The sequence below is a fragment of the Robertmurraya mesotrionivorans genome (assembly GCF_050971805.1).
Taxonomy (GTDB): domain Bacteria; phylum Bacillota; class Bacilli; order Bacillales; family Cytobacillaceae; genus Robertmurraya_A.
Genome location: NZ_JBPCCH010000014.1, coordinates 1 through 57671 on the forward strand (window position 1 = coordinate 1; position 57671 = coordinate 57671).

Genomic DNA, 57671 nt, shown 5'->3' on the forward strand with positions numbered 1-57671 from the left:
TTGACTTATCGTAGGGCGGAGAGCGAAGGACACTAGGCGCTAGGGCGCTGGAGCTAGACAATTCTCAAAGTCGAAAACCTTATACTTTCTTACCTTTTGAAGGAAAACACGGCAATTACTTGCCGTGCCTCCATTAAAACGTATACTTGATTTTTTGCTTTTCAGCGTGACGCTCTTTGGCAAGTTCCACAAGCTTTTCAATTAACTTTGGATATTCCACGCCAGTATGTTTCCACAGAAGCGGGAACATGCTAAACGGTGTGAATCCTGGCATGGTATTAACTTCATTAATATATGCCTTCCCGTCTTTTGTTAAGAAGAAGTCGGCACGAACTAATCCTGAGCAATCCAGTGCTTTGAAAGCTTTTATTGCCAATTCCTTCAACTGGCTGTACTCTTCCTCGCTAATTTCAGCCGGAATGATTAAAGCTGTATTTCCGTCTTCATATTTTGCTTTATAATCGTAAAATTCAACCTTAGGTACAATTTCTCCTGCAACTGAGCATTCAGGGTAATCATTTCCTAATACAGCAATTTCAACTTCTCTTGCCGTCACACCTTGTTCAATAATGATTTTACGGTCAAATTGGAATGCTTCTTTACATGCTTCCGCAAGTTCCTCACGGTTTGAACATTTGCTAATTCCAACGCTTGATCCAAGGTTTGCTGGTTTGACAAAGCAAGGATAGCCAAGCTCTGCTTCTACCTGATTATAAGCCTCTTCTGTATTTTGTTCAAAACTGCTGCGGATAAAAGATACATAGTTCACCTGTGGCAAACCAGCTTGTGCAAACACATTTTTCATTAATACCTTATCCATTCCTACAGAAGAAGAGAGAACACCATTTCCTACATACGGAAGGTTTAACAGTTCTAGCAATCCTTGTACGGTTCCATCTTCTCCGTTCGGACCGTGAAGTAGTGGGAAAATGACATCATAGCCAGCTTCTTCCCCCTTGCTTGATAACGCAGGTGTTAAAGAGGTTGGTGGGAGTGCATCACCTTCTGTAAAGATTAATTCTTTTACGGTTTCAACCGGGCCAGTTAACAGACCCCCACTTACCCAGCTACCTTCTTCCGTTATATAAATAGGATGTATTTCAAACTTGCTATGATCAAGTGCATTAATTACTGCTAATGCTGTTTGTAACGACACTTTATGTTCAGCAGATTTTCCACCGTATAATAACCCTAACTTCGTTTTCATAAACGTACCTCCATATAGTCATTGCCTTTACTATTTTACCACTATCTATTTTAAGAAAGGAACCGTACTTCTGTGCATTTATGTAGTTTTTTTCCCTAAGCCCTTCGTTCTATACCTATGTCATAACTAGCTTGCTTCACAACCTTATTCCTATTACCAAAATAAAAAGACGCATAAATTCATGCGTCTCAAATTGGATAGTTTATTTCCGCTCCAGGCGCTTGCTCTCCGGGGGGCGGTGAGCCCCCAGGAGTCAAGCGCCTTCCGCTCCAATCAACTAGATACTTATAAAACAAACATTAATATCTATAGCACTTAGCGAAAAAATCTTTTCAACCAGGAGTCATCATCTTCATTCTCTGGTTTTGGAACATCTTCTCCAAGTAAATTCGTTTTTCCAATTTCTTCCCCTAAGACAAGTACTTTAAGCTCGCCTACTTTTCCTTTACGCAAGTCTTTTTGGTTGGATGGCTTAAATTGTACTTGAACACTATCTTTTTCCTCTTTTGTCATTGGATAGATGATTTCATGTTCTGGTACAACTCCACCTAAGTAAGAGCCTTGGAAGGAGGCAAATTTCTCTTGGCTAACAATCTCTACTCTCTCATATTTTTGAAAAGCCATATTAAACAGGGACATATGGTCTTTCCAATCTTGCCGGTCATTGATGGTGACGACAATCAATTTTAAACCATCTTTTTCTGCCGTTGATACAAGAGTGCGCTTGGCTCGAATTGTATAGCCTGTTTTTCCACCTGTTGAATATGGGTACAGAATTGTAAGAAGCTTATTTTTATTAAACCACGTTCCGACCGAACGATTTAAACTTTTGCAATGATATTCCTTTGTTCCTGAGATTTTACGGTACTGTTCATTTTTCATGGCATATTTTGTAAGCAAGGCCATGTCATAGGCCGTAGAATAATGATTTTCATGGTCATCTAAGCCATGTGGGTTAGCAAACACCGTTTTTGTCATGCCAATTTCTTTCGCCTTTTTATTCATCATTTTCACGAAATGATCAAGGCTTCCACCCACATGTTCTGCTATGGCCACTGCTGCATCATTTCCAGAGCGAAGCATTAACCCATACACAAGGTCTTCTAGTTTTATTTTATCACCAGGTTGTAAATAGAGAGATGATCCTTCCGTGACAGATGCTTTTTTACTGATGGTCACCATCTCATTCATTTTCCCAGATTCAATCGCTAAAGTAGCAGTCATAATCTTCGTGATACTTGCAATTCGCATTGGCGTGTGAGCATTTCTTTCAAATAATACTCGTCCTGATTCTTGCTCCATTAATATAGCCCCTTTAGCAGCAATGGCATGGCTTTTTGTTGGAACAGCAGTCACCGTTGACAAAAGTACGAGAAATACGAGTATCCATTTTAAGTGTCTCATTCTATCCCCTTTCTAACATCAGTAGCAAGGGTTATTTTTTGAGTTTCATGGTTTTTATATTCTTAATCCAATAAAAAAGCACAAAAAAATCGACCCTTTATTACAAAAAGGATCGATTTCTCATTTAAGGAGTAGGAGTGCATATTTCAATATAATGGCCGTCTGGATCTTCGACGTAAGCCACCTTTTGGCCCCATGGTTTCTCTGTCGGTTCAAGTAATACAGGTACTCCTGCTTGACGAAGCCGGTCCACAAGCCCCTCGACGTCCTCTGTCACAAAGCCTAACTCAAACGTATGACTCTTTTGAATACCATCTGGAATAGGCAGCCCAGTGACTTCTCTTCCGCCTGCCCTTGTATTCATACTCAAGATCGTCGAACCTGTTTCATATTCAATGTAGGAACCAAACTCATTTCGAAGCTTTAATCCAAGTAGTTCACCATAAAATCGCTTTGTTTTTTCTAAGCTGTCCACGTACAAAATGACATATCCAAGCTTAACTTCCATAGACAATCTCCTCTTCCCTACTTCATCTAATTTCGAAACACCTTCGCACTTCTTACATATTCAACATCCTTGACACCTAAACGGAAATTTATTACTCTCGCCAAAGCAAAAAAGTAATCAGAAAGGCGGTTTACATACTGTAAGCACACACTTGGGGTCGTCGAATCTGCCTTTGATAAACTGACAATTAGACGTTCACCACGACGAGCAACGGTACGAGCAATATGAATGGTAGCAGAAGCCTTTGTTCCTCCTGGTAAAATAAAGCGCTCGAGTGGTGGCGCTTCCTCCGCATACACATCGATTCTTTGCTCTAAGTACTGAACAGCTTCATCTGTAAGCTTCGGAACACGTTTAGATGTTACATTGGCTAAATCTCCTCCACAGTCAAATAACTCATGCTGAATTTTCTCCAAGTCTGCAAGCACATCTGCAAAGACTTCCTCATTGAGCTCAAGCATAGCTTGTCCAACAAAGCTATTAACTTCATCAATTGTTCCATACGCCTCAACTCGGATATCATCCTTATCTACTCTTCCACCGATGATACTTGTTTGCCCTTTGTCTCCCGTCTTTGTATAAATCTTCATTTGCTCATCATCCCCTTTAAATGGATACTTTCTTTAGTGAAAAGGCTCGTTCTCCCTTTTCAAATGCTTTATTTGAAAATAGTAGTTCATAATAATAATCATGTGACACATTCCAGTCCCAGTATGCTCGTTCGTCTGGTGCAAACGAAGCTAATAAATGCCTTATAACACCTGCGTGAGTGACAACAAACGAACGTTTCCAATGATTATTTTTCACTTCCGAAATCATCTTGTTCCAGCCACTATCAATTCTTCTTACAAACTGCTGAAAGCTTTCGCCATTAGGGGTGGCTATTTCTTTGTAATGATTCAGCCATTTTTTATACTCATCATTGTCCTCTAATTCGTCAAAGGTGCATCCCTCAAAGTCACCAAAATGCATCTCTCTTAGCTCGCTCATTCGAATCGGTTCTACTTCAGGAAAGAATGCTTGTAACGTGGATAAACATCGTCCTAGATCACTAGTAAAATACCCTTCATATTTCGTTACTAGTGGTGAGGGATGATGGCATAAAGGGGAATCCGTCCACCCTAAATAGGCTCGTTTTTTATTTGCCTCTGTTAAGCCATGCCTGCATAATGCCATAACCACACAATCATCCATAGCAACCATTCCGTCCCTTCTGCAGATGCTCCCAGCACATCTCCGGTTATTCCGCCAAACCATTGCACTGTTTTTTTTCGGATAAATAAATAACATAGACAAGCACTTACAAATAACAAGAGGAAAATGGGAGCAATGGCCGGTAAGAAAAGGGTTAATCCTATTAACACGACCATACAATAGAAAGGATAACTTAGTAAAGAAATCTTACTCAATCTCTCCCTAAAAAATGCTGCAAGTCCTTCATTCTTTGCAAGTGGGGCAAGGACCAATAACGCACCAATCACTCCCCTACTGAAAAAAGGAATGAAAAGTATGACTATGTAAGTGTAAGAATGAACAAAATGGATGATTTCATATAAAAACAAATAGCGACCACTTAACAGAACAATAGCAGATAAAACACCAAATGCTCCTGTTCGAGGATCGCTCATAATTTCTAATCGTTTTTCCTTGTCCCGGTATGAAAAGAAAGCATCGCTTGCATCCATCCAACCGTCTAGATGAAGACCTCCTGTAAAGAAGATCCACGCTAACCATAGGATAAAAGCAATGGAGACTGTCGATAATGGTGTCCACTCTACTAAGGTGAAAAGAAGGACCGAATAAATGCCTCCTTGTAAAATTCCTAATAGCGGGAACATGCCAACCGCACGTTTCATATGCGCGGCATCCATTGGCAAGTTCATTTTTATAGGAATTGATGTAAAAAATTGTAGGTTTAATAGAAATGCACGAACAGTTTTCACGGCTCTTCCTCCAGGAACAGTTTTGAATGAATTTATAGTGACGAACTCATGCCTTCTTTTCTCATTCTAGATTTCCGAATCGCTTCCGTTGTACATTCATAAACTCCTCTGCTAACTAATCTACCTAGTTGAGTAAAGGAGCCTGCATACTCAATTGCCGTTCCCTTTTGGGTAGCTGCAATTAAGATGCTGTCTGTTGATGTACCTGTTGCAAGTGTCCCGGTGTTTAAGTCGAGCACCTCTTCATTTTGCAAGACCTTCACTTTTACTTCTGTTGCTGTCATGATTGATTGAATAAATGCTTCCTCAGACAATTCACCATTCACAAAGATCCAAGTATTAATTGTGCCAGGTGTATATTCAAACACTTCTCTATCTATCACGGATGCGTCTATTGCATTACCGACACCTGCCGTCACGACTACAAAAATGGAAACATTGCCATCAACATAAAGCTTATATGATACATCTTCAAGCTTAACAGCAGTCATCATTCCAACTGTTTCCCCTGGAATGAAGCCATTTCTTTCTAAATAGTTGGCCATTTCTTGTTTATGATCACTATAATTATAGTTTTTGTCTACATGGCGATTAACAAAGTTCTGGTACCAGCCCGTTCCAGAACCAATCACTCCAGAGCTCATCGTTTTTAATGGTTGCTCCGTTTTTACTACAATTCTTTCTGATGAAGCATGAATCACTGATGGATCAATTTGATATATCTCTTCTATCTGGTCATTTTCCCACTCTGGTAACAGCACCATTTGTGGAACAGGAACCTTTGGATGAGGCTGTTTGGCAATTTTCGTATGGTAGACGTTTTGAATTCGTTCTTGTTTCAACACTTCGTTCGGAGTATCTTCTATCACAATCTTCCCCTCATGAAGGAGCAGAAGTCTGTCACAGTATAAGCCCGCTAAATTTAGATCATGGAAAATGGAAACAACCATTAGTTCACATTCCTTTGACCACTTTTTTAACAGATCAAACAACTCTTTTTGATAGCTTAAATCTAAGTGGTTGGTCGGTTCATCAAGAAGAAGGATACGTGGTTCCTGGGCGAGCGCCTGAGCTAAGTAAACCCTTTGTCTCTCACCACCAGATAGATCTTGAATATTTCGATGTTGAAGGCTCAATGTTCCCGTTTGCTCCATGACTCGTAGAACGGTTTCCTCATCTTCTGGGCTCCAGCTATGAAACCAGCCTCTTTGATGGGCATAACGCCCAAGCGATACCGTTTCTTTAACCGTGTAGGAAAATGGATCTGCCGCATGCTGAGGCAGCACCGCGATCAGCTTAGCAAGTTCCTTGGGAGAATAATCGGAAAGCTTATTTCCATCAATAGAAATGGTTCCTTTTGAGGCGGGCAAAATTCCACTTATCATTTTTAAAAGCGTGGTCTTACCGCTTCCATTCGGTCCAAGAATACCAAGCATCTCGCCTTTTTTCACTTCAAAGGAAATATCCTTTACTATAGAATTACCAGCGTATCCGCCACTGACATGCTGAATGTGAAGCATGTTAACCACTTCTTTCTGCTCTTGTTTTTAGTAGGATCATAGCAAAGACAGGTGCCCCGATCAGAGCGGTTATCACCCCAATTGGAAGCTCAATAGGAGCAATGATGGTCCTTGACACTAAGTCAGCTAAAATTAAAAAGGCACTACCAGTAAGAATCGATAACGGAAGTAGATGTTTATGATCTGGCCCCCAAAGCATTCTCGCTAAATGTGGAATAACCAATCCAACAAAACCAATTGTACCTGAAACAGCTACCGCACTGCCGGTTAACATGGACCCCGCCATCAAAATAATATGCTTTCTTCGTTGGACATTCACTCCAAGATGATGAGCTCTTTCCTCTCCAAACGACATGGCATTTAATTCTTTTCCGTTAAAAATTAAGATGGCTGATCCTATAAGGAAGAATGGGAGAATAATTTTTATATATACCCACCCTCTCATGGAAACGCTTCCCAGTAACCAACCAATAATCTGACGTAACTCCTCACCTGTTAAGGCAATCATTAGGGAGATAAGGGCTCCGAGAAAGGAACTAAAAATGATTCCTGTTAAGATAATCGTCTCCACTCGCATGGAGCGCTCTATTTTTTGCGCGAAACCTAATACGAGGAAAATAGTTATAAAAGAAAACAAAATACTAAGAACAGGAAGTGTGAATGCCCCAATGACTGGAAGCGACAGCTGAAAAAACAAAGTAACAACTGCTCCAACTGAAGCACCAGAGGAAACTCCTAATGTATAGGGGTCTGCAAGTGGATTTCTAAGTAAACCTTGAAAGGCAGCTCCAGCAATTGCTAGAGCCGCTCCAACAAGTCCTGCTAAGATAACTCTTGGCAGGCGAATATTCGAAACGATATTTACATGCATTTGGTCAATTCCATCTAGTGAAACAAACGGAAAAAGTTGTGCAAGTAATATTTGAATCGTACTTAAGATAGGAACTTTCACAGTTCCTAGTGAAATGCCTAGTACAATAGCTAACAGGAGAAACGAGGCTCCCATTGTGTATGCTGCTAATCGATTAGTTATTAAATACTTCCGGATATACGGCTTTTGCAAGTTCCTCTACCCCTTCAACGAGCCTTGGCCCAGGTCGTGTTACCAGATCAGAATGAACATCTACAACCTGCTTATTTTTCACGGCAGTCATATCTGCCCAGCCTTCTCTAGAAGTTACTTGACCTACAGGATCTTCGGAGTAGTAGCCGTACGTAGTGATGATTACATCTGGATTTCTCTCAACAATCGATTCTTGGTCGATGCTCGCCCAACCATCTAGATCTCCTGCTGCATTTTCAGCATTGATCACTTGAAGCATAATATCCATGAATGTGTTCTTCCCTGGTGTGTAAATGTCTGGTGCTGGTGAAACTTCAACAAACACTTTTTTCTTTTCGGTTACAGTTGCAGCTTTTTCCTTAATTTCGTCAAGCTTTGCCTTCATAGCAGCTGTTAGCGCTTCTGCTTCTTCTGTTGTTCCTGTCATTTGTCCGATTAGGTTGATTGTTTCGTACACTTCCTCAAAATTCACTGCGTCGTTGACAACAAATACTGTGATTCCAGCATCTTTTAATTGAGTAAGTCCCGCTTCTGCAGATAAAGCTGAAGATTCATGTGCTAAAACAATATCAGGATTTAATGAAACGATTTTTTCCACATTAAATTCCATGCCACCGACTTTTTCAACATTAGCCGTTTCTTCTGGATAGTTATCATAATCAGAGATCCCAACTACCTTCTCACCTAAACCTAATTCATACACGATTTCTGTGTTACTTGGAATTAAAGAAACAATGGTCTTTGGCTCTTCTTCTATAACCACTTCATTGTCTAATGCATCAGTAAGTGTAAGTGGGAAGGCTGCTTGTTGTTCACTTTGTTCCGTTTGACCTTCTGTGTTTTGGTTATCTTCTGCCTTTTCAGTTGCGCTCCCACAACCAGCAAGAATTCCTAGTGATAGTACGAGTATTGCAAATAGTGCGTAAAACTTTTGGCGCATTTTCTTTCCCCCTGTGTTATGTAAAAAATAAAAAGCATCTTCCTACAAAGGCAGGAAGATGCTGGTATGATAGACGTTTTACACTAAATAGAAATCAAATAATAGGTAACGGTCTGCCACACCACTCCTATCCTCGTAGGAAATTCGGTGCATAGCAATAGGCGAGTCTCCTGGCTTATGGTCATTGCTTGCTGCACCTTCCCATACTTTTACGTACAGTGGTATTACTTGCAGCTTGCTCCCATTTACAGTGGCGGGACCGCGTTGGAATTTCACCAACTTCCTTTTTAAGTCTTCAGTATGAAGACACCTACTACTAGTCGAATTATGAAATTTTCTGCTACGTCTGATTATACACTAACAAAGCCCCACAAACGCAACCCCTTTTTAACAAAATGGTGACAGACACCCTTCGTGGACAAAATCGGGCAAAATGTCCACGGAGGGTGTCCGTCACCGCTCGTGGACACTTCGTGCCTTTTTGTCCTCCTGGGGTGGACAGTAACTTCTTATTGTGAAGAGGTTTTGCTTAGCATAATATGGAATATATACAACATAGCGTGGAGGTCATGTTCTATGGTAGTAGTGGGCTATTTCTTCCTTTCCTACTTCATTGGATGCATCATGTTTGGATACATTATTGGAAGATTGTTTGGAAAGATTGATATTCGGAAGGTAGGCAGTGGAAACGTGGGTGCCCGTAATATCGGGCGAAATTTAAATAAGTCGGCCTTTGTCGCTACCTTTTTAGGTGATGCGTCTAAAGGGGCGGCAGTTATCCTTCTTGGTAGAATGCTAGGCTTTTCAGAGGAGATTCAATTAGTTGGATTTTTATTTGTCCTTATAGGACATATTTGGCCCATCACCCTTTCCTTTAAGGGAGGAAAAGGGATCTCTAGCTTCCTCGGAGGAATCATTGCTTTTGAACCGACGGTAACACTTGTCATTCTCGTTAGCTTCGCGATCACATATTCCTTGTTCCGCAGCTTTACTATGGCTGGTCTACTAAGCCTATGCATTCTTCCGGTCTATTTCTTTATTGAGTCTTATACATACACTTCCGTCGGAATGATCGCACTCACAGTAATCACTATTCTTTTTGCTCATCGAACAAATATTAAAGAAAGAGTATAGGGGGAAACCAAATGGGCTTGCTTTTCAAAATTGCAAGAAGCGAAGAAGAAATGGAGCAAATTCACAAACTAAATTATCGTACATTTGTCGAAGAGATTCCACAGCATCCAAAGTCTGATACAGAGAGAAGAGTTGACCCTTTTCACGCTGAAAATACGTACCTTATCTGTCTAAAGAACAAACAACTAATTGGAATGATTGCCGTTCGAGATAAGCGACCTTTTTCCATTGATAAAAAGATTGGTCCTGTAGAAGATCATCTTCCCTTTCAAGCTCATCTATTATGCGAAATTCGCCTCCTCGCTGTTGATGCAAAAAATCGGAACGGCAGAGTGTTTCTAGGACTTTCACAATTATTAGCCAACTACTGTATCAAACAAGGATACGACGCAGCGGTTATATCGGGAACCACCAGACAAACCAAACTTTATACACAACTCGGTTTCACAGTGTTTCATGATCCAGTTGGAACAGAAGATGCACAATTTCATCCCATGTATATCACAAGAGACACCTTTGAAAAACAAGTCTCTTCACGCATAGGGATTTCTTCTAGCCGGTTTATGCCCGGACCTATTATGGTAGCAGATGATGTTACAAAAGCACTTATGAGTCCACCCATTTCTCATCGCTCTAAAGCCTTTCTAACATTATTTAACTCTGTCAAAGAAAAACTTTTGAGATTAACCAAAGCTGCGAATTGTCAGCTTCTTCTTGGGTCTGGAACGTTGGCGAATGAAGTCATCGCCATGCAGCTGAAAAAACTTTCAAACGGAGTCATTTTTATTAACGGGGAGTTTGGAAAGCGACTGCAAGGTCACGCCATCCGTGCTGGTTTATCTTTTGAAAGTTACGAAATACCTTGGGGGACATCATTTACTCTGCAAGAAATAAAAGAGGTCATTAACAAGCATAACCCTGAGTGGATCTGGTTCACACATTGTGAAACATCGACTGGTGTTCTAAACTCCTTGGATGATATGCAAAAAGCCTGCATGGAAAAGAGTATAAAAATCTGCCTTGATGCTATTAGTTCCATAGGGGCTAGGCCAATAAATCTCTCAAATATCTATCTTGCTTCAGGAGTTAGCGGTAAAGCACTGGGCTCGTATTCAGGTCTTTCCATTGTGTTTCACCAGCATTACATGAAAAAAGATGAAACGATTCCCGGCTATCTTGATCTCGGATGGTATATAGAGAACGACGGAGTCCCATTTACACACTCATCAAATCTCATCTCCGCTCTTCACCAGTCACTAGAAGCCTATGAAGAGGAACAGCCTTTTGAAAGAATTGGTCGTCAATATCTGTATATTCGGGAGAATCTCGAATCTCATGGCATCCATGTCTTATCTAAGATAGAACATTCCTGTCCGACCATTATGACCATTCCATTCCCAACAAAAATACCCTCTACCTTTATCGGAGAGGATATGGAGATGAATGGCTATTTACTACACTATGAAAGTGCGTATTTGAAACACAATAACTGGGTTCAAATCTCTCCTATTAGTAATATTGAAGAGAAGGAGACACAACGTATGCTATCCCAGCTTAAAGAACTAGTTACATACTATCAGTCTCAATAAAACCACGAGTGTCCACCCCACACGGACAAATCAGGCCGATTTGTCCACGAAGGGTGTCTGACACCTTTTTTACTGCCATTGCTTTGTTTTTTTGTCGAATGTGAGGGTTGCGTCGAATTTGGTTTTAGACAGTTTTTCGTACTCCTCGAACATATCATCCATATTCATGTAGTCGCCAATGACCCAAATAGGGACTTCAATCTTCGTTCTACTTTGTACCGCATCTTTAAAAGATAATAAGATTCCCTCTTTCATCAATGGTTTTAAAGAAAGAGAAATATCGATATCCATCGGAGGGTACTCCCTCCTTTTTCTCAACCCCAAAATTCCCTTTTCTGGTTTGAACTCATTTAACTTCTCAGGTACTAGATCAGATAGTAGCCGATAAAAATCAGTTAACGTCCGGTAATAAACCTTATTCCACCATCCATCATCGTGAGCAAAATAACCATATCTATTTCTCAGATGTCGGTTAAATGGCTGCTTTAGTTGCTCCTTCATATGCCCCATATAAAGTAACTCGGCAATCTCTTCACCAGATAAGGCATTTACGCCTTCAAGCTCTTCAAAATCCACCCAGCAAAAATCTCCATAACCATGAACATCCTCACCCATAAGCCGATGCAGCTTCTCTTTAGGGACGTATTCTAGTAATGTGTGACGATTAAACTCTCCCGATTCGTAAGCATGTTTAATCAACAAAAGATGATTCAAAGAATCGGAAAGAGACCGAGCAAACTCTTTAAATTCAATCCCGTGTGTCAGAACATATTGTTCACCTTCATTAAGGAATATGTAGAGAAGATCGCGTTTCTCCTGATTGCTTTTTTTCACCTAGTAAACCTCCACAATAATAGTAATATCTCCCTTACTTATGACGAATGAACGTATAAAAAAGTTTCGATGAATTTCCCGCACTGTTCTTCTAAATAAAACTATACTATTGTATAAGCACTATATAATTCAAGCACAATCTTTACAATTCACAAACTTTTATTAAACATCCATTTTAAAATGAATCGTTTTTCTCTATAATTAGCATGTTGCTGCAAAGAACTTACCCACCTGAGAGGTGATACGTATGATTACAAATATGCCAGAAAACCAAATTACCCTATACATCATTAAAGTGCTAAAAGAATCAAAACGAAAAGAATTTGATACGATATTGGATGAGCTCCAGCCTTATGATGTCGCAAGAATATATGGGGAATTGCCCGAAAAACACAAAAAAAGATTTTTATTATACTTAAATATAGACATGCTTGCAGACCTCATTGAGGAATTAAGCAAAACCGAACAGCTTGATGTTTTAAATCGACTGGGTATTGAACGGTCTGGTGAAGTCCTCGATGAAATGGATAACGATGACCTCGCCTCATTGCTTGATGACCTGTCACCTGAAAAAATCAGCCAGCTCTTATCTGGAATGAAAAAAGAGGAATCTAAGGCCGTTCAAGACATCATGAATTATCCTTCCGAAACAGCTGGGCGATTGATGACGAACCGCTTTGTATGGATAAGAGATTACTATACCGTTAAGGAAGCTGTAACCAAGCTCAAATCGTTTACTGATTACGCAGAAACCATTAATTATCTGTACGTGATCGACCAATACCGTAAACTAGTTGGAGTTGTTTCTTACCGTGATATTCTAATGGCAGAAGCTGACGAAGTTGTTCGTAATATTATGTACGAACGGGTCATTTCTGTTTCAGTAGATACGGACCAAGAAGAGGTTGCCATGCTTATTCAACGTTACGATTTCATGGCCATTCCTGCTGTAAACGAAGAAAATGTACTTATGGGTATTATTACCGTAGATGATATTATTGATGTTGTTATTCAAGAAGCGAACGAAGATATTGAAAAGCTTTCCGCTTCAGGTAAATCGATTGATTTTGATACAAAGGCCTATGTGGCTGCTTACAGAAGACTTCCATGGCTCATTCTTTTATTACTCATTGGTATTTTATCTGGAAGCATCATTAGTACGTATCAAGAAACACTCAAAGAAATTGTAGCACTTGCTTTCTTCATCCCCATGATATCCGGAATGACTGGAAATACGGGTACACAATCTTTAGCAGTGGTTGTTCGTGGACTTGTATCGAATGATATTAACAAACGTGTCATCACGAAACTTGTCCTTAGAGAGCTTGGTGTTGGTGTCATAATTGGTATTACCTGCGGCATCCTTATTTCACTTATCGCATTTATATGGCAGGGCAATTTAATGATTGGCCTTGTAGTCGGCATCTCCTTGCTTTTTACTCTCATTATCGGTACCTTAGCAGGAACAGTTATCCCATTGATTCTTTATCGACTGCAAATCGATCCAGCCATTGCTTCTGGACCTCTTATTACAACGCTAAATGATATTTTTTCACTCTTAACCTATTTTGGGATTGCTACGCTTTTCCTACATCATATACAGTAAAGAGGCACGAAGCCATAGAGCGCTTCGTGCTTTTATTTTGCCTCCTCAGCTACTATTTCTTTTTTTAACTTTTTCTTAAAAAAGAATCCCATTACAAGAATCAAGAAAGGCAGTCCTACAGCAACCCCTATGCTAATATAAACCCACCATCCCTCTAAAAAATCAACCGCACGATTTTTATCAAAGTTGATCCAATAACCAAATGCACTGAGAATGATAGCAGTAGGAATAATTACTTTTCGATAATCCTTTAGACCAAGCATCTTTTGCATAGCAACCGAAGCACATAACAAGCTCATCATAATCTGTGTAAGAATCGATAATGCAAAGAAAGCAATCATGATCATTTCATATCGATGAACAAAATAACCAATTTGTGCACTTCTAGCCATCTGCATACAAGAAACGATATACTGTGCAGCTGTCTCAGGAGACAGTACGCCTGCCTCTAGAATCGGCCACATGATAATGAATACCATTCCGTAACCAATTCCAGCAAACCCCATTTTCCCCCAAGTTTCCTTATTGGCAACCATCGGCAATATAATTCCCGCCATAATCGTAGCCATAGCCCAGTCCGTATTATGATGTCTACTTGCCCAAACGGTTTTTAAAAAACCCATTTGAAAAGTTGGACGTAATTCTCTAATATCAAACTCGGACAGTGAGCCAAGCATTAACAATATATTTAAAGCGATAATCGAAAACACACCAATTAAAGCCATCCTAGCTATCACTTCTACTCCAAAGTAAATGGCATATGTACCTATTAAAAAAGCTGCCAGGATAAACAATAAGATCGGTGCCTCTGGCAGGAAATAATCCTTTAAGTGAAAAACAAATGTCGACATAACAGGCCCATATGCAGCTAGGAAAAATATAAAAGTAATAAGCGCTACAAATTTCCCAAACCACTTGCCAAACAACCTCGCTGATTGGTCAATTAAGTCACCCTCAGGCATTCGACGGATGACAAAGATCACCAAGAACATAATCACTCCACCTTGGATGGTCGCAATGATGGTTGAAATCCATATATCACCACCTACTTCTCTAGCCATCGATCCTTGCGTCACACCAATTGCCTTTGCATATATCATATTGATTATTAATGCCATAAACATACCATTTGAGATTTGTACCTTCATTAGTTTGCACTATTCTCCTTTTTACCGGAGTTTGTTTCCTCCCATAATAGGACTGAATCCTTGACCTCCACATTTACAGAGACTTTGATATCAACCGTAGGGAATACTTCCTCCCAATCATCAGCAATTTGCATCCAGTACCCAGGATAATCATTTTGGAACACTTTCCCGAGCTCGATTACATCTGTTTTATACTCCTTTTGCACCTTATTTACAGTCGTTTCTATTTCCTTTTTCAATTTTTTCTCAACCGCTTTTTCTAATTCTGTTACTTTCTCTTGATTATCAATAGAAAATGGACAACCCGCTTCAACCACCACAGCAAAAGCGTCAAACTCAGCAGTAAAGCTTATTTGGCTACCTTTTAAATGAGGTGTAACCTGAAACATCTGGTCCCTAAGCTCTACACTTATCGTTCTTTCAGGTTTACTTGGACATGGGGTGGTAACCACACCAGACTGTAACCTTTCAGTAAAAAGCATTAATGCCCTGGTTTCTTCTGGTTTTAAAATTCCAACCAAACGATCTTCCTGAAAAACTCCTGCACCAGCCAAGTCCACTTGTTTGATCGTAGGTCCCTTTTCTGGCTTTTTGTTAGAGACCATCACTTCCTTTAAGGTGACTCTAGCGATAATCGGTTGTGAGCTTTGACTTAAGTAGGCTGACTGGACATTCAAAATTTGTGTATTTGGAGCAACATTGGAGATTTCCCCATATCGAAAGAGTTTATTCACTGCCTCACCAGGGATGAGCTCCAACCCCGTAACGGTTGATACTAAGGTACTTGCCTTCTCTGGTGTGATAACAACCCAAGTTCTCATCCGGAGTTCAGGGTTTCTTGTAAAAAAATCAATTACCTGCGCAATTCCTTCCTTGGCCAAATCTTCATTTATAACAATGACTTGATTGTGCGCCCAAAAAACATTTCTTGTTGTAAAGGAAGAAAGATCACGAATTGCATCAAACAAAGACTCACCTTGTCCCACAATGGTGAGAATGGGTTCCCCCGTCTGCCCAGAAGGAGCACCTGTCTGTCCCCTGGCATCTGCTGGTCGAGCGATCTGTGCCGTCACTTTAAAGGAATTCTCTTCCTCTCCTTTGTCGATACCTACAGCCATCACCAAGGCTAGGTCATTTAACTCTCTCTTTCCTGCACATCCCGTTAATAGGAGCATAATGATCAATAAAAGAGACCACTTTAGGTGTCTTTTCATTCTTCATCCTCCCCCTTAAGCTTAATGATATGACGAGTTTTCTTCCTCCGTGATTTTTCTCCACCTTTTTGATCACTTTCTTTACTTTTACCCCCTTCTTTAGAATAAGGATCTGTATTAGGAGGTTCTGGCAATTGATGATCTCCTACACGTTTCTCATCACCTGTAACTCCCTCAGGTCTCGCCTGCATTTTCCACCAAGGAAAGCGAATAATCGTATCCTTTTGATCCTTAGGTTGGAAAGGTGTTGCTGGTGCTAAGTATGACTCCCCGAAGGAGCGAAGAGTAAGAGCATGAATGGCTAATAAGGTAAACATCGCAGAAAAACCGAGCAATCCAAGTGTCCCAGCTGCTATTAGCAAAGGAAAACGAATAAGACGAATCGAGAATGATGCAGCATAATTAGGAATGGCAAACGACGCAATACCTGTTAAGGCAACGATAATAACCATAAACGGAGAAACGATCCCCGCTTGAACAGCCGCTTGGCCAATGACAAGAGATCCCACAATACTAACAGCCTGACCAACAGGCTTAGGCATTCTAAGTCCTGCTTCCCTCATCAATTCAAAGGATATTTCCATCATTAATGCTTCTAGTAAAACTGGAAAAGGAACAACCTCGCGTCCGGAGGCAATGGTTAGGATCAGTTGGGTAGGAATCATCTCTTGATGAAAGCTTACGAGCATCACATAAATGGAGGTAAGAGTTAAGCTCAGTACAAAGGCCAAATATCGTATAGCACGGAAAAAACTACCCGTCATAAATCTTGAATAATAGTCATCACTTGCCTGTAAAAACTGCCAAAAGAAACTAGGGACTACCAATACAAAAGGAGTATTGTCAACAAAAATAGCTACTCTTCCTTCTAGTAAAGACGATGCTACTTTATCAGGCCTTTCTGTACTTTGTACGGTAGTAAAAGGAGATCTTGGTGCATCTTCAATTAATTCTTCGATATATCCACTTTCTAAAATGGCATCGATCTTAATATCACGTAACCTTTTCTTTACCTCCTCAACCAAACCGTCCTTCACTATGTCTTCTATATAGGCAATATTGATATCTGTCTTTGAGCGCTTCCCGATAATCATTTGCTCAATCCGAAGCTTTGGATCTCTAATTCTTCTTCTGACAAGCGCCGTATTTGTTCGAATGCTTTCTGTAAATCCATCACTTGGACCACGAACAACTTGCTCTGTCTGAGGTTCATCTACACCTCTTTTTTCCCACCCTTTTGTTTGTACAAGGAACACTTCATCGCTTCCATCAAGAATCAGGACTGCGACTCCGGATAGAATTCCATCTACAGCTTGACTGACCTCTTTGATTACTTGAAATGAAGCATTTGAAAGCATATGTTCCTTCAGCAAAGTTAACGGATTACCCGCAGGTAATGTTGAATGTTGCAGTAACAGATTCCCTTTATATAGTAGGTCACTAATAAACAGTTCTATTTGTGTCACATTAACTAATCCATCCGTGTAATAACAAATCGCTTGAACATTTTTATGCTCATGAAAGGTAATACACCGTTTGACTAAGTCAACACTGTTTCCCAAAATCTCATTCATTAAATCTTCATTATCTTGCAAATCTCTAAAAAAATGTTCCTTCTCTTCCACTGCAGTCATAAATTGAAAACTCCTAAGATGATTATTTCCATATTTATTACTCTCTTACTTTTTTTGTCCAACTACACCATATCCTAGTCAGGATTTTGGTTTATTTCCTGAAAGGTTTGGAGAACATGTAGCCAAACAGATAGAGGGAAAGGCTGATTTTATATGGAATTTTATAGTACTTGGGTATACCGGAATATCCTAAATGCTGAATGGGCCATTTGGACATTTGTTGTCTTGATTATGGCTTTAAACCTTCTTGCTCCAGTCTTTATATGGTTGATTATGAATGGAACCCCGATTACCAATGTGTTAAAGAAAAAGATGAAAACCAAAAAAGACAAGGAACTGAACGGCTCCTAACACTTGAAAACTGAAACTAATACCCAGTCTTCTTCGTCTATATAAAAAGAACTATGATAATGAATGATCATAATCTTTTGTGCATATCTTGAATGAGGAATTTTTCTTTGATAGGATAAAATTGTAAATAGCAGAGGGAATTAGGTGCAGATGAATGGAAGTTGTTAAAAAACCGACAGAAAAGTTTGATTGGACCTTAAGTCTTATTTTGTTTTTATTGTTTCTAGTAAGCTGCTTATCTATCTACAGTGCTCAAACGACAGGACAGTACAATGAGAACTATTTTGTTAGGCAAATATTTTGGTATGTGGTAGGAATCATCATTGTTGCAGTCGTTATGTTTTTTGATAGCGATCAATATAAAAAGCTATCCTGGTATCTATACGGGTTCGGCATATTTCTGCTTTGCGCACTTATTATCGCACCCGAAAGCATTGCACCCGAAAGAAATGGAGCACATAGCTGGTTTCAAATTCCGGGTTTTGGTACCATCCAGCCTTCGGAATTTATGAAAGCCTTTCTCATACTTTTCCTTAGTAAGGTAATAAGCTCTCACCATGAAAAATACATAAAGAAAACCTTTCAATCTGACTTTTGGCTTTTTACTAAAATGAGCTTATCTACGGCACTTCCACTAGCGTTAATTATGAAGCAGCCTGATTTAGGAACAAGCCTTGTTATTGTAGCGATATTTACTGGACTTATTTTCGTATCAGGAATTACATGGAAGATTATTCTGACCATTTATGGACTTGGTTCGGTACTTGGAGCAACCATCATTTACTACGTTGTTTGGGCACCAGAGGTTCTTGTAAAATACTTAAACGTCCAAACATACCAGTTTAATAGAATTTACTCCTGGATTGACCCTGACAACTACCAAGCAGGGTCCGGATACCATCTTTATAATTCTTTAAGAGCGATTGGTTCCGGATTATTAACCGGGAAGGGCTTTGGGGAAAGACAAGTATACATACCCGAGAGTCATACCGATTTTATTTTTAGTGTTATTGGTGAGGAATATGGATTTGTAGGAGCAAGCATCGTTATTGGTCTTTTCTTTTTACTCATCTACCATTTAACAAAGACTGCCTTAGATACAAAAGATCCGTTTAACACATATATTTGCGCAGGAGTCATTTCAATGATTACCTTTCATGTCTTCCAAAATGTTGGAATGACGATTCAAGTTCTGCCAATTACGGGAATCCCCCTCCCCTTCGTCAGTTATGGGGGAAGCTCCTTAATGGGGAATATGTTTGCGATGGGTTTAATATTCAGCATTCATTACCACAAAAAAACCTATATGTTTGGCTCGGAAGAAAAGCAATGATGTAATGTTTGATATACTAAAAAAACCCGTTCTTTTAAAGGAACGGGTTTTTGCATCAGTACAGGTTTTTGTCGAAAACATTTTCTTTAAAACGAACATCGTCAATAGTATAATTTAATGTATAACGAATACTAATGGTTATGGATTTATCCTTGGATTGTTGTTCTCTTTTAAGAACTAATTTATAAACAAGTGAAGAGGTGTGCTAATATGACTAAAAAGTTTTACACGAGCCCGAAGGTAATTAGTCATCAAGCTATTAAATTTGAAACATTAATAAGTGGACCAACGGAAGAGCCAGAAGATCCTGGTCCTGGTGAACCTATCATTCCAATTATTGACATTAAGCCTAATAGTGATCCAAGCAGTTATGGGAGTAATCCAAAGGGGAGTATTCCTGTAGCTCTTTTGGGTTCATCAAACTTTGATGTTTCAAAGGTGGAAGATAGTACAGTTCGGTTTGGCGATACACCAAACCAAGGTGCGGAAGCTTCTCATGTTGGTATAGAGGATTATAATAAAGATGGATATATGGACAAGGTCTATCACTTCCCATTCGAACAAACTAACTTAGACCCTCAAGATAAGGTAGGATATTTGAGTGGAAAATTTAATGGTGAAACTTTCCTTAGTTCGAGTGACGTTAATATTACTGGAAAGAAAAAATAATAAGCAGTGTAATGGAATAATGGAAATTTAATAAATGAATAGTATAGTTGAATTATAAGGGCATACTAATGCCCTTATAATTCAATAAAATGAACCATATCAAGTTGTGCCTAAATGATAAGCTTTAAAATTCATTGTAAAATGATGAAATTTTATAATCTCCTTGTTTTTTCCCCTTCATTAAATCCCCTTAAGTAGCCTCATTCCCCTTTTTTACTATGTATTTAACAAAGGGAAACTAACGGAGGAAATTATGTGAAAGAATTCATACATTATATTAAACGACTGTATCAATATGCCGGAAACATTATGTATATTAATTTTCTAGGAATGGTAATAGCAGGTTTCCTTGATGGAATAGCCATTTTATTATTAATTCCGATACTAGGTATAAGTGGCATTATAAATACAGCCAATGAGTCTTCCTGGATGTGGGTGTTTTCAGATTTTTTAAAGGACCTTCCAACTGGGATTGGGTTACCATTTATACTAGGATTTTACGTTATATTAGTTTTAGGACAAAACCTTTTACAAAGAAACCTATCGATTCGTGATGTTAAGATTCATCAAGGCTTTACCCATCATTTGAAAGAAGAAATATATCAGAGTTTATTACATGTTAAATGGGAGTTTATTTTAAGGACGAGGAAATCAAATTTAATAAATACTTTAACGAAAGATATAAATCGTGTAAGTATGGGTATTAAAATGTTTATGCAGTTGATGACAAGTATTATATTCACATTGGTTCAAATTGGAATTGCCTTTTGTCTTTCACCCCAAATAGCAAGCCTTGTTTTAGTTTGTGGGTTAGGACTTGCATTGTTTTCATGGAAATTTGTTCAAAAAGCAAAAAGTCTCGGTAAAGAATCAACAGATATTTCAAGAGCATATCTAGCCGGGATAACTGATAATCTAAATGGTTTAAAAGACATTAAAACGAACCACCTTGAAAAGGATCGAATGATGTGGTTAAAGTCACTAAATATAAGAATGCTTGATGAACAAGTTAAATTTGTAGGGTTACAGACTAACTCACAATTGTCTTATAAGACAGCTTTCGCATTAATCCTTTCTTGTTTCATCTTTATTTCTGCTAATTTATTTCATACTCAACCAGAGAAATTATTAATTGTTGTCATAATTTTTTCTAGATTATGGCCACGTTTTGTTACCATTCAATCAAATTTACAGCAACTAGCATTGACGGTTCCAGCATTTAAGATTCTATTAGCATTACAAAATGAAACTAGAAATTCTATGGAACAATTAAATGATCATGAAGACATACTTTATATGAATAACATGCTTGAATGTAAAAACGTATATTTTAAATACACTTACGACAGTACGTCATATGCACTTCAGGATATTAATTTACAAATTCCAGCAAATCGTATGACCGCTATTGTTGGGCACTCAGGTGCTGGCAAGAGTACTTTAGTTGATATTTTAATGGGATTACATCGTCCAGAAACTGGTGAATTATTAATAGACGGGGTTTCTTTATCAGATGATAAAGTGCTCGCTTTAAGAAAAACCATTAGCTTTGTCCCTCAGGACCCTTTCCTTTTTAACGCTAGTATTAGACAAAACCTTCTTTTAATGAATCCAACAGCAACTGAGGAACATTTGTGGGCAGCACTAGAGTTTGCTGCAGCAGCTGATTTTGTAAAAGAACTTCCAAATGGGTTGGATACACCAATTGGTGATAGAGGAATACGATTATCGGGTGGAGAAAGACAACGTATTGTATTAGCTAGAGCTATATTACGAAACCCTTCTATTCTAATTCTTGACGAAGCAACAAGCTCCTTAGATACTGATAATGAGTCGAAAATTCAAATGGCATTAGAACGACTGAAGGGAAAAATAACAATCATCGTCATTGCCCACCGGCTGTCTACTATCCACAATGCTGATCAAGTAATCGTATTAGATAGAGGGAAAATTGTACAAAAAGGGGATTATATACAGTTAGCAAATGATAAGAAAGGTATATTTCGTAATTTCTTAAATAAACAATTAGAGGCCAATTAAATATTTACTTAAGGTATAGAAAGATCAATTGACTCTCTATACTTTTTTTCATTTCTTTTGAACGATACACCACTTACTCACTTAAAATTAATTATAATTATTATAATTTAATATTGATTATAATTTAATACATGTTATAATTTATTTATAAAGTAACTGAGGAGGATTTTTTAATATGAAATTACAAGCTCAATTAAATCAACAAATCGCAAACTGGAATGTTTTATACACGAAGCTTCACCGTTTCCACTGGTACGTGAAAGGTCCTTTATTCTTTACCCTACATGCAAAGTTTGAGGAATTATATAATGAAGCTGGTTTAGTAGTCGATCAATTGGCAGAACGATTATTAGCCATCGGTGGTCAGCCAGTTGCTACCATGAAGGAATATTTAGAAACAGCTACTCTCGTTGAGACGAATAATGAAACAAAAGCTAGCGAAATGGTTGCTGCTCTCGTTGCAGACTACAAACAAATGAAGGATGAACTTGCATCATTAGCTAATCTAGCTGAAGAAAACCATGACATCATCACTAACGATATGGCAACAGGACTCATCGAATCACTTGATACACATATTTGGATGTTGACCGCTTACTTAGGAGAATAATATTAATAGAAGAGAAAGTCAGTGACATATGTCGCTGACTTTCTTTTTTAACAAAAACCTCATTCAAATAAAATTATATCAATATACCATTTTTATTGTAAGCGTTTTCAATAAATGGTGAGTATTTTATAAACCCTCACTAAGAATCCCTGTAAATACAGTCTTTTTTTATCGTTGTAAGGATAAAATCATTGTTCATACTTTGTTCAATATTTCACAAACTATTATTGTTTTTATATGTTATATTTAATTCAAGAAAAACATTAGGGGTGATAAACATGATGGTATGCGAATGGAAGAACTTTTCTACAGACACTGAGACTTATACACTAGAAGTTTTTGAGGAAGTTATTGAAGATGAATTCGAGTCAATGATGTTTAAAGAAAATGAAAGCATTCCAGCATTCATTTGGACAGTTAACTACGTAGTCATCGTAAAGAGCTGTTCTAAATATATTTCAGATATTTCTTTCGAGAAGATCCCTAGAAATCCAGTTTGCGCGTAACGTCCATTCAGGCGTTTACCTATACATCTTGCAATACTTCAAGTTCATATTTTTTTATTAATGAATGTGAAATGTTTCACAAACTAAATTGTTTAAACGGAGGTCTTTAACATGGCAGTTGAAGAAAAAGTACTAGCTGAAAATCAAGAAGTAGCAAAAATGATTGATGAGTTAGTTGCAAAAGGTCAAAAAGCGTTGAAAGAATTCCAAGGTTTTACACAAGAAATGATTGATGACATTGTAAAAGAAATGGCTCTTGCTGGACTTGACCAACATATGCCTTTAGCGAAACTAGCGGTAGAAGAAACAGGCCGCGGAGTTTTTGAAGATAAAATGATCAAAAACATATTTGCAACAGAATATGTTTACAACAATATTAAGAATAACAAAACAGTTGGAATTATCGATGACAACCAATATGAAGGTGTTTATACAATCGCTGATCCAGTTGGAGTGGTTGCTGGGGTAACACCTGTAACCAACCCAACATCAACTACAATGTTCAAATCATTAATTGCTATCAAAACAAGAAACCCAATCATCTTTGCTTTCCATCCATCTGCACAAAAATGTAGCAGTGAAGCAGCGCGTGTCGTACGTGATGCAGCGATTAAAGCTGGTGCTCCTGAAAACTGTATCCAGTGGGTTGAAAAGCCATCTGTAGCAGCTACTCAAGCATTAATGAAGCACCCTGGAATTTCACTTATTCTAGCAACTGGTGGACCTGGAATGGTTAAATCAGCTTATAGCTCTGGTAAGCCTGCTCTAGGTGTTGGTGCTGGTAACGTTCCTTGTTATATCGAAAAGTCAGCAAAAATTAAGCGTGCAGTAAACGACTTAATCTTATCTAAAACATTCGATAATGGTATGATTTGTGCATCTGAACAAGCTGTTATTATCGATAAAGAAATCTACAATGAAGTGAAGAAAGAACTAATTTCTAATAAGTGCTACTTCCTAAACGATGCAGAAAAGAAAAAGGTTGAGGCATTGGTTATTAATGAAAATACTTGTGCAGTTAACCCAACTATCGTAGGGATGCCTGCTGCTAAAATTGCACAGCTTGCTGGAGTTGAAGTTCCTGAAGATACAAAGATTCTTATTGCTGAACTTAAGACAGTTGGACCTGAATCTCCACTTTCTCGTGAAAAACTAAGCCCAGTTCTTGCTTGCTTCAAGGTGAACAGCTTAGAAGAAGGTTTAACACGTGCTGAAGAAATGCTTGAATTCGGTGGACTTGGTCACTCAGCTGTTCTTCACTCAACAAATGAAGAAGTAATGAAGGAATTTGGACTTCGTATGAAGGCTGGTCGTATCATCGTTAATGCTCCTTCTTCACAAGGTGCAATTGGCGACATCTATAACGCATTTATGCCATCATTAACACTTGGTTGCGGTACATTTGGTGGAAACTCTGTATCTCAAAACGTAGGAGCTATCCATCTTGTAAATATTAAAAAGTTAGCGAAGAGGAATAATAATATGCAATGGTTTAAGGTCCCACCTAAAATCTATTTCGAGAAAAATTCTACTCAATACCTAGCTAAAATGCCCAATGTTTCAAGAGCATTTATCGTTACTGACCCTGGAATGGTAAAACTAGGATATGTTGACATCGTGACTCGTTACCTTCGTCAGCGTCCAAATCTTGTTCATGTTGAAGTATTTTCAGCAGTTGAGCCAGATCCATCTATCGACACAGTTATGGCTGGTGCAGAAGCTATGGCAGCATTCCAACCAGATGTCATTATTGCACTTGGTGGTGGTTCTGCAATGGATGCTGCAAAAGGTATGTGGTTATTCTACGAACACCCAGATGCAGACTTCTTTGGATTAAAACAAAAATTCTTAGATATTCGTAAGCGTGTGGTGAAATATCCTAAGCTTGGCGAAAAAACTCAGTTTGTTGCGATTCCAACAACATCTGGAACTGGTTCTGAGGTAACATCTTTCTCTGTTATCACAGACAAAGTAAACAACATTAAGTATCCATTAGCTGATTATGAGTTAACTCCAGATGTAGCGATCATCGATCCACAGTTTGTTATGACTGTTCCTAAGGTCATTACTGCTGATACTGGTATGGACGTATTAACTCACGCATTCGAAGCTTATGTATCTATTATGGCTAACGATTACACTGATGGTTTGGCTATGAAAGCAATCCAGCTAGTATTTGAATACCTACCAAGAGCATACCGTGATGGCAGCGATGCAGTAGCACGTGAAAAAATGCATAATGCTTCTACAATTGCTGGTATGGCATTTGCCAATGCATTCCTTGGGATTAACCACAGCTTGGCACATAAGCTTGGTGCAGAATTCCACATCGCTCACGGACGTTCTAACACAATCTTAATGCCACACGTTATTCGTTATAATGCAACAAAGCCAACAAAGTTTGCTGCATTCCCTAAATACGAGAACTTCATTGCTGACCAGCGTTATGCTGAAATCGCAAGAACATTAGGTCTTCCTGCTCGTACTACTGAAGAAGGTGTTGAAAGCTTAATCCAAGCGGTTATCAAGCTTGCTAAAGAGCTAGAAATCCCTATGAGTATTGAAGCTAACGGAGTAAGCAAAGAAGCATTTGAAGCAAAAGTTGATTACCTTGCTGAGCGTGCATTTGAAGATCAATGTACAACAGCTAACCCTAAATTACCGCTAGTAACAGAATTAGCAGAAATTTACCGTGAAGCATTCAAAGGCGTATAACAGTTAAATCCAAAAGTGTTTTCCATTAGGAGATTCCCCTATCTCCAATTAATCAATAGTGGCCCATCCCTTTCCCCGGGGATGGGTTATTTTTGGTATTCTAATTCCATATAGAAAGAGAGAGAACCTAAACGGCTCCCTCTCTTTTTGGCTAGCAACGCTAACCACTATTCCTTTTTCCTCATATCATCGAACAATTCCTTACCAGCGGTGAGCCTTTGCATTCTTAGCCAGAATAATTTCTGCCTGCGACTTTCTAGTCTCTCCATTCACTTGAGAACTACTAGCATGCTTTCGTCTCGTCCACGTGTGACAAAAAAGTTGAGAATGTTGATCCAAATGATCTCTAAAACTCATCTCTAATCACCTCATTGGTCAGGATAGGTGCTGATATTCGGAGGAATATCTATAATAGCTTTTCACTTTTTTGAACTAATTATGATAGCTGATTTTGGAAATGCTTATATTCCTCAACAACCGTCTGGATAATGGAATGATTTGGGTCTAAATTTGTTAACCTCGTTAATACCGCAAGAACTCCATCGTTCTTCAAACTCTTTTGAAGATCAAGCGCTTCTTGATCATCATTTGATGTAAATAATAACGCTGCAGCAACTACTTTACATAGGTTAACTGGCGCTTCCTGAAACTCGTTGAAATATTCTACAGCTGGAGCAAATAATCGGTCGTGAATGCCTAGCTTTCGAAGTGGTGATCTCCCCACTCTTTTCACATCATCAATAATGTATTCATTTTTGAATCGACCAATAATTTTCTGAATGTATGCTTGATGCTGCTCATTTGAAAATCCATACTTTTTCACAAGTACTCTTCCAGACTCTTGCAATGCTCCTGAAACAATCTGGTTAACTTGATCATTTTGTATCGCTTCTGCTATTGGATGAAATCCGTATACGGAACCTACATAAGCAATAGCTGCGTGTCCTGTATTAACTGTAAACAACTTTCTCTCTATAAATGGTGCCAAATCATCCACCAGGGTTGCTCCCTCAATAGAAGGCTTTTCTCCTACCCAAGCAGTTTGCTCAATTACCCATTCGAAGAAAGGTTCTACTTTAACCAAGAGCTTGTCGTCATTCGATTGGTTCGGAACAATTCTGTCAACCGCAGAGTTCGGAAATCCGTATAGGGAATCAAAGATATTTCTTTCTTCCTCAGTCAAATGTTCGTATACCTTCTCTTTGAGAAAAGCACTCCCGCCAATCATATTTTCACATGCGATTATATTTAAAGGCTTGTTTGAAATAGCGGCTCTTTTTTTCAATCCTTTAGCAAGCATCGGTGCAATAATGGCTAAAATATTCGGTCCCACTGCAGTGGTAATTAGATCTGCCTGAACAATTGCCTCTTCAACTAATTCACCATTTATTGCACTGTTAATAGCAGATATGTTTGTCACCGTTGTCTCTGTTTGTTCCTTATTTGCTAATACCACTTTGTATTCTTTACGCTCATTAAGTAAGTCAACTATTTCTGCATTCACATCAGCAAAGCAAACCTCATAGCCTGATTGTTGTAATAACAAACCGATAAAACCACGACCAATATTCCCCGCACCAAAATGTAGAGCAAACATATTAGTTCACCTCAGCAAATAAACTTAAAATTTCTTCTTCTGTTTTAGCTTGAACAAGTTTCTCAATATTTTCTTCCTCCGAACAAACGATGGCGATGTTTGATAAAATATCTAAGTGTTCGTTATTTTTTCCTGCAATTCCAATGAGAACCTTTACAATATTCCCTCCGCCAAAATCAACTCCCTCTGGAGCTTGAATGATTGAGATACCTGAATGCTTAACCATATCCTTTGCGTCTTCTGTACCATGTGGAATAGCAACAAAATTCCCCATGTATGTGGAAGTTAACTCTTCTCTAGCTAGCATTTTCTCGATATATGACGCTTCAACATACCCTTTATCAACAAGAATTTGTCCCGTCTTTCTTATCGCTTCCTCCTTTGTTGATAAAGCTACATTTAATTGGATATTTTCTGCTGTTAAAATTTGTACTGACATATTGTCCACTCCTTAGTGAATATATTTTGTTTCAAAAATGTCTCTTATCTCGTTGCATAGATAATCAAAAAGGGCATCCTTTTCTCCATTCTCATACAGGTGTATCGAGTCATCATTTCGGATAATCGAAGCACTGATTTGACTTAATATCTCAAGTGCCTCCTCGGTTGCTTCTTGTGGTGATAGCATCAGGAGAATTCGTTTATTAGAAATCTCTGTCCCATCCATTGCACTCACTTTCACGGGTTTTTCAAGTTCAAACATAGTGAAAGAGGGTTTAGTCACCTCAGTACTTCTCGTATGGTAAAGCGAGAGAGTGGTTTCAGGTATTCCAAGTCCACCTAATGCTTCTCTTTCCGTTAAGTGATGAACAACTTTTCCTGCCTCGTTAATGATACCTTCCCTTTGAAGTGTTTCACATGCGGCCAATAACGCTGATTCAATCGAACAATCTCCTCCCAGTTTTTGAATAAAATAACCGGAGAGTATGTCAATTGCTGCTGATGTAAAACGATGGTTTCGTTGAATTCTGGCATAAAAATCTTTCCCCGCACCATTTTTGAAGGTTGAACTTATATCATTCTTCGGCTGATCCAGATGATCCACTCGAACCGACTGCTTTATTCTTTCAATTTCAGCCTGAGAAAGGATAGGACTTACAAGAACATACTGACCTTGATAATCCTTTAAAGGGACTGTCGAAATAATAATCGAATACTCCTCAGGATTTATCTGCTCAAAATCAAATAGTGAAACATTTTTTGTTTTTAACCAAGGCAGTTCTTTTTGGATTTTTGTCGCAAGAATCTTTGATGTTCCTATTCCACTCGAACATACGACTAGGCCATTCATTTGCTTATTTTCTTCTCCCTTTAGCATGGCAGAAGCAAAATGCATGACAAGAAACCCTATCTCTTCTTTTGGAACGATGAAGTCTGGAAAAACAATTTCAACCCCATCATCAATAATGCTAAATAATTCTTGGTAATCTTCCATAATCCGCTCAAGCAATGGATTACTAATCTTCATATGTTGCTTCATTCGATAGATGGCAGGACGCAAGTGAGCAATTAGACCTTGGTAAAGATCAATATTATTTTCAAAATGATATCCCATCCTGTTTCCAACATACTGGATAAGCTTTTGAGCGGTATATCCGACTTGAACAGCCGTTTCTTCGAAAATATCTCCTTGTTCATTCCTTAGCTTTGCTCCTAAAAGATGCATCGTAATATAACTTGCTTCTCCTTGAGAAACAGATATCTGAAATGCATTTTCTAATCCTGATACAATTTTTTCAGCAATCTTATACTCTTTTGTTGCCAAAAGCTGATCAGGGAATCTGTCATCTAAGGCTATCTCCACACCTTGTTGAATCCGTTCTGTTGCCAGAGCTAGATGGACAACCAAACCGATATAAGCACTATCAGCGATTGGGTAAGGCAGTTCCTTTTTTACGTCATCAATGATACTTTCAATGATAATAAGCTTCTTTTTGTCAACCAATCCAAGTAATCGATCGGTTGCTGTGTCCATATCCATAGTAGAACGTTTTTGGATATTCTCCCTGATAAAAGAAATAAATTCAAACTCATCGAGGTGATCTAAAATCAGACTGCTCATGACTTTTCTCTTAGCTGTTTCTAACCCAGACAGTTCTACTCCATATCCTCTTTTTCGAATAAGAGATAGACCGAATGGTTCGATTTTTTCTTCAATTTTGTTTAGGTCATTACTTACTGTTGCAATCGTGACATTTAGGTCATTGGCTAAGACAACCAATTTTACCGGTTCTAAGCTTTCTAGTAGGCTTGAGAGAATAATTGTTTGTCGTTCATCAGGAGTGTACTCGTTATGAGAAGCACTAAATAGAAATAATTTTAGCTTCTCTTTGTTTTCACTACTCCCTTTGACGAGAATTCCTACCCCAGATTGCTTTGAAAGTGACAAATCGTAGGACTTTAGTATTTCTTCTACTCCTTTTAAGTCACGGTGTACCGTCCTAGAACTCACATTAAGTATTTTGGCAATACTACTCACGGTCGTTTCCTCTTCACTAAGAAGGATCACCTCGAGAATTTTTCTTTCTCTCGCTGTAATATACAAGACCATCAACTCCTAAAGAGTCCAACTTACTGACAAGATTAAAATAAAGATATTTACATATTTAATGATACTCTTGCAAATAACGGTTAACAACCGTTTACAAATACACATTCGTCATAGTATTTGTTGACAAAATTAAATAAATACACAAAAAAAGAGCCTAGATTTATTCTAGACTCCTCTTCCTCTTATAATAAAAAAACATAAATAATAACCATTATGGCTAATCCAACAGGCACTCCAAAATGAGCCCATTCCTTACTTGAAATCCCCAGTTTATTAGCAGCTATGATATTAGGAATATTCCCTGGAATTAACATCCCTCCGCTAATCAGTAATCCTAATAGAACAGCTCTTACTTTTTGTTCTCCCATCTGAGGACTCATTTCAGCAGCTGCGAGAGTAGCATTATCTAAAACAGCAGAAACCGTATTAATCCAGTACAGCAATGGTGTGTTTAGATGAATGATATAGAGATCAATCACGGTTTTAAACCCAGATCCTAGTAATGTTAAGCCCATAACAAACAAGTATATTTTTATTCCTCTATAAAAAACCTCCTCATACGTTTCATTGTTAATATGTGCCTCTCTGAATTCGTGTAAATACTTTGGCTTCTTGACTAATATAGCAGCCAATATACCCAATAAAATGATTAAAGGAATAATAATCGGTCCTAATAAATTGATAAGATAGAAGAAATCCTCCCCTAATTTGTTGATTGCTATAGTAGCCACAGGTTCACCTACAGGAGTTAAACTTGCTCCTAGTCCAATACTAAAACAGGAAAGGACCACATAACGTACGGTTGATTTTGTATCTAACCTCATAGAAGTGACAATCGCTACCAAGAGGAGAGAAGAAATAATCGCTGTTATAATACTTGATACTAAACCCAAGGTAATCACGGTTATTGCTATGCACCACCTAAAGGATAACGCACGTAACAACCGATTGATGAATCTGTCGATACTGCGGTGAAACCACTTTAAAAGCAATGATGCAATTAATACAGCAATAGTAATCCCAATTGGATTACTCGCAGCTTTTAAGAATAAATCTCTGCTCCAACTTCCACTAGTAATTGCAGTAATCACACCCATAATAAAAATAAATAATTCAATATTGTTCTCTACAACTTTTACTCTTAAGGGTAAAAGTAATACTAACAAAAAGACAATTATCAACCATAACACCATTGTTCCACTTCATCTCCAATAGCATATTTCCTTTTTTAAGGAGTTATATATATATGCTCTATCTGGGACAAACTTGCCTTTTAGTTCAAACATAAAACACCCCTAAATCATAAACTGATTTAGAGGTGTTCATTTTCGTTCATTATTTTAAGTTATTTACGATTTCATCATACTTAGGGCTATTTAAGAAGTTTTCCACTGACACATGATGGGCATTTGGAAGCTTAGCTTTGGCACGGTCCGTTAAATCTTTATGCGTTACAACGATGTCAGCATCTGCTGGAAGATTGTTGATAGATGTATTCGCTACCTCTACCCCTTCTACTTCTGCCTTTTTTACTTTGTTTCGTAAAATGGAAGCTCCCATCGCACTAGAACCCATTCCAGCATCACAAGCAAAGATAATTTTATTTACTTTTTTATAGTCCACTTTGCTTTCTAATGTATTTGCTACTGAACTCTTCTTCCCTTTCATTTCTTGCATTTTTTCTGTAGCTGCTTCTAAATCTTCTTCTTCATTGTTTTTGCTAACCTTAAGAATAAATGATGCTACTGCGAATGATACAGCTGCTGCAACAATTACACCTAATAGAACTCCTAAGTGACCACCCTTTGGAGTCATTGCCATTAAAGCAAAGATACTTCCTGGTGATGGAGGAGCTACAAGACCTGCGTTGAAAATGGATAATGTAAATACTCCACTCACGCCTCCTGCTATTGCAGCAAGGATTAACATAGGCTTCATTAAAATGTATGGGAAGTAAATTTCATGGATTCCCCCTAAGAAGTGAATAATCACTGCACCTGGAGCTGTTCTTTTTGCTGAACCTTTACCGAATAACATAATGGCTAAAAGAATACCAAGTCCAGGACCAGGGTTTGATTCTAATAGGAACATAATAGATTTTCCAGCGTCTGCTGCTTGCTCTACACCAAGTGGGCTTAAAATCCCGTGATTGATTGCATTGTTTAAGAATAATACCTTAGCAGGTTCAATAAGAATATTTGCTAATGGAAGAAGCCCTGCATCAACGATTGCTTCTACTCCTGAAGCTAACACTTTGTTTAAACCTTCTACCACTGGACCGATTACTTTAAATGCGATTAAAGTTAACGCTCCACCTAAAATACCCGCTGTAAAGTTGTTTACCAACATTTCAAAACCTTGTCTGATCTTTGGAACGATTACTGCATCAAGCTTCTTGATTAGATATCCTCCAAGTGGACCCATAAGCATGGCACCTAGGAACATTGGAATCTCTGCTCCAACGATCACACCCATTGTTGCTGTGGCACCGACTACTCCTCCACGAGTATCATAAACGATCTTACCGCCAGTGTAACCGATTAATAATGGAAGAAGATACGTAATCATCGGTCCAACTAGCTTGGCAAAATCCTCATTTGGATACCAGCCTGTTGGAATAAATAAAGCAGTAATAATCCCCCATGCGATAAATGCACCAATATTCGGCATAATCATGCCACTTAAATGACTACCAAAGCGTTGGATTTTCACACGAACATCCGACTTTTGCGCTACTTGATTAGACATATAGTATAATTCCCCTTTCAGAAATACAATTCTTTTGTCCTTGTTTCTAATTTTATGATAAAGCGTTTTCAACACCTATTCAATTCAAACTAAAATGCATTTTGTCATGAACCATGTTGTCATAATTGAATTGTAATAATAATGATTGTTTCTCCTAGAGGGAGAGCGAAGGACTCTTTGGTTGTCCGAATAGAGGCTGATTCGGACTGGACGAGATGGTTTTCCTCTTTGGTTGTCCGAATACGAGGCCCATTCAGACTGGACGAGCCGGGTTTTCTCTTTGGTTGTCCGAATACGAGGCTCATTCAGACTGGACGAGCCGGGTTTTCCTCTTTGGTTGTCCGAATACGATGCTCATTCAGACTGGACGAGCCGGGTTTTCTCTTTGGTTGTCCGAATACGATGCTCATTCAGACTGGACGAGCCGGGTTTTCCTCTTTGGTTGTCCGAATACGATGCTCATTCAGACTGGACGAGCCGGGTTTTCTCTTTGGTTGTCCGAATACGATGCTCATTCAGACTGGACGAGCCGGGTTTTCCTCTTTGGTTGTCCGAATACGATGCTCATTCAGACTGGACGAGCCGGGTTTCCTCTTTGATTGTCCGAATTCGAGGCTCATTCAGACTGGACGAGCCGGGTTTCCTCTTTGTTTGTCCGAATACAAGGTTTATTCGGATTAAACGAGCCGGGTTTTCTCTTTGTTTGTCCGAATTCGGGGTTTATTCGGACTGGACGAGCGCGATTTTCTCTTTGGTTGTCCGAATACGAGGCTCATTCAGACTGGACGAGCCGGGTTTTCCTCTTTGGTTGTCCGAATACGATGCTCATTCAGACTGGACGAGCCGGGTTTCCTCTTTGTTTGTCCGAATACAAGGTTTATTCGGATTGGACGAGCCGGGTTTTCTCTTTGGTTGTCCGAATACGGAGTTTATTCGGACTGGACGAGCGCGATTTTTTCTTTGGTTGTCCGAATACGAGGCTCATTCAGACAGGGCCAGCCGGTTTTCCTCTTTGGTTGTCCGAATACGAGGCCCATTCAGACAGGGCCAGCCGGTTTTCCTCTTTGATTGTCCGAATTCGGGGTTTATTCGGACTGGACGAGCCGGTTTTCCTCTTTGGTTGTCCGAGGCTCATTCAGACTGGAACGAGCCGGGTTTTCTCTTTGTTTGTCCGAATACGAGGCTCATCCAGACAGGGCCAGCGGGTTTTCTTCTTTGTTTGTCCAATACGGGGCTTTTTCGGACTGGACGAGTTATTTTCTATGCTAAGATAACCACTTTGATTAAAAGGGAATTAAAAAAGACCAAACCATATGCGATTCGGTCTGCAAATTAGTATTATATTTGTTAGTTCTCCACAAAAACCGAACTACGCATTAATAGATGGCTCACATTCAATATTCATTTAATCTGCGCGCGAAGTCTTTCTCCTTCTTCTGCTATCGCCTGAATATCAATTCGTTCAAACAGTGGTTTAACATTTTCAATGCTCAACGACAGGTTAGTAATTACTTTCCAGGAGAAGTTAGAATGATGGAGCATTTTCCTAATTTCCTCACTAGAATGAGGAAGAAAGGGATGTAGTAATTGAGCAAAATTTAGGATTAGAAAGACACATGTGGCAATGGTTGCATCCCGTTTTTCTTCTTCCGCTCTCCATGGTTGTTGTTCATCAAAATACTTATTTGCATATCTTATACACTCGAAAATCCCTTCTAGTGCTTGCTTCATTCTTGCTGTTTCAATCGCTTCCCCTACCTGATGATAGAGTAATTCAACACGGTTTAGAATTCTTGTATCAAATGCTGATTGAGGAACCTTTCCTGATAATTGGTTTTGAATGAACTTTAAAGTGCGGTTCACGAAATTCCCATACGCTCCTAGCAGTTCGCTGTTATGACTGTAGATAAACTCCCGCCAGGAGAAATCTGTGTCACGATTTTCCGGAGCATTAATGGTTAGAAAGTAGCGTATGGAATCAGGATGATACCTTTCCAATAGATCCGGGATCCAAATAGCCCAATTTTTGCTTGTAGAGATCTTCTTTTTTTCTAATGTTACGTACTCATTTGAGACGATATACTTCGGATATGCCTCCAAGCCTGCCCCCATTTGGATTGCAGGCCAAATGATGGAATGGAAAGGGATGTTGTCCTTCCCGTGAACATAATAGCTTCGGGTAGATTCCTTCCAGAAACCTTCTACATCTCTTCCATTATCAATAGCCCATTGCTGACTTGCTGAGTAATATCCTGATACCGCTTCAATCCACACATAAATTTTTTTATGTTCATATCCTTTTATTGGAACAGAAACGCCAATTGGCAGGTCACGAGTCGCAGGTCGATCTTTCAGCCCTTCCTTTAAGTACCTTTCAGTTAATTGTAATGCGTTTTCACGCCATACCCCTACCCTATCCTCTTTTAGATCTTCTATTTGGCGTTGAAGCTTACTTAACGCTAAGTAATAATGCTCCGTTTTCTTAATGACAGGTGTTGAACCACATATTTTACAAATCTTATTATGGAGCTCAACTGGATCTAATATTGTAGAACAATAATCACATTGATCACCACGGGCATGTTCTCCACAGGACGGGCAAATTCCTTCTACATAACGGTCAGGGAGAAACTGATCACAAGTATTGCAATACACTTGATCTATTTCTTTTGTATAGAGTAGACCATTATTATCAAGCTTTAAAAACAAGTCCTGCACCACCCTAGCATGGTGAGCGGTATCTGTACGTGTATAACAATCATAAGAAAATCCAAGTTTTGCAAAGCATTCGGCAAACTCTTGGTGATAACAGTTGGCTATATCACTTACCTCCACACCATCCTGCATGGCACGAATCGCAATAGGTGTCCCGTTACAATCACTTCCAGACACATATAACACATCTTCCCCTTTTAAACGGTAGTATCTTGCTAGAATATCACCTGGCAGTAAGCTTGCTATATGACCAATATGCAGGGAACCATTTGCATATGGCCAAGCACCTCCAATCAATACATTCATTAAAGATTCCTCCTCCTTTAAAAAATAAAAAAAAGCCCTGTCCGTATCTTAATAAAGATAAGGACAGGGCTTTACTCCCGTGGTACCACCTTAATTCACCAACAGCTCACACTGTTAGCCTCAGCAAGTACTAAAGTAGCAAAACACTCTACTCTTATACCGTGACGTTGATAACGGGCGTCAACTCCCGACAACTCCTACTTCTGTCAATGACAGGTTCAGTTCGCAGCTCCGAGGCCATTGTTCAAATGTGTATCCTTACTCCTTTTCAGCAACTGGAGCTCTCTGCAAAGAATCACTACATTTTACTTTTCCTCTTCCACGCCATTAAAGATATTATAAACAAAATCAACAAATGTAACAATATACCAATTTTACTTTTACCACACTCTTTATACCTAGGCAATAATCCCTAATTTATGTTAATTGTAACCCTTTTTCCTTTTCTACCCTTTATAATAATAGAAAGATAACTTTTCGGAGGCAATCATGGAGAGTATTACAAATTTTCTTATAAATTTATTAATTATATTAGTATCTTTACTTTTTTTTCAGGGCTCCGTTAATAGACATCACCTAAAAAACACACAATTAGAGTTTTTTATGTTTATTACCCTAACGGCTTCTGTTTCCCTTTGCATGTTGTTTCCCTTAACACTTCCTGGTGGAATTCCTTTCGACTTAAGATTCATTCCACTGGTTCTTGGTTGTCTTTATGCAAGTAAATACACAGGTGTGTGGCTATTGGCACTCATTGTTTTCTTACGAATAGCTCTTCATGGATTTGACCATTCATGGTTTGCAATAGCGAATGCTATTATTTTCGTTTGTATATCCTTTTCGATAAGGGAGAAATTCCAGTACTTTTCATTAGAAAAAAAATTCACCCTACAAGTCTTATTTTCTATAGTAATGTCTATTTGGGTATTGGCAGGATCGAAACTCTTGTTTCATTCACCCATTACCCTTTCGTTTACCTTAGCGTATACAGGCATTCAAGCTGCTGGAATGGGACTGGCTATATATATGGCAGAACATATAAAAAATCAACATTTATTACTATTAAGATTAATAAGAAGTGAAAAAGCAGAGGTTGCTAGCCACTTGGCATCCAGCATTTCTCATGAGGTAAGGAATCCTTTAACATCTAGCCGTGGATTTTTACAGTTATTAAGTGAGTCACACGAAATTCCCGAGAAGGAAAAGGGGTATTTAGCCTTGGCAATAAGTGAGATTGACCAGGCCGATCATATTATTAAAGATTACTTAACCTTTGCCAAACCCAGCCCTGAAAAAATTGAAGTCCTCGGAATTGACAAGGTCATTCAGCAAGCTATCCAGATAGTCGAACCAATGGCAAAACAATTCAAGGTGGAGTTCGACTCTAAATTAGATTCATCCTTAATTACTGGTAACTTTGGACTTCTTCAGCAAGTGATCGTAAATATTATGAAAAACGGGATCGAAGCCATGCCTTCTGGTGGTGTCTTAACGATAACATGCACCAAGGAACAAAAAACAACTTTAATAAGCGTGAAAGACGAAGGAGTTGGGATGAGCCAACAGCAAATGAATCGACTAGGAGAACCTTATTTTTCTACTAAAGACTTAAAGGGAACAGGTCTTGGAATGATGGTCGTCTATCGAATAGTAGAAAGTATGAAAGGAACGATACAAATAGATAGTAAAAAAGGAATGGGTACAACCATTTTCATTCGACTACCACATATGTCCGATGCTAAGGAACGTAAAATTTCATAATGATCTATATAAAAAAGTCGGTTCTCTCCAGAACCGACTTTTTCTTTTATGAATTTGATGGTTCAGGGTTGTTTAATTTACTATTTCTATACCCATAGCCAATGTATATGCCTAAACCGATTACTAACCAGACCAAAAATCCCTTCCACGTAAATGCTGATAACTGGAGCATTAAATACACACAAAAAATAACTGCCAGGATAGGAATAACAGGAACAAGAGGTGTCTTGAACGGACGATGTAGATCTGGCTGTGTTTTGCGAAGTACGGCAACTCCAAGAGATACCGTTGCAAAGGCAAATAATGTTCCAATACTTGTTAACTCTGCAAGTTTGTTTAAAGGAATAAATCCTGCAAAAATGGCCACTAATCCCCCTGTTACCCATGTGCTTGTAATAGGCACTTGAGATTTCGGGTGAACCGTTGATAATTTTTTCGGTAGCAACCCATCTCGGCTAATTGCATAAAATAAACGTGTTTGTCCAAACATCATTACAATTAGTACGGTTGTAATACCTACGATTGCTCCAAGAGAGATAAATCCTGCTGCCCAGTCTTGTTGGATAAATCGAAGGGCAAAGGCTACTGGATCCTTTACGTTTAAAAGGTTGAACGGTACAATCCCAGTTAGAATTAAGGAAACAGCAATATATAAAATGGTACAAATGGCAAGAGCAGAAATAATCCCAATTGGAAGATTCCGTTGGGGATTCTTTACCTCTTCAGCTGCTGTTGAAACTGCATCAAATCCAAAATAAGCAAATACAACGACAGCTGCACCCGCTACTACTCCTGAAGCTCCAAACGGCATAAATGGCTTCCAATTTGTTGGCTCCACATACCATACCCCTATAGCAATAAATAAGAGAACAACCGCTACTTTAATAACAACCATAATGGCATTAAATTTAGCTGACTCCTTCACGCCTCTTGTTAGCAAAAGGGTCACTAATAAAACAATGATAACAGCCGGTAGGTCTACAAATGTACCTTTTGACGGATCAAACGCACTTGTTAAAAAAGTAGGTAAATGCCATCCGAACCCTGCCATTAAACTTTGGAAATAACCTGACCAACCGCTTGCAACCGCAGAAGAAGCCAACCCATATTCCAAAACTAAATCCCAACCTAGTACCCATGCAAGTAGCTCTCCAAATGCAACATATCCATATGTATACGCACTACCTGATTGAGGTATCATAGAAGCAAATTCTGAGTAACATAATGCTGCAAATGCACAAGCGAGTCCAGCAATAATAAAGGATAAGATAAGTGCAGGTCCTGCATATTCAGCTGCAGCCACTCCAGTTAATACGAATACTCCTGTTCCGATAATGGCCCCAACACCTAGTAGAGTGAGGTCGAATGCACCTAGCACTCTTTTGAGGGAATTTTCAGATACCGATTTCCCTACTTGTTTCTTACGAAATAAATCCATTATATCCTCCTATAGAAATTGAAATAATTGTCGAAAAATAGCGAATACACCTTAGCCATTTTACATAATTGTTTGTTAATTGTAAATTATAAATTATGGTAATATAAAAGATTCCAAAATTTCTAATTCTATTTTGCCCAGTAACAATTTCTCTATGTTGAAAAACAAAAAAGACCTTTATTCTATCTAATTTCTCGACAGAATAAAGGTCTTTTTATATATTATGCGTGAAAATTCGTTCCATCTGTTGTTGCTTCAATAATGCCGGCACGAATCACAAAGTCTCCAAAATGTTCCCCTTCGTTACGTTCCTTGGCATAACGTGGAAGTATGGAGCGTAACACACTAAGGATTTCTTCTTCTCCGATATTTTCACGATACATCTTGCTTAAGCGGCTTCCATCAAATGCAGCACCTAAATACATATTGTATTTTCCAGGGGCCTTACCAATGAACCCAATTTCCCCTAGGGCATGTCTTGCACAACCGTTTGGACAGCCAGTCATACGAATCGTAATTTCTTTATCTCTTAGCCCATTTTCCTCAACGATTTCTTCAATCTTATCAATAAGCTTTGGTAGGTATCTCTCAGCTTCTGCCATGGCAAGACCACATGTTGGTAAAGATACGCAAGCTATTGAGCTACGACGTAACGCAGAGTGATGTTTTCCATCTGTTAACCCGTACTTTTCAAGTAGCTCAGTAATTTTTTTCTTTTTCTGTGCAGACACACTGCCAATGATTAAGTTTTGATTGGCTGTTAAACGGAAATCACCTGTATGAACCTTTGCGATTTCACGTAAGCCAGTTTTCAATGGATAGCCATCAAAGTCAGCTATACGTCCACCTTGCACAAATAATGTGAAATGCCAATTTCCTTTTAGGCCTTTTACCCAACCATATCGATCACCATTATGATCAAATGAGTAAGGTTTTGCTTCTTCAAGCTTCCAGCCAAGTCGGTTTTCTAGCTCATGCTTCACATTTTCTAATCCTAAACGGTCCACCGTGTACTTAAAACGCGCATTCTTACGTACAGAACGATTTCCATAGTCACGTTGGATGGTAATAACCTTCTCCGCCACATCGTACACTTGCTCTGGCTTACAGAAGCCGATGACTTTTGCAAGCTGCGGGTAAGTCGTCTTATCACCGTGAGACATTCCCATTCCGCCACCGATTGCCACGTTAAATCCAACAAGCTTTCCTTCTTCCACGATGGCAATATACCCAAGATCCTGTGAAAATACATCCACATCGTTCTCTGGAGGAATAGCCATACCAATTTTAAATTTACGAGGCAAGTAGAGTGGTCCATACATAGGCTCAACCTCTACATCAGGCGTTCCTGCTACTCTCTCTTCATCAAGCCAAATTTCATGATAGGCCCTTGTACGAGGAAGTAAATCATCGCTTAATTTCTTGCCCCACTCATATACCTCTGCATGAATTTCTGACTGATGTGGATTAGAAGTACTCATAACATTTCTGTTTACATCTCCACATGCAGCAATTGTATCCATTAGAGCTTGATTAATGCCTTGAATGGTACTTTTCATATTCCACTTTAGGATTCCATGAATTTGGAACGTTTGGCGAGTTGTTAATTTTAATGTGCCATTTCCGTATTTTTCAGAAAGGTCATCCATCACCAACCACTGTTCAGGTGTTGCCACTCCACCTGGTAGTCGAACACGAAGCATGAACTGATAAGCTGGTTCAAGCTTTTGCTTTTGTCGTTCTGCACGCACATCACGGTCATCCTGTAAATAGCTTCCATGATGCTTCATTAATCGGTTGTCATCCTCTGGGATACCTGCACTGATTCGATCAAGCATTACTTCTTTTAGCGTTCCACGTAAGTAATCGCTTCGATCTTTTATACCCTCTACATCACTAGGAGGGCCTTCAGGCGCTTTTAAATTTTCTTTCACTTCCACCATGCTTAAAACTCCTTTCATTCAAACTCAGTATACGTCACGCTGGTATCGCTTTTCTTTTTGCATTGCAGCTAAATAGCTTTCTGCTTCTTCACGACCCATGCTGCCTTCTTTTTCAATAATAGTAATTAACGTTTGATGCACGTCATGTGCCATATGTTTCTCATCACCACAAATATATACAACCGCTCCCTCTTGAAGCCACGCAAATACTTCCTTGCTTTGCTCAAGCATACGGTGCTGAACATATACCTTTTCATTCGTGTCTCTTGAAAAAGCAACATCCATCTTTGTTAGGACGCCATCTTTCAACCACTTTTGCCATTCGGTTTGATATAAGAAATCCGTTACAAAGTGCTGATCACCGAAGAACATCCATGACTTGCCCTCTGCACCCGCTTCTTCGCGCTCTTGCATAAATGAACGGAATGGTGCTACACCTGTTCCTGGTCCTACCATGATAATAGGAGTTTCAGGGTTTTCAGGAAGCTTAAAGTTTGGATTATTTTGGATAAATATTGGTAGAGTATCCCCTGCTTGTAGGCGCTCAGCTGTTAGAATCGAGCATACACCTTTTCTTTCACGTCCATGTGAATCGTATCTGACCGCACCAATCGTCAAATGAACTTCATCTGGGTTGGCAGAAATACTGCTTGCAATTGAGTATAGACGTGCAGGAAGCTTTCTTAATATAGAAACAATCTCCTGTGAAGAAGCTGTCCAAGGGCCAAAGTCTCGAAGCAAGTCAAGCAAATCGCGACCATGAATATACTCTCTGACTTTTTCTGCATTTTCCGGTTTCACCATCTCTTGTAATTCCTGATTTACAGAAAGCTTGGCTGCTTGTTCCATTAACGGCTTAGTTAATACCGTAATTTCAAAGTTGGTAAGTAGCGCATCTTTTAGCGTTCTTACTTCTCCTTGTTTATTAACTGTCACTTTTTCATCTGCATTCCAGTTCATTTCAGCAAGGATTTGCTCCACAAGCTCTGGGTCGTTTTCCGGATAAATTCCTAGGCTGTCACCTGGCTCATACGTTAATCCTGAACCTTCAAGCGATAACTCAAGATGACGTGTTTCTTTATTTGATCCACGACCATTTAAATTTAAGTTTTCTAATACTTCGGCACGGAAAGGGTTTGTTCTAGAATAAATAGATTCTTCTGAAGCAACTTGTACTGCTCCACCAGTCGCCTGAGCTTGACTTGCCGCATTTCCAGCCTGTCCTAGAGCTGAAAGTACACTCTCAATCCATTCAGAAGCTGGTTCATCATAATCTAGATCACAGTCTACTCTTTCGGTTAATGGCTTTCCACCTAGCTCCTTAAGGCGCTCATCAAATTCTTTTCCTGTTTGACAGAAGAATTCGTACGAGCTATCCCCTAACGATAGAACAGCATAATTGAGTTCTTCTAACTTAGGAGCACGCTTTGAGTGTAAGTACTCATGGAAAGACAACGCATTATCTGGTGGTTCACCCTCACCATGTGTACTTGCAACTATTAATAGGTTTTGTAATTTCTTTAAATTATTTGGCTTAAAATCACTCATGGATGAAACGGTTACTTGAAAACCATTGCTTTCAAGCGTTTTACCTGCTTTTGTAGCAAGTCGTTGTGCATTTCCTGTCTGTGAACCAAAAAGGATGGTTACTTCTTTCGACACTGGCTTTGAAGCCTCAACTGATAGAGCTACAGAAGCTGATTCTGAAATAGTAGTTGCTGATGCTGCTTGAATAGCTGCTAAATATCCACTAAGCCAAACCTTCTGCGATTCAGTTAGTGTTGGCAGTATTTTGTTAAGAAGCTCTGCCTGCTCCTGACTAAACGGGCTGTTCATAACCTGAAGTTGCAACGAAATCCACCTCACAAAAATATAAATAGACTAAATTCCCCAAAATTCGCAAAATATCATAAGTGTTATTATATCTTAATTATTCCAATAAGTTAAGTCGGTTTTAATATTTAAACCGATAATTACAGGTTTCTCTTCTATGATAATTACTTTACCTTAAGTTTGGCTATTGGTAAAATACATATAACTGATTATAATTATTAATATTTCTAATAATAAGGAGGGTCATGTATGTATTTTGATGAGTTAAAGACCTTTGTTACTCTAGTGGAAGTAAAGAACTTCACCAAAACGGCCGAACTCCTTCTCATGTCTCAACCAAGTGTTAGTTTACATATTAAGAATTTAGAAACCGAGTTTCAAACGAAACTATTCATACGTTCTCCAAAACAACTAAAAATCACTCCTTCTGGAGAGATTTTGTATGATCGAGCCAAACAGTTAATAAGCATGTATGAGCAGACAAAACAAGATATCCTCGACTTGCATACATCTGTTAGTGGAACCTTGAAAATCGGGGCAAGCTTTACCATTGGGGAGTACATTTTACCTTCCCTTCTCTATGACATCCAAAAGGAACATCCGGCACTTGAACTTGAAGTGGTTATAGGGAATACGAAGGAAATTGTTCAATCCGTTAAAAGGCATGAAGTAGATATTGGTCTAATTGAAGGGCAAACCAATGAAAAAGAACTGTCTGTCCACCCTTTTTTAAAGGACGAGCTTTTTGTTGTATCATCCGCTACGCATCCTCTTGCATTAATGAATAGAGACATATTCATATCAGATCTTCAAAACCAAGTATGGGTGACGAGGGAGGTTGGGTCAGGTACTCGGGAATACTTAAATCACGTGATCCGTTCGAATGGGTTAAAAGTACAATCCCTTCTATCTATTAGCAGCAATCAAGGAATTAAAGAAACAATAAGTAAAGGCATGGGTCTTTCACTTTTATCTAATAGCGTTATCCATAAAGAAGTCAACAATGGAGAGTTAGCCATCATCCGCATTAAAGATTTTCAATTCCCTAGAACGCTGTCGTATGTCTACTCTCCTACTATGAAAAAGAAAAAAAACGTGGAGCTTTTTATTACGAGCCTCCAAGAGATGTGGCCTTACCGCTCTGAATCGATTTAAGTATATTTCGCTCCTAACAGAAGGAATAATATTGATGCTTTTACTTATATACTAAAAGTAGAAAAGAAGGCCATCACCTTTGATGGTCTTCTCTTTAATAGAGGTTAATAACTCAAAGTTAATTGAGGTACAGAACAATGATATTTAAGGATAAGCCAACGATTGATTCAAACTACATACAGCAGCATCTGGCAAATGAACGTACATACCTAGCATGGATACGAACGAGTATAACGATTATAGGGGTTGGATTTTTAATAACGAATTTACATTTTTCGTTCATTTCAAAAGATCAACTCGGGGACATACTAGCACAAACGATTGGATTAACTTCTATTTTTGTAGGAATTATCACTATCATACTTTCAACTATTGGATATTTTAAGAAAGGCCGAGACATCAACAACCAAACTTTCGTTTACCCAAGAGTTATTACTTTATGTCTTTCCATTCTGCTCCTGTTAATATTTTTATTCTTCGGTATTTATTATGTATTTATTTGGGAACTGCTTTAAATGAGAAAAAGCGCCTGTCCTTCAATAACAATTGGGACAAGCACCTTTTCTATTCCTTATACTCGATGTACCTTTATTTTAAGTTTGCTAGCTTACAAGATATCCATCCAAATCTTTATCGCTGTTGCTAAAATCAGTAGTGCTAGGACTACTTGAAGGATCTTTGTATTTACCTTCTTCCCTACCATCGCCCCTAGTGGTGAGGCAATTAAACTAGCTATGACCATGATTAAAGATGGCCAAAATTCTACTTGCCCCGTTGTAAGTTTTCCAACTGTCGCTCCGATAGAAGAGATAAATGTGATGGCAAGTGAGGAAGCAATTGTCATACGAGTTGGAATCTTTAATACAACAAGCATGATTGGTACTAAAAGAAAAGCACCAGCAGCTCCGACAATTCCAGACCCTATCCCCACGATAAATGCAAGGACCGCTGCCAACCATTTATTGAATGTCACTTGATCTAATGGAATATCATCTAGACCCTTTTTAGGAATGAACATCATCACAGCTGCAATCAATGCTAAAATACCGTATATGATATTAATTCCACCTTCACTCATGAGCTTTGAACCAAAGCCCCCAATAAAACTACCAACTAAAATACTTGCTCCCATATAAATGATTAGCTTTTTATTTAAAAAGCCACCTTTTCGGTAAGCCCACACCCCACCAATCGTGGCAAAAAACACCTGAACAGCACTTATTCCTGATACTTCGTGAGCACTAAAAGCTGCTAGACCGAATAAAGGTGGAATGTATAATAGCATCGGATACTTAATGATTGAGCCACCAATTCCCAGCATTCCGGAAATATATGAACCAATAAAACCAATTAAAAAGATGGTGATAATAAATCCTAAATCCATCGTTTTTCCCCCTTTGAAAAGCAAAAGCGCCTATCATGACGCTTGCTCTAAAACCATTTTTAGAAAAAGGGAACCCCATCTGGTTCCCTTATAAATCAGCCTTTTTTAATCCAAAATTTTAAAACCGTATCTTCTTCTTCGTGTTTGATTAATTCATGACCACCTGATTTTGCCCATGCAGCAAGGTCATTTTTTGCCCCTTTATCGGTTGCATGAATTTCTAACACTTGACCGCTTTCTAATTCATTCATTGCTTTCTTTGTTTTTACGATTGGCATTGGACAAGCCAGCCCTTTTGCGTCTAATACTTTATTTGCTTCCATTTCTATTCCTCCTAGTATTGTTTTATCGAACCGCACAACGGTTTGGTCCGATTTCCATTTCACGTTGTTGTTCTTCTTCTGGAGTGATTTTCCCCATATTTGTTTCACGGATTTGTTGGTATGCATTAGGTTGTGGTGGCAGGTTTTCCGTTACCACTCTTCTAAATTCATCTTCATCTTTAATATTTAAACCGTGGTTTTTCTCAAATAGAGAGCCCAGTTTCTCTGACACACTTCCATCTTCATTTAACTCATCAATGATCATAAAGTGGGCTGGAAGTACGATTAACTCCTCAGATAACTCTCTATAACGCTTGTATAGACTTTCTCGTAAGTCTCGCACCCAATCCTGTGCTAGACCTGCTAAATCTGGTCTTCCAATCGAATCGATGAACAAGATATCTCCTGAGAGTAAGAATTTCTCATCCACAATAAAGGAAGTTGATCCGATCGTGTGTCCTGGTGAATACAATGCATGGATATTGATTTTCACATTTCCGATTTCTACATCATTGCCATCTTCTAATGGTTGGTACGTAAAAGTAACTTCCGTTGCATCCTTTGGAGGTAACCAGTAAGTTGCATTTGTTTTTTCAGCAATTACTCTTCCACCAGAAATATGATCGGCATGAAGGTGAGTATCAAATACATGAGTGATCTTTGCTCCGATTGACTTTGCAAAATCAAGGTACGTATCTGTCATACGAGTGGAGTCAATGATAGCTGCTTCGCCATTTGATACAACCATGTATGATAAACAGCCTTTTCCGATACGAACGAACTGATAAATTTCGCCACCGTCTTTTAAATCTCCAACCTTAACTGGTTCTAAGTGTTCACTCCACGCTTTCATTCCGCCAGCTAGATAAGACACCGTACGTCCTGCTTCAGAAAGCATGTCAGCTACCATGATAGATGAACCTTCCTTGGCACAAACAACTAATACCTCTTTATCAGTAGGTACTTTATCAAGAATTTCTTCTACCCCATCTAATAGATCAAAGTACGGTACATTTAGATATTCAAAATTTTCGCCTTCAATTTTCCAATCTTGAAATGCATCTTCATTACGTACATCTAAGATGAAGAATGCTTCTTTATTAAATACTTTCTTCGTCACTTCTTTTGCCGTCATTGCTTGAACAGTCATTATTTTTACCCCCTAGAGTATAATTGATTTTAAAAATTTTTGATTAAAAAGTCAGTGTGATATCTGCGTCTTTAGCAAAATCTAAAAATGTTACAGCTCCACCTACTTCAATTCCATCCACAAAGCTTTCTTTTTCTAATCCCATAACATCCATTGTCATTTGGCATCCAATCAGTTTTACTCCCATCTCTTGAGCCATTTCAGCCAATTCTGGGATGGATGGTACATTTGCTTTAGAAAATCCTTCTGCAAAATGTTCTTTTCCTTCTGGCATCGGAAGTTGTTTATTTGCCTCTTTATGAATTAAGTTTAATCCTTCAAAGGTGAAGAAAATTGCTACTTCTTGATCTGTTGCGGCAGCTGCTGTTGCGATGTTAAATACTTTATAAGCATCAAATAGGCCACCATTACTTGCGATAATTGCTACTTTAGTTGTCATTGTATTTCCTCCTAATTTCTTAATGCCACCGTGTGGTTGTATCGTGTGTTTCTTTATAGAACAGCTTAATTATTGATACGATCCGTTGTTCCAGTCCATTGACTCATCCCTGGAATAACATTCAGTACGTTAGAAAATCCGTTTTCAGCTAGTTTCTGAGCTGCTAAATCGCTTCGGTTACCTGTACGACATACGATATAGATGGTTTGATCTTGGTTTAATTCATTCATACGAGCTTCTAACTCACCAAGTGGAATAGAAATCGCATTCGGAATATGATTAAATGCATATTCTGCCGTTTCTCTTACATCTAGAACCATCATGTTTTCATTTGCTTCTAGCTTTGACTGTAGTTCCTCATTTGTCACTACATTTGGATGTTTTCTTTCAATGGTTTCATCGCTTGAAGACTTTCTTAGATAATGCTTTAACACATCTCCTTCTTCCAAAGTACCTAGATATTGATGTCCTGTACTTTCAGCCCATGCTTTAATATCTGCTTTTGATCCCTTATCTGTTGCTTGGACTTCCAATACCTGCCCTGCTTCTAATCCAGTCATTGCTTTTTTCGTTTTAACAATCGGCATCGGGCATGCTAATCCCTTTGCATCAAGAGTGACATTTGCTTTTAAGTTCTCCATGAGTAACCTCCATTACTTTTATACCATATAGGGTATATTTTATTTTAAAATTTTTTATTCTGTTTTACCTTCCCAAGAAAGCATACCACCTGTCATATTAATGACTTTGTATCCATAGCTTTCTAGAAATTGTGAAGCACTACCACTTCTACCACCAGAACGACAAACCATGATATATTCCTTTGATTTATCTAACTCATGCATACGGAACTCAATAAGGCCTAGTGGAATGTTTACTGCTCCAGGAATTTTCCCAGCTGCTACCTCATCTACTTCTCGCACATCGATAATATCCAATGCTTTACCTTCGTTTAATAGTGCTTCTACTTCTTTGGCTGTCATTGTTTTCATTGTTTATTCCTCCTATATCTTATGACCAGAAGCTCATGCCGCCTTTTACATTCGTTATTTTTGTAAATCCTAATTTTTTTAGGGTTTTGCTAGCTTTTTGACTTCTCATTCCACTTTGACAAATGACTACTACTTCTTTATCTTTTGAAATCTCATTTGATTTTTGAGATAGCACATGAAGTGGAATGTTTTTAAAGCCTTTGATGTGGTTTCCCTTATACTCAGCTGGCGTTCGAACATCCACAAATTGTTTATTTTTATCTTTTAATTCCTTTTTTAATTCAGCTGTTGTTATATGTCTAACGCCTTTTGTCGGAATCATTCTTTGGATAATCAAAACTAAGAACAATCCAATGAGAATATAATTTACATATTCCATATTATTCTCTCCTTATTGATAGGGGAAAATCCCCTATCTTTCATTAAATAAATAGATTTACATTCCCATCTTCTGCATCAGCCAAATAAGCAGCTACGCCCGCATATTCGACATTTTCAAGAAGCTCTTCTTCTTTAAGACCTAACAGATCCATTGTCATCGTACATGCCACTAATTTCACGTCTTGCTCTTGTGCCATTTCGATTAACTGAGGTAGGGACATTGCGTTGTGCTTTTTCATAACACCTTTAATCATTTTTGGACCCATACCTGCAAAGTTCATTTTAGAAAGACCCATCTTATCTGCGCCTCTTGGCATCATTTTTTCGAACATCTTTTCCATGAATCCTTTTTTCACCATCATATTTTCCTCTTTACGGAGAGCATTCAACCCCCAGAATGTATGGAAGATGGTTACTTCATGATCGTAGGCTGCTGCACCATTTGCAATAATATAAGCAGCCATTGCTTTATCGTAATCTCCACTAAATAACACAATCGTAGTTTTTTTCTTTTCTGACATACTGTTACCTCCTAGGTTTTTAATTCTATTTATTTACATATACTCGTATAGGTATATTATTGTTTAAAAAAATATAAATTACGTTTAATACCTTAAACTTCAACTTACCCCCATGGGTATAATGTTAAATGAATGACTCAATGATGTCAACCTTTTTTATCTGCTTTTTACAAGTAGGTTAACCGCTTCTTTGATCAGATTCTCTGCATTTGTTTCTTCGTTTTCATTAGCTTTTTGTACACAGTCAACTAAATTAGAACTTACAATCACACCCATTGTACGATCAACAGCCGTTCGAACAGCTGATAATTGTGTAATCACTTCTTTACAGTCCTTATTTTCTTCCATCATTCGTAAAATCCCTCTAAGCTGCCCTTCCATACGCTTTACTCTATTTTGAATTTGAGTATTGTAATCCATATGTTTACCTCCTTTTAACAAAGATTTTTTATACTAAGTTTATCTTCTTTCAATAGTTTTGAATGATGACTAGCAAGGGTATATCCAATCACTTGAAACCCTTTCTTACGTAAAAGACGAATACCCACATTTTTTTCTAGGTTGTTTGAAGCAATAATATATAGTTTACGATTGGGTATGTCAGTGCTAAATCTATTGAGATAAGCAACAGGTATATTTATTGCACCCGGTATAGAGAATTTACTTGCTTGGTTATAATCTCTTAAATCAATGATAGTGGATTTTGTTTCGATCTTTTCTCTGGGAATATAAGCTACAGAGAAAACCGGAAAATACCTTTCAAATAACACATATCCAATCACTAACAGTAGAATGGTTACAAAAGTAATCTGAAATACCTCCTTAGAAGTTTGTCGATATGTACATACTATACCCCATTGGGTATAAAGTCAACCAGGAAATTTATACCTCAAATAAAAAGGAAGGCAACCGAAGTAGTTACCTTCCTCATTTTTAATTTCTCTTCTATCTTACCGCACAACGATTCGGGCCAATCTCCATTTCCCTTTGTTGTTCTACATCTGGCGTTATCTTCCCCATATTTGTTTCTCGAATTTCCTGGTATGAATTGGGCTGAGGTGGTAGGTTTTCCGTTACCACTTTTCTAAATTCATTCTCATCTACAATATTTAATCCGTGATTTTGTTGGTATAGTACACCAAGTTTTTCAGAAATACTTCCATTATCATTCATTTCATTTATTCCCATATAGTGAGCAGGCAGAACTAGCAGGTCATCTGCCAATTCCTTGTAACGCTTATATAGTGTATTTCGTAAATCGCCTACCCAATCTTCTGCTTTTCCTGCAAGGTCTGGGCGTCCAATAGAGTCAATAAACAAAATATCTCCTGTTAATAAATATTGGTCGTCGATGACAAAAGAGGTACTCCCTATGGTATGACCCGGAGAGTAAACCGCCTTAATTGTCGTTTTACCAACTTGATACTCATCCCCGTCACCAATTTGTTGATACGTAAAGTTTACTTCAGTGGCATCTTTAGGTGGAAGATAATAGGTTGCTCCCATTTTTTCAGCAAGCCTTCTCCCACCAGAAATATGGTCTGCATGTAGATGAGTATCAAGTACATGCGTCAATTTAATATGATGCTCTTTGATAAAACTTTCATAAGGTTCAAGCATACGATTTGTATCAATCATTGCAACTTCACCATTTGATTCAATCAAGTATGATAAACAACCTTTTCCTATCCGAACAAATTGATATAATGCTCCTCCATTTTTTAAATCACCAATCTTGATAGGTTCTAAATATTCACTCCATGCTTTCATTCCGCCCTCAACAGAATATACATCTGTAAAACCCGCTTCTGCGATCTGTTGAGCCACAAATTCTGAGGATCCACCTTTAGCACATATGACATAAATAGTCTTATCTGTGGGTAATTTTTCCTTAATAGAGTCAACCCCTTCTAATAGATCAAAGTAAGGGGCGTTAATGATGTGAACATTTTTACCTTCAATCTTCCAATCATCAAAATCATCCGTGTTTCTTGCATCTATGATAAAAACTTCCTCATGATTGATCACTTTTTTGGCAATTTCCTTTACGGAGATGGTTTTCACCGCTGTTTCAGTAGTCATTTTCTGCCTCCTTCGTAAACGTTTTTTCGTCTTTCTTGAATTATTATCTTTCCGTTTGATTTTTCCATGCCAAGATACCACCTACCATATTTTTTCACGACAAAAAACGCATGACTCACGTACTTGAGTCATGCGTTTACTATGTTATTTCTTTTTGATCCAAAACTTAATCAGCTTATCATCTTGCTCCGTTTTTAGGATGGTGTGACCAGCATTTTTTGACCAAGCAGGTAAATCGTTTAATGCTCCTTTATCCGTTACATGAAGCTCTAGCACCTGGCCACTTTCTAATACCTCAATCCCTTTTTTCAATTTCACGATAGGCATAGGACAAGTTAAACCACTAACATCTACCAGTGAATCCACTTGAAAGTCATTAATGGTTTCTTCGATAATCGTTTCTCCAAGATCGTTCGTTTTTGTTTCAACTTGCTTGGCTATATTGCTTCCAAATACGGACGAATAGGTCTTCCAGCCTCCATCCACATTCTTTACTTTGTATCCGTTATTTTTTAGAATACGGCTTGCTAAATACCCTCTTAGCCCAACCTGACAGCTTACATATATGGTTTGATCTTTAGGAATTTCATCTAGTTTATTTCTGAGTTCATTTAGCGAAATATTAATTGAACCCTCAATATAGCCAAATTCACGTTCCATTGGTTCACGGACGTCAATTATTAAGCCACCTTCAGCAACAATTTTGTCTACTTCGTGCCACTGAATATGTTCCAATTCACCATCCATAATATTTGTTGCCACATAACCAGCCATATTGACTGGATCTTTAGCAGATGAATACGGTGGAGCGTATGATAATTCTAAGTTTGTTAAGTCTTCTACGGTTAATCCACCTTTAATCGCTGTAGCAATAACGTCCATTCGCTTATCAACCCCATCTGCTCCAACCGCTTGTGCACCAAAGATTTTTCCTGTTTCCTTGTCAAAAATCAACTTTAGAGACAGGGGTGCAGCTCCTGGATAGTAGCCAGCATGAGAGCTTGGGTGAATATGAACGACTTCGTAAGATACCCCTAGTCGTTTTAGTGTTTTTTCATTATTCCCAGTAGCAGCAACGGTTAAATCAAACACTTTTGCAATAGAAGTCCCCATCGTTCCTTGATATTTCTCTTTTTTACCCATGATATTATTTGCTGCAATTCGTCCTTGACGGTTTGCAGGGCCAGCAAGTGGAATCATTGCCTTTGTGCCACTAATATAGTCTACTACCTCAACTGCATCACCTACTGCGTAAATATCCTCATTTGAAGTTTGAAGATACTCATTCACAATAATACCTCCACGCTGTCCTAATTCAAGACCAGCTGTTTTGGCCAACTCATTTTCAGGAATGACACCGATAGAAAGAATGGTCATATCTGTAGAAACTTCCAAACCATCAGAGAGAATGATCTTCTTTCCTTGATCTTCAAACGCTTTTACCCCATTTTCAAGAATTAGTTGAACTCCTTTTCCTTTTAAATGAGTGTGTAAAATACTCGCCATTTCAAAATCAATTGGTGCCATAATTTGATTGGCCATTTCAATAAGTGTTACTTCAATTCCTCGATCTACTAGGTTTTCTGCCATTTCAATACCTATAAATCCACCACCAATAACAACAGCCTTTTTAGGTTGAACGTTATCTACATAGTTTTTTATTTTATCTGTATCTGGAATATTTCTTAATGTAAATAAGGTCTCATTTTCCTTTAGCCCTGGAATCGGTGGTACGATTGGTCTTGCCCCAGGAGATAATAATAACTTATCAAAGGACTCTTCATAAACTTCCCCATTTTGAAGGTTCTTTATTGTCACTCGCTTGTTATCCGGATCAATGCTCACTACTTCACTTAAGTTACGAATATCCAGCTTAAAGCGATCTGACATACCCTCGACGGTTTGTACCAACAGCTTGCTTCTGTCCTTAATCGTTTCCCCGATATAATAAGGTAATCCACAGTTCGCAAATGAAATATGCTTACCACGTTCGAAAAGAACGATTTCTACATCCTCACTAATTCTTCTTAATCTTGCTGCTGCTGTTGCTCCCCCAGCTACTCCGCCTACGATAACCACTTTCTGTGTCATATCTATTCCTCCAATAATTAATTTTTATATAAACAACTAACTTTATTAATACGTTTAAGGTAATTAATAATACCTATATGGGTATTATAGAATATTTAAAAATAAAGTAAACCCCTTTGGGTATAAGTTCATTTATTCTTCACAATTACTCTCTGGTAATCATAACTCCCTTTAAGACACCCATCCGATATTTGAGCATATGATAAGTTGATAAATTACCCTGGGGGGTGGATGCTAGCATGCAATATATGTATAATAATTATCCCTATTACCATACTAATTTTCGTAATACTTTTGACGTCAGTTTAATAAACGATATTCAAAAAGCGATCAATGGGGAATATGGAGCCATAGAATGTTACGGTAAATTAGCTAGAATGGCAAAAACTCAGGTCGAAAAAGATCAGATTCTTGAGATACGCCAGGATGAGATACGTCACTTTGAGGAGTTCAGTAGAATATATAGAGAGTTAACGGGCAGACAACCGGTCGCTGAAAACATTGAAAAGTGTCCTGATCAGTATAAAGAGGGTGTTGAGTTTGCTTTTAGAGATGAACAAGAAACGGTAGACTTTTACCTAGATATTGCAGATAAGTCCCAAAATCCTGTTATTAAAGAGACATTTCGTCGTGCTGCTGCTGATGAGCAAAATCATGCTGTATGGTTTTTATACTTTTTATTAAATAAACAAATGATGACAAACACTAGTCGCCAGCCTAATAATTACGGATCTAAGGGTGCATTAAATGCTACCAGTTTAACAATACCCCAAATGCTAATCTACGCGCTTCAAGATGAACACTTGGCTCAATCAAGGTATAAAAATGTACTCGAAACTTTTGGAGACATACGTACATTTGCACAAATCAAAGAAGCAGAATTAAGACATATCTATGCACTTTTACCTCTTTTTGAAAAATACCAAGTCCCAATTCCAGAGGATATTTCACAATCGTTCGTTAAAACGCCAGGAAGTGTAAAGTCCGCTTATGCAGCTAGTGTAGAAGGAGAAGTTGACAATATAGCTATGTATGAAAAGTTCCTAACATTTGAAATTCCTAATGATATTAGAATGGTATTCACTCAATTACGCAATGCATCTAGAAATCATCTTGCAGCGTTTGAAAGAGGGCTTGAAAGAAGTTATTAATGTCAATTGTAGTTTAAGAGAAAATATACCCTCATTACAAAAAATGTCTACCACCTAAAATTTTCTAGTGGTGTTGATAGACATTAATGTTGGTAACCAAAAAACCCGTTAATATCAACGATTAACGGGTTTTTGATATAAAATTAGATAACATTAATGTTGGTAACTGTAATTTTCAAGTGATTTTACCCGAGATACCTTTAATACGTATATGAATTAGCATCTCATATTAAAAAGGAAATTTGAGAAACAATAAGTCCATAGGGGTACAGTTTATGATTGGGTGGCTTTCTATTATCTGAATTACCATTTTATTTTTTTACCTGTTCTCTTTGATCTAACTTATAAAATGAATATAAGAAAAACCGATTCATAAATATGAACCGGTCCTCTAAAAAGCCTTTTCAATGGGAATATTCCTATTTAGTTCCGGTAGACCCGAATCCACCTTCAGCTCTTTCAGTTTCGGAAAGTTCACTAACCTCTATTACTTCAACCTTTAGAATTGGTTTAATAACCATTTGAGCTACTCTCATATGTTTTTCAACAACAAAAGGTTGTTTACCATGATTAATAAGAATTACTCCTATTTCACCTCGATACCCCTCATCAATAGTTCCAGGGGTATTTAATACCGTCACTGAATATTTTAAGGCTAGTCCACTTCGTGGTCTTATTTGAGCCTCTGTATTCTTAGGCAGCTCAATTTGTATACCTGTCTTAATTAATGCGGTCTCACCTGGATTAATGGTTTTTTCTTCTACAGAATATAAATCCATCCCAGCGTCCCCTGCATGCGCATAATGGGGTATTTTTGCAGAATCATTGATTGATCTAATTTTTAATGTCAAAGTCATTTTTATTTCTCCTTTTTCAATTCTCTTAATTGTGAAGCCCATGGTAGCAAGGCTATGAGAAGAGCAACAAGGCCAACCTTTCCATCTATTTGACCACCGTTGCTAAAATCCCAAGCAAAATACATTATTGCTATAATAGGAACTAAACTTTTTATTATTATCCAGGTGTTTATCCATGCATTTTTAATGCTAATAATCTTTCTACTAGTATCATGGGCCTGGTCGGTATAAAAGTTAAGGGTTTCATAAAACTTTTCATAATTAGTCTTAAACTGTTCCTTTGTGATAGAACTTTTTGACTCTGGTATTTCATACTTAATGAATTCAATTGATCCAATTGTATCTATCATATCTTTCAATTGTAAATAATGAGAATAATTTTTACCAACTCTAAATATTCTTTTTCTATTGGGTTTTTCAACAACCTTTTTTAAAATATCAAATCTGCCAGAAGGATTATCGTGATATCCTGATGCTGGTGAAATCATTCTCGAAAACATAAGTGTAACAAAAGAAGAGTTTTGAAAGGTTAATTCTCCCTTTCCCTCCCCTTTCTCTACTTTTGCTAACAACAGTTTTATCCGTCTATTTGTTGGGTTATTCATTGATATTAATAATGGTCCTTGCCATAAGGGATCTAGAGTAGTAGAAATATGTCCAAATCCTTTGGAAACAACCCCAACTTTTGAATGAAATGTTCCTGCAACATTATTAGGGACCTTTACAGCTTCTCTTGTCATAATAAGTACAGTATCATTTGGCTCTATATAACAGTACTTTTCATCATTATTATTATGTATCTTAACTAATAACTGGTTATTTATTGACAAAATGAAATCTGAAGGAGTCAGATTATAACCAACAGGAGTTAAGTTTTTTTCATGGTAAGGATAAATAAAGATTTCATCTTTTTCTATGCAATTCTTAATATCATGGTCTGAGAGCATTCCAGAGACTCTCCAGGATAGAGCCTTTGTATTTTCATCCTCTACTACAGTATTTTGAATAGCCATTTTCTGTCCCTATCCCCTTGTTTATTTACTAACTCTTATATTTATTTCTATTTTAACATTTATTAATATCCAATTTTACTTCCTATGTAAAAGTTCTGCTTTTATTACTTTTTTAAATCGTGAGGAATCCCCATCAACCCTTTTACTTTCCAAAGAAAATCTCCTTTTACAAATACATTTCCTTTATGTAGTGAAGCAGTGTACTCTGATCCCCTAGCGTCAAAAAGAGATAGCTTAAAAATATAATCGAAGTTACTCACTCCATACTCATCAATACCCAACCTTAACGGATCAGTTGAGCTAAAAGTTACAAATAATTGTCCTACAATTTCTGACTTTGGCTTTAACCCAATCTTAAAATCAGCTCCAACAATACTATCAATACCATTAACAGAGTGTTTGGAAAGCTCTTCCCCATCTTTATTATAAATACTTAAAGTACCTGATGTAATGGTAATTGGATGTTCTTTGTTATTAGATAATAAGACCTCAATAGAAGCACAACACTCTGAATCATGCACACCATATAGAGTTTTTTCGAGAAATTCCACTTCAAAATCGCCCTTATTCCTGTAAAATCTATCAAAATCATTCCGCGTTGCAACAGAGTTTACACTTCCTTTACGAACTAAACAAAGTCCTTCCTTTAAATCATTGTATTTACGCTTAATCATGTAGGGTTTGTTATCGTTATTATATATTCTAAATACCCCTAAAAGAGCGCCTTTATATTCGTATTTGAAATAATCGAATTCAATCTCGGGCTCTATATTACTCAAAACAACCTGAGTATATGTAGATGAATCTATGAATTCTATAGGATTAATTCCTTTTATTTCTTTGAAATTAGGCTTATCCTTAATTCCGATTATAATGAACTTATCTCCTTCATAACGTGAATTCGCCATCGCCATAATATCAACTAATAAATCTCTATGTTTTTCTTTTGAATACTGTTTTTCCTTATAATCTATGTATTCACACTCGTGACCTGACTCTATTAATTCAGTTATCATATTCATACAAAGCTCCTTAGATAAAAATATATGCTAGTAACCTTAAACCTATTGATTAAGATTATCTTTTGATTTGGCAGTAATACTAAGTAATTAAGGTGTCTAGTCTTATAGAAGGAACTGTAAATTTGTAAAAGAGAGTCTCTAATTTTTGAGACTCTCTTTTTTCCTATTTACACCATCTGACCTTGTTTTGAGTTATGAAGAAATGGCTCTTGCAACCAAGTTGACGCCATATAGAAGGTGTAATAGAAAT

52 protein-coding genes, 1 pseudogene, 1 riboswitch and 1 other annotated feature (1 of these 55 running past the window's edge) are annotated in these 57671 nt (G+C 38.0%); of the genes and pseudogenes, 14 read left to right on the top strand and 39 right to left on the bottom strand.

Annotated elements, in window-relative coordinates:
• Window positions 1–133: 133 nt before the first annotated feature.
• The 9 genes from ACRX5O_RS18280 to ACRX5O_RS18320 all read right to left on the bottom strand — a co-directional run bounded on the left by ACRX5O_RS18280 (window position 134) and on the right by ACRX5O_RS18320 (window position 8585).
• Window positions 134–1207, bottom strand: coding sequence for a D-alanine--D-alanine ligase (locus tag ACRX5O_RS18280; RefSeq protein WP_391558185.1), 1074 nt, complete (start codon window positions 1205–1207; stop codon window positions 134–136).
• 315 nt (window positions 1208–1522) lie between these two features.
• Window positions 1523–2611 carry a D-alanyl-D-alanine carboxypeptidase family protein gene (locus ACRX5O_RS18285; protein ID WP_433907267.1) on the bottom strand — a complete coding sequence of 363 codons (1089 nt, stop codon included), beginning with the start codon at window positions 2609–2611 and terminating at the stop codon, window positions 1523–1525.
• 124 nt (window positions 2612–2735) lie between these two features.
• Complete coding sequence (locus ACRX5O_RS18290) at window positions 2736–3119, bottom strand: VOC family protein (protein WP_433907268.1); 384 nt, start codon at window positions 3117–3119, stop codon at window positions 2736–2738.
• A 26-nt stretch (window positions 3120–3145) separates the two neighbouring features.
• The gene (locus tag ACRX5O_RS18295; RefSeq protein WP_433907269.1) at window positions 3146–3709 is read right to left on the bottom strand and encodes a cob(I)yrinic acid a,c-diamide adenosyltransferase; all 564 of its coding nucleotides are present in this window, start codon (window positions 3707–3709) and stop codon (window positions 3146–3148) included.
• 16 nt (window positions 3710–3725) lie between these two features.
• Window positions 3726–4322 (bottom strand): histidine phosphatase family protein, encoded by a 597-nt coding sequence (locus tag ACRX5O_RS18300; protein ID WP_433907270.1) that lies wholly within the window; start codon window positions 4320–4322, stop codon window positions 3726–3728.
• The gene (gene cobS / locus ACRX5O_RS18305) at window positions 4271–5062 is read right to left on the bottom strand and encodes an adenosylcobinamide-GDP ribazoletransferase (RefSeq protein ID WP_433907271.1); all 792 of its coding nucleotides are present in this window, start codon (window positions 5060–5062) and stop codon (window positions 4271–4273) included. Before cobS ends, ACRX5O_RS18300 begins: the two co-directional genes overlap by 52 nt.
• 32 nt (window positions 5063–5094) lie before the next feature.
• Window positions 5095–6582 (bottom strand): adenosylcobinamide amidohydrolase, encoded by a 1488-nt coding sequence (locus ACRX5O_RS18310; RefSeq protein ID WP_433907272.1) that lies wholly within the window; start codon window positions 6580–6582, stop codon window positions 5095–5097.
• A gap of 1 nt (window position 6583) precedes the next feature.
• Window positions 6584–7645, bottom strand: coding sequence for a FecCD family ABC transporter permease (locus tag ACRX5O_RS18315; RefSeq protein WP_433907273.1), 1062 nt, complete (start codon window positions 7643–7645; stop codon window positions 6584–6586).
• Entirely contained in the window at window positions 7608–8585 is a 978-nt protein-coding gene (locus ACRX5O_RS18320) for an ABC transporter substrate-binding protein (RefSeq protein ID WP_433907274.1), read from the bottom strand. Before ACRX5O_RS18320 ends, ACRX5O_RS18315 begins: the two co-directional genes overlap by 38 nt.
• Before the next feature lie 143 nt (window positions 8586–8728).
• A riboswitch (cobalamin riboswitch) is annotated at window positions 8729–8914 on the bottom strand.
• Between the two features lie 247 nt (window positions 8915–9161).
• Here ACRX5O_RS18320 and ACRX5O_RS18325 point away from each other — a divergent pair.
• Window positions 9162–9719: a glycerol-3-phosphate acyltransferase gene (locus ACRX5O_RS18325; protein ID WP_433907275.1), complete on the top strand. Its 558-nt coding sequence runs from the start codon at window positions 9162–9164 to the stop codon at window positions 9717–9719.
• 11 nt (window positions 9720–9730) lie between these two features.
• Window positions 9731–11308 (top strand): aminotransferase class V-fold PLP-dependent enzyme, encoded by a 1578-nt coding sequence (locus ACRX5O_RS18330; RefSeq protein WP_433907276.1) that lies wholly within the window; start codon window positions 9731–9733, stop codon window positions 11306–11308.
• A 69-nt stretch (window positions 11309–11377) separates the two neighbouring features.
• Here the strand turns inward: ACRX5O_RS18330 and ACRX5O_RS18335 are convergent, their stop codons facing one another.
• Window positions 11378–12142 carry a hypothetical protein gene (locus tag ACRX5O_RS18335; protein ID WP_433907277.1) on the bottom strand — a complete coding sequence of 255 codons (765 nt, stop codon included), beginning with the start codon at window positions 12140–12142 and terminating at the stop codon, window positions 11378–11380.
• Between the two features lie 247 nt (window positions 12143–12389).
• On the opposite strand from ACRX5O_RS18335, the gene mgtE reads away from it, so the two are divergent.
• The gene (gene mgtE, locus ACRX5O_RS18340) at window positions 12390–13748 is read left to right on the top strand and encodes a magnesium transporter (RefSeq protein ID WP_433907278.1); all 1359 of its coding nucleotides are present in this window, start codon (window positions 12390–12392) and stop codon (window positions 13746–13748) included.
• 32 nt (window positions 13749–13780) lie between these two features.
• Here mgtE and ACRX5O_RS18345 read toward each other — a convergent pair whose 3' ends face one another.
• Genes ACRX5O_RS18345 through ACRX5O_RS18355 form a run of 3 tightly spaced genes read right to left on the bottom strand, consistent with a single transcriptional unit; the run spans window position 13781 to window position 17744 of the window.
• On the bottom strand, window positions 13781–14896 hold the full coding sequence (locus tag ACRX5O_RS18345) for a GerAB/ArcD/ProY family transporter (RefSeq protein WP_433907279.1): 1116 nt from the start codon (window positions 14894–14896) through the stop codon (window positions 13781–13783).
• The gene (locus ACRX5O_RS18350; protein WP_433907280.1) at window positions 14896–16110 is read right to left on the bottom strand and encodes a Ger(x)C family spore germination protein; all 1215 of its coding nucleotides are present in this window, start codon (window positions 16108–16110) and stop codon (window positions 14896–14898) included. The genes ACRX5O_RS18345 and ACRX5O_RS18350 overlap by 1 nt, the downstream gene beginning before the upstream one ends.
• Window positions 16107–17744, bottom strand: coding sequence for a spore germination protein (locus ACRX5O_RS18355; protein ID WP_433907281.1), 1638 nt, complete (start codon window positions 17742–17744; stop codon window positions 16107–16109). Before ACRX5O_RS18355 ends, ACRX5O_RS18350 begins: the two co-directional genes overlap by 4 nt.
• A gap of 153 nt (window positions 17745–17897) precedes the next feature.
• Between ACRX5O_RS18355 and ACRX5O_RS18360 the strand changes: the two genes are divergently transcribed.
• The 7 genes from ACRX5O_RS18360 (at window position 17898) to adhE (ending at window position 25968) form a co-directional block, all read left to right on the top strand.
• On the top strand, window positions 17898–18095 hold the full coding sequence (locus tag ACRX5O_RS18360) for a hypothetical protein (RefSeq protein WP_433907282.1): 198 nt from the start codon (window positions 17898–17900) through the stop codon (window positions 18093–18095).
• A gap of 154 nt (window positions 18096–18249) precedes the next feature.
• On the top strand, window positions 18250–19428 hold the full coding sequence (gene rodA / locus ACRX5O_RS18365; RefSeq protein ID WP_433907283.1) for a rod shape-determining protein RodA: 1179 nt from the start codon (window positions 18250–18252) through the stop codon (window positions 19426–19428).
• A gap of 210 nt (window positions 19429–19638) precedes the next feature.
• Window positions 19639–20097 carry a hypothetical protein gene (locus ACRX5O_RS18370; protein WP_433907284.1) on the top strand — a complete coding sequence of 153 codons (459 nt, stop codon included), beginning with the start codon at window positions 19639–19641 and terminating at the stop codon, window positions 20095–20097.
• A gap of 255 nt (window positions 20098–20352) precedes the next feature.
• Complete coding sequence (locus ACRX5O_RS18375) at window positions 20353–22137, top strand: ABC transporter ATP-binding protein (protein WP_433907285.1); 1785 nt, start codon at window positions 20353–20355, stop codon at window positions 22135–22137.
• A gap of 175 nt (window positions 22138–22312) precedes the next feature.
• Complete coding sequence (locus ACRX5O_RS18380) at window positions 22313–22747, top strand: Dps family protein (RefSeq protein ID WP_433907286.1); 435 nt, start codon at window positions 22313–22315, stop codon at window positions 22745–22747.
• Between the two features lie 278 nt (window positions 22748–23025).
• On the top strand, window positions 23026–23253 hold the full coding sequence (locus ACRX5O_RS18385; RefSeq protein ID WP_433907287.1) for a hypothetical protein: 228 nt from the start codon (window positions 23026–23028) through the stop codon (window positions 23251–23253).
• 111 nt (window positions 23254–23364) lie between these two features.
• A complete protein-coding gene (gene adhE / locus ACRX5O_RS18390; protein WP_433907288.1) occupies window positions 23365–25968 on the top strand; it encodes a bifunctional acetaldehyde-CoA/alcohol dehydrogenase in 2604 nt (867 codons plus the stop codon).
• 201 nt (window positions 25969–26169) lie between these two features.
• Here the strand turns inward: adhE and ACRX5O_RS18395 are convergent, their stop codons facing one another.
• The 7 genes from ACRX5O_RS18395 to metG form a co-directional block, all read right to left on the bottom strand.
• Entirely contained in the window at window positions 26170–26325 is a 156-nt protein-coding gene (locus ACRX5O_RS18395) for a YpzG family protein (RefSeq protein WP_119706330.1), read from the bottom strand.
• Between the two features lie 79 nt (window positions 26326–26404).
• Window positions 26405–27565: a mannitol-1-phosphate 5-dehydrogenase gene (locus ACRX5O_RS18400; protein ID WP_433907289.1), complete on the bottom strand. Its 1161-nt coding sequence runs from the start codon at window positions 27563–27565 to the stop codon at window positions 26405–26407.
• Between the two features lies 1 nt (window position 27566).
• Window positions 27567–28004: a PTS mannitol transporter subunit IIA gene (locus tag ACRX5O_RS18405; RefSeq protein ID WP_119706328.1), complete on the bottom strand. Its 438-nt coding sequence runs from the start codon at window positions 28002–28004 to the stop codon at window positions 27567–27569.
• Window positions 28005–28016: 12 nt separating this feature from the next.
• Entirely contained in the window at window positions 28017–30110 is a 2094-nt protein-coding gene (locus tag ACRX5O_RS18410; RefSeq protein WP_433907290.1) for a BglG family transcription antiterminator, read from the bottom strand.
• Between the two features lie 188 nt (window positions 30111–30298).
• On the bottom strand, window positions 30299–31309 hold the full coding sequence (locus ACRX5O_RS18415) for a DUF1646 family protein (protein WP_433907291.1): 1011 nt from the start codon (window positions 31307–31309) through the stop codon (window positions 30299–30301).
• A 142-nt stretch (window positions 31310–31451) separates the two neighbouring features.
• The gene (locus tag ACRX5O_RS18420; protein WP_433907292.1) at window positions 31452–32864 is read right to left on the bottom strand and encodes a PTS mannitol transporter subunit IIBC; all 1413 of its coding nucleotides are present in this window, start codon (window positions 32862–32864) and stop codon (window positions 31452–31454) included.
• Window positions 32865–34265: 1401 nt separating this feature from the next.
• Complete coding sequence (metG, locus tag ACRX5O_RS18425) at window positions 34266–35885, bottom strand: methionine--tRNA ligase (RefSeq protein WP_433907293.1); 1620 nt, start codon at window positions 35883–35885, stop codon at window positions 34266–34268.
• Window positions 35886–35941: 56 nt separating this feature from the next.
• Window positions 35942–36216: a binding site (T-box leader), on the bottom strand.
• Between the two features lie 158 nt (window positions 36217–36374).
• Here metG and ACRX5O_RS18430 point away from each other — a divergent pair.
• Window positions 36375–37646: an ATP-binding protein gene (locus tag ACRX5O_RS18430; protein WP_433907294.1), complete on the top strand. Its 1272-nt coding sequence runs from the start codon at window positions 36375–36377 to the stop codon at window positions 37644–37646.
• A 46-nt stretch (window positions 37647–37692) separates the two neighbouring features.
• Here the strand turns inward: ACRX5O_RS18430 and bcaP are convergent, their stop codons facing one another.
• The 3 genes from bcaP to ACRX5O_RS18445 all read right to left on the bottom strand — a co-directional run bounded on the left by bcaP (window position 37693) and on the right by ACRX5O_RS18445 (window position 42878).
• Window positions 37693–39084, bottom strand: a complete 1392-nt coding sequence (gene bcaP, locus ACRX5O_RS18435; RefSeq protein ID WP_433907295.1) for a branched-chain amino acid transporter BcaP — start codon at window positions 39082–39084, stop codon at window positions 37693–37695.
• Between the two features lie 221 nt (window positions 39085–39305).
• Entirely contained in the window at window positions 39306–41027 is a 1722-nt protein-coding gene (gene cysI, locus ACRX5O_RS18440; protein WP_433907296.1) for an assimilatory sulfite reductase (NADPH) hemoprotein subunit, read from the bottom strand.
• Window positions 41028–41051: 24 nt separating this feature from the next.
• Window positions 41052–42878, bottom strand: a complete 1827-nt coding sequence (locus ACRX5O_RS18445) for an assimilatory sulfite reductase (NADPH) flavoprotein subunit (RefSeq protein ID WP_433907297.1) — start codon at window positions 42876–42878, stop codon at window positions 41052–41054.
• Window positions 42879–43109: 231 nt separating this feature from the next.
• Here ACRX5O_RS18445 and ACRX5O_RS18450 point away from each other — a divergent pair, with 231 nt between their 5' ends.
• Window positions 43110–44015, top strand: a complete 906-nt coding sequence (locus tag ACRX5O_RS18450; RefSeq protein ID WP_433907298.1) for a LysR family transcriptional regulator — start codon at window positions 43110–43112, stop codon at window positions 44013–44015.
• Between the two features lie 137 nt (window positions 44016–44152).
• Window positions 44153–44530: a YidH family protein gene (locus ACRX5O_RS18455; RefSeq protein WP_433907299.1), complete on the top strand. Its 378-nt coding sequence runs from the start codon at window positions 44153–44155 to the stop codon at window positions 44528–44530.
• A 92-nt stretch (window positions 44531–44622) separates the two neighbouring features.
• Here ACRX5O_RS18455 and ACRX5O_RS18460 read toward each other — a convergent pair whose 3' ends face one another.
• The 12 genes from ACRX5O_RS18460 to ACRX5O_RS18515 form a co-directional block, all read right to left on the bottom strand.
• Window positions 44623–45399 (bottom strand): sulfite exporter TauE/SafE family protein, encoded by a 777-nt coding sequence (locus ACRX5O_RS18460; RefSeq protein WP_433907300.1) that lies wholly within the window; start codon window positions 45397–45399, stop codon window positions 44623–44625.
• A gap of 95 nt (window positions 45400–45494) precedes the next feature.
• On the bottom strand, window positions 45495–45722 hold the full coding sequence (locus ACRX5O_RS18465) for a sulfurtransferase TusA family protein (RefSeq protein WP_433907301.1): 228 nt from the start codon (window positions 45720–45722) through the stop codon (window positions 45495–45497).
• Between the two features lie 22 nt (window positions 45723–45744).
• Window positions 45745–46872, bottom strand: a complete 1128-nt coding sequence (locus tag ACRX5O_RS18470) for an MBL fold metallo-hydrolase (protein ID WP_433907302.1) — start codon at window positions 46870–46872, stop codon at window positions 45745–45747.
• A 43-nt stretch (window positions 46873–46915) separates the two neighbouring features.
• The gene (locus ACRX5O_RS18475; RefSeq protein WP_433907303.1) at window positions 46916–47311 is read right to left on the bottom strand and encodes a DsrE/DsrF/DrsH-like family protein; all 396 of its coding nucleotides are present in this window, start codon (window positions 47309–47311) and stop codon (window positions 46916–46918) included.
• Window positions 47312–47376: 65 nt separating this feature from the next.
• On the bottom strand, window positions 47377–47952 hold the full coding sequence (locus tag ACRX5O_RS18480) for a sulfurtransferase TusA family protein (RefSeq protein WP_433907304.1): 576 nt from the start codon (window positions 47950–47952) through the stop codon (window positions 47377–47379).
• A 54-nt stretch (window positions 47953–48006) separates the two neighbouring features.
• Entirely contained in the window at window positions 48007–48303 is a 297-nt protein-coding gene (locus ACRX5O_RS18485) for a rhodanese-like domain-containing protein (protein ID WP_391560336.1), read from the bottom strand.
• Window positions 48304–48322: 19 nt separating this feature from the next.
• Window positions 48323–48682, bottom strand: coding sequence for a rhodanese-like domain-containing protein (locus tag ACRX5O_RS18490; RefSeq protein WP_433907305.1), 360 nt, complete (start codon window positions 48680–48682; stop codon window positions 48323–48325).
• Window positions 48683–48725: 43 nt separating this feature from the next.
• Window positions 48726–49205 (bottom strand): DsrE/DsrF/DrsH-like family protein, encoded by a 480-nt coding sequence (locus tag ACRX5O_RS18495; RefSeq protein ID WP_066059137.1) that lies wholly within the window; start codon window positions 49203–49205, stop codon window positions 48726–48728.
• Window positions 49206–49361: 156 nt separating this feature from the next.
• Entirely contained in the window at window positions 49362–49625 is a 264-nt protein-coding gene (locus tag ACRX5O_RS18500; protein ID WP_433907306.1) for a metal-sensitive transcriptional regulator, read from the bottom strand.
• A gap of 14 nt (window positions 49626–49639) precedes the next feature.
• Window positions 49640–49975 carry a rhodanese-like domain-containing protein gene (locus ACRX5O_RS18505; protein WP_433907307.1) on the bottom strand — a complete coding sequence of 112 codons (336 nt, stop codon included), beginning with the start codon at window positions 49973–49975 and terminating at the stop codon, window positions 49640–49642.
• A 175-nt stretch (window positions 49976–50150) separates the two neighbouring features.
• Window positions 50151–51287: an MBL fold metallo-hydrolase gene (locus ACRX5O_RS18510; protein ID WP_433907308.1), complete on the bottom strand. Its 1137-nt coding sequence runs from the start codon at window positions 51285–51287 to the stop codon at window positions 50151–50153.
• Window positions 51288–51431: 144 nt separating this feature from the next.
• Window positions 51432–53378 carry a CoA-disulfide reductase gene (locus ACRX5O_RS18515; RefSeq protein ID WP_433907309.1) on the bottom strand — a complete coding sequence of 649 codons (1947 nt, stop codon included), beginning with the start codon at window positions 53376–53378 and terminating at the stop codon, window positions 51432–51434.
• Between the two features lie 248 nt (window positions 53379–53626).
• On the opposite strand from ACRX5O_RS18515, the gene ACRX5O_RS18520 reads away from it, so the two are divergent.
• The gene (locus ACRX5O_RS18520; protein WP_433907350.1) at window positions 53627–54529 is read left to right on the top strand and encodes a ferritin family protein; all 903 of its coding nucleotides are present in this window, start codon (window positions 53627–53629) and stop codon (window positions 54527–54529) included.
• 419 nt (window positions 54530–54948) lie between these two features.
• Here ACRX5O_RS18520 and dut read toward each other — a convergent pair whose 3' ends face one another.
• From dut to ACRX5O_RS18540, 4 genes and pseudogenes are all read right to left on the bottom strand, one after another.
• On the bottom strand, window positions 54949–55386 hold the full coding sequence (dut, locus tag ACRX5O_RS18525; protein ID WP_433907310.1) for a dUTP diphosphatase: 438 nt from the start codon (window positions 55384–55386) through the stop codon (window positions 54949–54951).
• Window positions 55387–55388: 2 nt separating this feature from the next.
• Window positions 55389–56399: a dCTP deaminase gene (locus tag ACRX5O_RS18530; protein WP_433907311.1), complete on the bottom strand. Its 1011-nt coding sequence runs from the start codon at window positions 56397–56399 to the stop codon at window positions 55389–55391.
• Window positions 56400–56503: 104 nt separating this feature from the next.
• Window positions 56504–57421, bottom strand: a complete 918-nt coding sequence (locus ACRX5O_RS18535; RefSeq protein ID WP_433907312.1) for an AlbA family DNA-binding domain-containing protein — start codon at window positions 57419–57421, stop codon at window positions 56504–56506.
• A 163-nt stretch (window positions 57422–57584) separates the two neighbouring features.
• Window positions 57585–57671: pseudogene (locus tag ACRX5O_RS18540) on the bottom strand (ubiquitination-like system serine protease family protein); its annotated part runs 102 nt beyond the window's last position; the annotation flags it as partial.

What these genes read in the sequence shown, in the direction of transcription:
- ACRX5O_RS18500 (WP_433907306.1), bottom strand. Translation starts at nt 49,625, where the DNA reads ATGGATTACAATACTCAAATTCAAAATAGAGTAAAGCGTATGGAAGGG.
- dut (WP_433907310.1), bottom strand. Translation starts at nt 55,386, where the DNA reads ATGACTTTGACATTAAAAATTAGATCAATCAATGATTCTGCAAAAATA.
- ACRX5O_RS18325 (WP_433907275.1), top strand. Translation starts at nt 9,162, where the DNA reads ATGGTAGTAGTGGGCTATTTCTTCCTTTCCTACTTCATTGGATGCATC.
- ACRX5O_RS18290 (WP_433907268.1), bottom strand. Translation starts at nt 3,119, where the DNA reads ATGGAAGTTAAGCTTGGATATGTCATTTTGTACGTGGACAGCTTAGAA.
- ACRX5O_RS18510 (WP_433907308.1), bottom strand. Translation starts at nt 51,287, where the DNA reads ATGACTACTGAAACAGCGGTGAAAACCATCTCCGTAAAGGAAATTGCC.
- ACRX5O_RS18385 (WP_433907287.1), top strand. Translation starts at nt 23,026, where the DNA reads ATGATGGTATGCGAATGGAAGAACTTTTCTACAGACACTGAGACTTAT.
- ACRX5O_RS18360 (WP_433907282.1), top strand. Translation starts at nt 17,898, where the DNA reads ATGGAATTTTATAGTACTTGGGTATACCGGAATATCCTAAATGCTGAA.
- ACRX5O_RS18520 (WP_433907350.1), top strand. Translation starts at nt 53,627, where the DNA reads ATGTATAATAATTATCCCTATTACCATACTAATTTTCGTAATACTTTT.
- ACRX5O_RS18345 (WP_433907279.1), bottom strand. Translation starts at nt 14,896, where the DNA reads ATGAAGGTACAAATCTCAAATGGTATGTTTATGGCATTAATAATCAAT.
- ACRX5O_RS18530 (WP_433907311.1), bottom strand. Translation starts at nt 56,399, where the DNA reads ATGGCTATTCAAAATACTGTAGTAGAGGATGAAAATACAAAGGCTCTA.
- ACRX5O_RS18310 (WP_433907272.1), bottom strand. Translation starts at nt 6,582, where the DNA reads ATGCTTCACATTCAGCATGTCAGTGGCGGATACGCTGGTAATTCTATA.
- metG (WP_433907293.1), bottom strand. Translation starts at nt 35,885, where the DNA reads ATGAATGTATTGATTGGAGGTGCTTGGCCATATGCAAATGGTTCCCTG.
- ACRX5O_RS18460 (WP_433907300.1), bottom strand. Translation starts at nt 45,399, where the DNA reads ATGGATTTAGGATTTATTATCACCATCTTTTTAATTGGTTTTATTGGT.
- ACRX5O_RS18485 (WP_391560336.1), bottom strand. Translation starts at nt 48,303, where the DNA reads ATGAAAACAATGACAGCCAAAGAAGTAGAAGCACTATTAAACGAAGGT.
- ACRX5O_RS18465 (WP_433907301.1), bottom strand. Translation starts at nt 45,722, where the DNA reads ATGGAAGCAAATAAAGTATTAGACGCAAAAGGGCTGGCTTGTCCAATG.
- ACRX5O_RS18420 (WP_433907292.1), bottom strand. Translation starts at nt 32,864, where the DNA reads ATGTCTAATCAAGTAGCGCAAAAGTCGGATGTTCGTGTGAAAATCCAA.
- ACRX5O_RS18295 (WP_433907269.1), bottom strand. Translation starts at nt 3,709, where the DNA reads ATGAAGATTTATACAAAGACGGGAGACAAAGGGCAAACAAGTATCATC.
- ACRX5O_RS18495 (WP_066059137.1), bottom strand. Translation starts at nt 49,205, where the DNA reads ATGTCAGAAAAGAAAAAAACTACGATTGTGTTATTTAGTGGAGATTAC.
- ACRX5O_RS18455 (WP_433907299.1), top strand. Translation starts at nt 44,153, where the DNA reads ATGATATTTAAGGATAAGCCAACGATTGATTCAAACTACATACAGCAG.
- ACRX5O_RS18475 (WP_433907303.1), bottom strand. Translation starts at nt 47,311, where the DNA reads ATGACAACTAAAGTAGCAATTATCGCAAGTAATGGTGGCCTATTTGAT.
- ACRX5O_RS18300 (WP_433907270.1), bottom strand. Translation starts at nt 4,322, where the DNA reads ATGGTTGCTATGGATGATTGTGTGGTTATGGCATTATGCAGGCATGGC.
- adhE (WP_433907288.1), top strand. Translation starts at nt 23,365, where the DNA reads ATGGCAGTTGAAGAAAAAGTACTAGCTGAAAATCAAGAAGTAGCAAAA.
- ACRX5O_RS18380 (WP_433907286.1), top strand. Translation starts at nt 22,313, where the DNA reads ATGAAATTACAAGCTCAATTAAATCAACAAATCGCAAACTGGAATGTT.
- ACRX5O_RS18470 (WP_433907302.1), bottom strand. Translation starts at nt 46,872, where the DNA reads ATGACTGTTCAAGCAATGACGGCAAAAGAAGTGACGAAGAAAGTATTT.
- ACRX5O_RS18285 (WP_433907267.1), bottom strand. Translation starts at nt 2,611, where the DNA reads ATGAGACACTTAAAATGGATACTCGTATTTCTCGTACTTTTGTCAACG.
- ACRX5O_RS18490 (WP_433907305.1), bottom strand. Translation starts at nt 48,682, where the DNA reads ATGGAATATGTAAATTATATTCTCATTGGATTGTTCTTAGTTTTGATT.
- ACRX5O_RS18405 (WP_119706328.1), bottom strand. Translation starts at nt 28,004, where the DNA reads ATGTCAGTACAAATTTTAACAGCAGAAAATATCCAATTAAATGTAGCT.
- ACRX5O_RS18450 (WP_433907298.1), top strand. Translation starts at nt 43,110, where the DNA reads ATGTATTTTGATGAGTTAAAGACCTTTGTTACTCTAGTGGAAGTAAAG.
- ACRX5O_RS18355 (WP_433907281.1), bottom strand. Translation starts at nt 17,744, where the DNA reads ATGACTGCAGTGGAAGAGAAGGAACATTTTTTTAGAGATTTGCAAGAT.
- ACRX5O_RS18320 (WP_433907274.1), bottom strand. Translation starts at nt 8,585, where the DNA reads ATGCGCCAAAAGTTTTACGCACTATTTGCAATACTCGTACTATCACTA.
- rodA (WP_433907283.1), top strand. Translation starts at nt 18,250, where the DNA reads ATGGAAGTTGTTAAAAAACCGACAGAAAAGTTTGATTGGACCTTAAGT.
- ACRX5O_RS18415 (WP_433907291.1), bottom strand. Translation starts at nt 31,309, where the DNA reads ATGGTGTTATGGTTGATAATTGTCTTTTTGTTAGTATTACTTTTACCC.
- cysI (WP_433907296.1), bottom strand. Translation starts at nt 41,027, where the DNA reads ATGGTGGAAGTGAAAGAAAATTTAAAAGCGCCTGAAGGCCCTCCTAGT.
- bcaP (WP_433907295.1), bottom strand. Translation starts at nt 39,084, where the DNA reads ATGGATTTATTTCGTAAGAAACAAGTAGGGAAATCGGTATCTGAAAAT.
- ACRX5O_RS18400 (WP_433907289.1), bottom strand. Translation starts at nt 27,565, where the DNA reads ATGTTTGCTCTACATTTTGGTGCGGGGAATATTGGTCGTGGTTTTATC.
- mgtE (WP_433907278.1), top strand. Translation starts at nt 12,390, where the DNA reads ATGATTACAAATATGCCAGAAAACCAAATTACCCTATACATCATTAAA.
- ACRX5O_RS18395 (WP_119706330.1), bottom strand. Translation starts at nt 26,325, where the DNA reads ATGAGTTTTAGAGATCATTTGGATCAACATTCTCAACTTTTTTGTCAC.
- ACRX5O_RS18370 (WP_433907284.1), top strand. Translation starts at nt 19,639, where the DNA reads ATGACTAAAAAGTTTTACACGAGCCCGAAGGTAATTAGTCATCAAGCT.
- ACRX5O_RS18350 (WP_433907280.1), bottom strand. Translation starts at nt 16,110, where the DNA reads ATGAAAAGACACCTAAAGTGGTCTCTTTTATTGATCATTATGCTCCTA.
- ACRX5O_RS18535 (WP_433907312.1), bottom strand. Translation starts at nt 57,421, where the DNA reads ATGAATATGATAACTGAATTAATAGAGTCAGGTCACGAGTGTGAATAC.
- ACRX5O_RS18430 (WP_433907294.1), top strand. Translation starts at nt 36,375, where the DNA reads ATGGAGAGTATTACAAATTTTCTTATAAATTTATTAATTATATTAGTA.
- ACRX5O_RS18480 (WP_433907304.1), bottom strand. Translation starts at nt 47,952, where the DNA reads ATGGAGAACTTAAAAGCAAATGTCACTCTTGATGCAAAGGGATTAGCA.
- ACRX5O_RS18515 (WP_433907309.1), bottom strand. Translation starts at nt 53,378, where the DNA reads ATGACACAGAAAGTGGTTATCGTAGGCGGAGTAGCTGGGGGAGCAACA.
- ACRX5O_RS18280 (WP_391558185.1), bottom strand. Translation starts at nt 1,207, where the DNA reads ATGAAAACGAAGTTAGGGTTATTATACGGTGGAAAATCTGCTGAACAT.
- ACRX5O_RS18330 (WP_433907276.1), top strand. Translation starts at nt 9,731, where the DNA reads ATGGGCTTGCTTTTCAAAATTGCAAGAAGCGAAGAAGAAATGGAGCAA.